The sequence below is a fragment of the Nonomuraea sp. NPDC051941 genome (genome assembly GCF_044593615.1).
Map to the genome: position 1 here is coordinate 169416 of NZ_JBIUCF010000006.1, position 57055 is coordinate 226470.

Sequence of the window (57055 nt, forward strand, 5' to 3'; positions counted from 1 at the left end):
TCGTATCTCCTATGTTGAGTCCTCGGCCATGTTGACGGCATGGAAACGCAGCGGCGCATACGACTTCCTGCACGAGGTGTCGTCGGTGCCGTTGCAGCAGGCGCTGCGCCACCTGCAGGCGGCGTTTGTGAATTTCTTTGCCAGGCGGGCCAGATACCCGGCGTTCAAATCGCGCAAGAAGTCGCGGGCGAGTGCCGAGTACACCCGATCGGCGTTTCGCTGGCGGGACGGCCGATTGACCTTGGCGAAGATGGATGATCCGCTGCGCATCGTATGGTCGCGTCCGCTGCCCGAAGGGGCGCAACCATCCACGATCACGGTGTCGCACGATGCGGCCGGGCGTTGGTTCGTGTCCATCGTGGTGGAGGAGGAGGTTCGACCTCTCGCCCCTGTGGAGGCCGCGGTGGGCGTGGACGCGGGCATCACCTCGCTGGTGGCCTTGTCCACCGGGGAGAAGATCGTCAACCCGAAACATGAGCGGGCGGATCGGCGCAAGCTGGCCCGTGCTCAGCAGAAGCTGGCTCGTAAGGAAAAGGGCTCGGCCAACCGGGTAAAGGCCCGTCTGCGCGTGGCGCGAGTGTATGCGCGGATTGTCGACCGGCGTCGTGACTTCCTGCACAAGTTGTCGACTCGGCTCGTCCGTGAGAACCAAACGGTCGTGATCGAGGACCTGGCCGTCCGAAACATGGTCAAGAACCACTCGCTGGCGCGCGCCATCTCGGACGCGTCCTGGCGGGAGTTGCGGTCCCTGCTGGAGTACAAGAGCGCCTGGTATGGGCGCAACCTCGTGGTCGTGGACCGCTGGTTGCCTTCTTCTAAGCTCTGCTCGGCATGCGGGAAGCTCCGGCAGCAGATACCCCTGCAGATTCGGAGCTGGGGCTGCCCGCACTGCGGAGTGGTCCATGATCGAGATGTGAACGCTGCCGTGAACCTCCTCGCCGCCGGGCTGGCGGAGAGCTGAAACGCCTGTGGAGCTGGTGTAAGGCCTCAAGGAAGTCCTTCCTGACGGGCGACCGGCGGTGAAGCAGGAAACCTCACCCGTGAGAGTGGGAGTCCCCTTGTTAGCAAGGGGAGGATGCCAAGCCGCGCTCCGTTCTCGCCTTCGCCTCATACTTGCATTCGGTATACAGTATGGAAAAACGTGGGTCAAGGAGCATGCCTGTGACCGTTCTTCGGCATGATCTAGTGGTGGAATCAACGACCTGGGTGACCGCGCGGGCCCTCGCGAAGGGGGCCGCGACGCCCCTCGAACCCGCGTCCGTGCTGCTCGCCGATGCTCTCGGCGGCCGCCTCGCCGCGCCGTTGACGGCGCTGGTGGCGGTGCCCGGGGTGGACGTTTCGGCGATGGACGGCTACGCGGTGGCCGGTGCCGGTCCGTGGCGGGTGGTCGGCCGGGTTCTGGCCGGCGGCGCCTGCTACGGGGAGGAGCTGCGGCCGGGGGAGGCGGTCGAGATCGCCACCGGCGCTCCGACGCCCGCGGGGGCGTCGGCGGTGCTGCCGTACGAGCAGGCCGCGGTGGACGGGGCGCGGGTGAACGGTGCCGCCGAGCTCGGGCGGCACATCCGGCGGCGGGGCGAGGACATCGCCGAGGGCGCGGTCGTGCTGGGCGCGGGCGCGGTGGTGACCCCGGTGGCGCTCGGGCTGGCCGCCGCGCTGGGCCACGACGAGCTGCCGGTACGGCTCCGCCCGCGGGTCGCGGTGCTGATCACCGGGGACGAGGTCGTGCACGAGGGCCTGCCCGCGCCGGGCCGGGTGCGCGACGCCATCGGCCCGTTCCTGCCGGGGCTGGTGGCGTGGGCCGGCGGCCGGGTGGCGAGCACCGACGTGCTGCCCGACGGCCGGGAAGCGCTCCACGCCGCACTCAAGACCGGGGCGGCGGACGTGGTCGCCGTGTGCGGCGCGTCGTCCAAGGGGCCCGCCGACCACCTCCGGGCCGTGCTCGGCGACCTCGGCGCCGACGTGATCGTCGACGGTGTCGCGGTGCGGCCCGGGCACCCGCAGCTCCTGGCCCGGCTGCCGGGAGGGGCGCTGGTCGTCGGCCTGCCGGGAAACCCGTTCGCGGCCCTCGGCGCGGCCCTCACGCTGCTCGCGCCCATCCTGCGCGAGCTGGCCGGGATCCCCGTCCGCACGGAGACGTCGGCGCTGGCCGGAGCGGTGCGGGCGCACCCGCGCGACACGCGGCTCGTGCCGGTCCGGAGGTCGGGCCGGGGCGCGGTGCCGGTGGGGCACGACCGGCCGGGTTCGCTGTGGGGGGCGGCGCTGGCGGACGCGCTGGCCGTCGTCCCTCCGGGGTGGGCCGGTGAGCAGGTCGAGCTGATCGAGTTGCCCCCTGGGGGCTAGACAGGCCGAACGGGAGGGAGTAACCATTGCGGTCATACGGTATGCAGTATGCGGAAGACAGCCGACGCCGGAAAGGGTGGCATGATGTCGGAAACGATCTCTGGTGGTCATCTCGTAGCCAAGGCACTCAAGGCCGAGGGTGTGGACGTGATCTACACGCTCTGCGGCGGCCACATCATCGATATCTATGACGGCTGCGTCGATGAGGGCATCGAGGTCATCGACGTACGCCACGAGCAGGTGGCGGCACACGCGGCCGACGGGTACGCGCGCATCACCGGCAAGCCCGGCTGCGCGGTGGTCACCGCCGGGCCGGGCACGACCGACGCGGTCACCGGCGTGGCCAACGCCTTCCGCGCGGAGAGCCCCATGTTGCTCATCGGCGGCCAGGGAGCGCTGAGCCAGCACAAGATGGGCTCGCTGCAGGACCTGCCGCACGTGGACATGATGAGCCCGATCACCAAGTTCGCGGCCACGGTGCCGAGCACGGAGCGGGTGGCGGACATCGTGTCGATGGCCTTCCGCGAGTGCTACCACGGCGCTCCGGGCCCGTCGTTCCTGGAGATCCCGCGCGACGTGCTCGACGCGAAGGTCCCCTTGGAGAAGGCGCGCATCCCCAAGACCGGGCACTACCGGGCCTCGACCCGCCAGCAGGGCGACCCCGAGGCGATCGAGCGGCTGGCCGACATGCTGGCGCACGCGGAAAAGCCGTGCATCCTGCTCGGGAGCCAGGTGTGGACGTGCCGGGCCACGGACGCCGCGATCGACTTCGTCCGGGCCCTGAACGTGCCCGCGTACATGAACGGCTCGGGCCGCGGCACGCTCCCGCCCGGCGACCCGCACCACTTCCAGCTCAGCCGCAGGTACGCCTTCACCAACGCCGACCTGATCATCATCGTCGGCACCCCGTTCGACTTCCGGATGGGCTACGGCAAGCGCCTGTCGCCGACCGCCGCTGTGGTCCAGATCGACCTCGACTACCGCACGGTCGGCAAGAACCGCGACATTGACCTGGGGATCGTCGGCGACGCCGGCCTCGTCCTAGCGGCGGCGGCCCAGGCCGCCAGCGGCCGCATCGAGAACGCGGTCACCAAGCGCAAGGAGTGGATGGACGAGCTGCGCGCGGTCGAGACCCAGGCGTACGAGAAGCGCCTGCCCCGCCAGCTCTCCGGCGCCCAGCCCATCGACCCCTACCGCCTGGTCCACGAGATCAACGAGTTCCTCACCGAGGACACGATCTACATCGGCGACGGCGGCGACATCGTCACCTTCTCGGGCCAGGTCGTGCAGCCCAAGTCGCCCGGCCACTGGATGGACCCGGGACCGCTCGGCACGCTCGGCGTCGGCATGGCCTTCGCGATGGCGGCCAAGCAGGCGCGGCGCGACAAGGAGGTGCTCTGCCTGTTCGGCGACGGCGCCTTCAGCCTGACCGGCTGGGACTTCGAGACCATGGTCCGCTTCGACCTGCCGTTCATCGGGGTCATCGGCAACAACTCGTCCATGAACCAGATCAGGTACGGCCAGGCCGCCAAGTACGGCGAGGACCGCGCCCGCGTCGGCAACACCCTCGGCGACATCCGCTACGGCGACTTCGCCAAGCTGCTCGGCGGCCACGGCGAGGAGGTGCGCGACCCGGCCGAGATCCGCCCCGCGCTGGAGCGGGCCAGGGAGTCGGGCAAGCCCTCGCTGATCAACGTGTGGGTCGATCCAGAGGTCTACGCCCCGGGAACCATGAACCAGACGATGTACAAGTAGGGGAGCGCCCAGATGAAGGCTCTCGAAGGTGTCCGCGTCCTCGACATGACCCACGTCCAGTCGGGCCCGTCCTGCACCCAGCTGCTCGCCTGGCTGGGCGCGGACGTCGTCAAGCTGGAGGCCCCGACCGGCGACATCACCCGGCAGCAGCTCCGCGATCTCCCGGACGTCGACAGCCTCTATTTCACGATGCTCAACTGCAACAAGCGCAGTATCACCCTCAACATGAAGAGCGAGCGCGGCAAGGAGATCTTCACCGACCTGGTGAGGAGCGCCGACATCCTGGTCGAGAACTTCGGCCCGGGCGCGGTCGACCGCATGGGCTTCACCTGGGACCGCCTCCAGGAGCTCAACCCGCGCCTGATCTACGCCTCGATCAAGGGCTTCGGCACCGGCAGGTACGCCAAGTTCAAGGCGTACGAGGTGATCGCCCAGGCCATGGGCGGCTCGATGACCTCCACCGGCTTCGAGGAGGGCCCGCCGCTGGCCACCGGGGCGCAGATCGGCGACTCGGGCACCGGCATCCACGCGGTCGCCGGCATCCTGGCCGCCCTCTACCAGCGCCAGCAGACCGGCCGCGGGCAGCGCGTACAGGTGGCCATGCAGCACGCCGTGCTGAACCTGTGCCGCGTCAAGCTCCGCGACCAGCAGCGCCTGGCGCACGGCCCGCTGCGCGAGTACCCGAACAAGACGTTCGGCGACGAGGTGCCCCGCTCGGGCAACGCCAGCGGCGGCGGCCAGCCCGGCTGGGCGGTGCGCTGCGCGCCCGGCGGACCCAACGACTACATCTACGTGATCGTGCAGCCGGTCGGCTGGAAGCCCATCTCGAACATCATCGGCCGCCCCGAACTGGCCGAGGACCCCGAGTGGGCGACGCCCGAGGCGCGGCTGCCGAAGCTGGACAAGATGTTCCAGCTCATCGAGGAGTGGACGATCCGCCACGACAAGTGGACGGTCCTCGACCAGCTCAACGCCGAGAACATCCCGTGCGGGCCGATCCTGTCCACCAAGGAGCTGGTCCAGGACGAGAGCCTGCGCGAGGAGGGCATCGTCGTCACGGTCGACCACCCGGAGCGCGGCGAGTTCGTGACCGTCGGCAGCCCGCTGCAGCTGTCGGACTCCCCGGTCGACGTCCGCACCCCGCCCCTGCTCGGCGAGCACAACCAGGAGATCTACGGCGAGCTCGGCGTCAGCGCGGACGAGCTGGCCCAACTGAAGACGAACGGAGTCATCTAGTGGAGCGGCGAGTAGGGTCCGACAGCGGCAGCTTGCGTAACCAGGGAGGACCCGTAGGGAGCGCGACCATGGGCGCAGTCAGGGAAGTCATCGAGAAGGCGCTCGCCGAGGGCCGCACGGCCCTGACCGCCCCCGCGGGGCGCAAGATCTGCGAGGAGTACGGCATCGCCACCCCGGGCGAGGGCCTGGCCACCTCCGCCGACGAGGCGGTCTCCATCGCCGAGCGCATCGGCCTCCCGGTCGTCCTGAAGATCGTCTCCCCGGACATCCTGCACAAGACGGACGCGGGCGGCGTGCTGGTCGGCCTGAAGAGCGCGGAGGAGGTCCGCGCGGGCTACGACACGATCCTCGCCAACGCCCGCGCGTACAACGCCGACGCCGCCATCGACGGCGTCCAGGTGCAGCAGCTCGTCGGCGGCGGCCACGAGGTCATCGTCGGCGCCGTCACCGATCCCACGTTCGGCAAGGTCATCGCGTTCGGGCTGGGCGGCGTCCTGGTCGAGGTGCTCAAGGATGTGACCTTCCGGCTCGCCCCCGTCTCGGGAGAAGATGCGCTTGGGATGCTGGACGACATCAGGGCGGCAGAAGTGCTCCGTGGTGCCCGGGGGGCCGAGCCCGCCGACCGCCAGGCGCTGGCGGAGCTGATCGAGCGTGTCGGCCGGCTGGTCTCCGACTTCCCCGAGATCGTCGAGGTGGACCTCAACCCCGTCTTCGCCGACGCCAACGGCGCGGTCGCCGCCGACGTACGCATCCTCATCGGTGACAAGCCCGCCGAGGTCGCCCGCCTGTCGCGGGAGGAGATCCTCCGGCAGATGACGCGGATCTTCAAGCCGCGCTCGGTGGCCGTGATCGGCGCCTCCGCCGAGACCGGCAAGATCGGCAACTCGGTCATGCGCAACCTCATCAACGGCGGCTACCAGGGGCAGATCTTCCCGATCAACCCCAAGGCCGACGAGATCATGGGGCTGACCGCGTACAAGAGCATCTCGGACGTGCCCGGCGACGTGGACGTGGCCGTGTTCGCGATCCCCGCCAAGTTCGTGGCGCCGGCGCTGGAGGAGACCGGGCGCAAGGGCGTGGCGGGCGCGATCATGATCCCGTCGGGGTTCGCCGAGACGGGGAACGTCGAGGGGCAGAAGGAGATCGTCGAGATCGCGCGCAGGCACGGCGTGCGCATGCTCGGACCCAACATCTACGGCTACTACTACACCCCGGAGAACCTCTGCGCGACGTTCTGCACCCCGTACGACGTCAAGGGCAGCGTGGCGCTGACCTCGCAGAGCGGCGGCATCGGCATGGCCATCCTGGGCTTCAGCCGCACCACCAAGATGGGCGTCTCGGCCATCGTCGGCGTCGGCAACAAGGCCGACGTGGACGAGGACGACCTGCTGACCTTCTTCGAGCAGGACGACAACACCAAGGCCGTCGCCATGCACCTGGAGGACCTCAAGGACGGCCGCGGCTTCGTCGAGGCCGCGCGCCGGGTCGTCAGGCAGAAGCCGGTCATCGTACTCAAGGCCGGCCGCACCGCGATGGGCGCGCGGGCGGCGGGCTCGCACACGGGCGCGCTGGCGGGCGACGACAAGGTCTACGACGACATCCTGCGGCAGGCCGGGGTCGTGCGCGCGCCGGGCCTCAACGACATGCTCGAATACGCCCGAGCGCTGCCGATCCTGCCCGCGCCCAAGGGCGAGAACGTCGTCATCATCACCGGGGCGGGCGGCTCCGGCGTGCTGCTGTCGGACGCCATCGTGGACGCCGGCCTGACGCTCATGGACATCCCGCCCGACCTGGACGCGGCCTTCCGCGCCTACATCCCGCCGTTCGGCGCGGCGGGCAACCCCATCGACATCACCGGCGGCGAACCCCCCTCGACCTACGAGAACACGGTCCGCCTCGGCCTGGCCGACGAGCGCATCCACGCGCTCGTCCTGGGCTACTGGCACACGATCGTGACGCCGCCGATGGTCTTCGCCGAGCTCATCGCCCGCGTCGTGGCGGAGGAGCGGGCGAAGGGCAACGTCAAGCCGGTCGTCGCGTCGCTCGCCGGCGACACCGAGGTAGAGGAGGCCAGCGAGTACCTGTTCGAGCACGGCGTGGTCGCGTACCCGTACACGACGGAGAAGCCCGTGGCGGTCCTCGGCGCGAAATACCGCTGGGCCAGGGCTGCCGGCTTGTTGCGCTAAGAGCCGAGCGCAACAAGCCGGGTGAGGGGGCTAATCGGGGCGCACGAGGAAGCAACAACCCCCCAGGAGGTCCGTAGGTGGACACATCGAAAACACCACCGGCGACGGCCACGCCGCCGGTCGAGGACGAACGAGTATGGAAAGCGGGCCGGCTCGCGCCGATGCCCATCAGGAAGCTGCCCGACGCGCCTCCGTCGGTGCACATTCTCGGGCCGACGGTCTTCCTCGTCGCGCTGGGCGTGGGCATGGGCGAGTCGTACATGTGGCCCAGGCTGGTGCTGCTGTTCGGGCCCGAGATCAGGTGGCTGTTCCTGATCGGCGTCACGCTGCAGGCCTTCGTGATGCTGGAGATGGCACGCTACGCCATGGCGACGGGGGAGAGCATCTTCTCCGGCGCGGCCCGGGTGTTCAAGCCGCTGATGTGGTTCTTCTTCATCGTGGCCATCGCCGTCTACATCTGGCCGGGACACCTGTCGGCCGGAGCGGCGGCGTTCGAGGAGATCACCGGCATCCCGTGGATGGTGACCGCCATCGTCGGGCTCGTCCTGGTCGGCGTGGTGTTCAGCCTGGCCAAGGTGATCTACAACGTGCTGGAGAACGTGCTGTCGCTGCTCATCGGCACACTCGTGATCGGCACGGCGGTGGTCGCGGCCATGGTCGGCTCCTGGGGCGACGTGGCCTCCACGCTCTCGGGCATGTTCTCCTTCGGCTACTTCCCGTCGGAGGCCATGTCGGCGGCCTGGTTCCCCGTCATCGTGGGGGCGTGCGCCTTCGCCGGACCCTCCGGCATGCAGCAGATGTGGTACACGCTGCACCTGCGTGACTCCGGGGCCGGCATGGGCGCGCACATCCCGCAGATCCGCGGGCTGCGGCACGCGGGGCAGCAGGAGGAGATGCCCGCGCGCGGGTTCATGTTCGACACCGAGGACCCGGCCGAGATGGCCAAGTGGAAGGGGTGGCGGCGCTGGGTCACGTTCGACGCGCTGCTGCTGTTCTGGGGCGTCACCATGCTGGTGACGATCTCGTTCACGGTGATCGCGCAGTCCGCCGTGCGGCTCAACCCGGGCGTGCGGACCGTCATCCAGGGTGACGACCGCGAGGTGGCGCTCACCGCGATGGCCAACGCCGTCTCCCACGCGGGCAGCTCGGTGCTCGGGGCGGTGTTCCTCGGGTTCATCGCGCTGATCGGCCTGAACGCCACCCTGGGGCTGTTCGACTCCTTCTCCCGGGGCCAGGCTGACATGACGTACCACTTCGTGCCCGGGGCGAAGAAGCTGGGCATGTCGCGCCTGTACGGGGTCTTCCTCTGGGGCGTGATCCTTTTCGGCATCCTGATCCTGCTGTTCGGACCGGCCGACGGGCCGAGCGGGATCCTGGACACGCTGGCGTTCCTGTCGACGTTCGCGATGGGGGCGTACTGCGTGACCCTGCTCCTGGTGAACAACCGCATGCTGCCCAAACCGATCAGGCCCAAGTGGTGGACGAACGTCATCATCGGCTTCGGTGCGGTGTTCTACCTGGGGATGCTGTTCTACAGTCTGTTCGCCTTCGGCGTGGTCGTGGGCTGATGGACGGACGGCACAGCCTCGAACTCGCCCTGCCAGGGGCGTCGATCGGAGCCGTCGCCGGAGCCATGGCCGGTGGGCTGACCCTGTTCGCGGGGCAGCCCACCGGGATGGCCGCGCTGTCGGCCCTGTCGCTCGCCGTGCCGCTCGCCCTCTTCGGCGGCCTGTACGGCGTGCTGCTCGGCCACGGCGTGTTCCGTCCGGGGACCTTCGGGCCGGTCGGCCTGTACTGGGTGGCGGCCTTCCCCGTGTCCCGGCTCGCGCAGGAGAGCCTGGTCGGGATCGGCCTGGCCGACGGAGTGCTGCCGTTCCTGGCGTACCAGGCGATGGTGAGCCTCGGCTTCGCGATCGGCTTCGTCTGGCTGCACGAGCGGATCATGCCGTACTGGCTGATCCGCCGCGCCGCCGCCAACCCGCTGGCCAAGGACCTGCTCGGCCTCTACGTCCGGCACGCCGGGATGTTGCGCGCACGGAAGGGGGCCCGCCGGTGAACCTGCCGCCCTGGATCTGGCTGGCCACGATCGCCGGCTTCGCGGTCGTGCTCGCCGTGGACTTCTGGCTCGTCGCCAGGAGGCCGCACGAGCCGTCCATGAAGGAGTGCGTGGCCTGGGTCTCGTTCTACGTCGCCCTGGCCGCTGCCTTCGGCGTCGGACTCCTGCTGCTGTCGGGCCCCGCGCACGGCGGGGAGTTCTTCGCCGGCTGGATCACCGAGTACTCGCTCAGCGTGGACAACCTCTTCGTCTTCCTACTGATCATGAGCCGCTTCCAGGTGCCGCGCGAGTACCGCCAGAAGGTGCTGCTCATCGGCATCATCCTGGCGCTGGGGATGCGCGGCGCGTTCATCGCGGCCGGCGCGGGCGCGGTGGCCAGGTTCGACTGGCTCTTCTACGTCTTCGGCGCCTTCCTCGTCTACACGGCGTGGAAACTCATGGGCGGCGAGGACGACGAGGCGGAGTTCTCCGAGAACGTCGCCCTGCGCGCGGTGCGCCGGGTGCTCCCGACCACGGACACCTATCACGGCGCCCGGCTCACCGTGCACCTCGGCCGCAGGATGGTCACCCCGATGCTGATCGTCATGGTCGCCATCGGGACCACCGACCTGCTCTTCGCGCTCGACTCCATCCCGGCCATCTTCGGCCTCACCAAGGAGCCGTACCTGGTCTTCACCGCCAACGCCTTCGCCCTCATGGGGCTGCGCCAGCTCTTCTTCCTCATCGGCGGGCTGCTCGACCGGCTCGTCTACCTGAGCAAGGGGCTGTCGGTGGTGCTGGCCTTCATCGGCGTGAAGCTGATCCTCGAGGCCCTGCACCACGACGGCGTGTCGTGGGCGCCGGAGATCCCGATCCTGGTCTCCCTCGGCGTCATCGTCGGCACCCTCGCCGTCACCACGGTGCTGAGCCTCATCAAGTCGGCCCGCGACGCGAGGGCGTCCGCCGCGGCCTCGGAGGGGGTGGAGCCCGAGCCCGTGGAACGCTGACCACGCCGCGGCATCGGGGCGATCGTCCCTGCCGCGGCTCCTCAGTGACGCGGACAGTTGGGTACGTCGTGCTCCGCGGCCGCCCACTCGCGCAGGTAGCGGTCCGCTTCGTCGGCGGAGTAGTGCTTCTTGAGAGCTGTGCTCAGACCCAGGCCGATCACCCGGCCGTCCGCTGCCTGGCCCGCGGGATCACCGAGGAGAAAGCGGATGAACGCCTTCATGGTCACGCACCTCCATTCGTCCGGCTCCATCCTCTACCCGAGGTGTTTCGGAGCATGCGGTCTCTTGTGAACGGCAGATCAACCCGGCTGCCGCGTCCGGCGCCGCCGCACCGGCTTGGGCGCCGGCTGGACGGGCTCCTGCTCGCGCTGAGCCATGTACGAGGCGCGGGTGTGCTCGGTGTGCTCGCGCATGATCTTGGCCGCCCGCCGCTCGTCGCCCGCCTCGATGGCGTCGATCAGCGAGGTGTGCTCCTCCCACGAGGCCATGCCGCGCTGGCGGGCCACCGGCGTGTGGTACCACCGCACCCGCCTGGCGACCTGGCTGGCCAGCTCGGAGAGGACCTTGTTGCCCGACAGGGCGGTCACCAGGGCGTGCAGCTCGGAGTTGGTCGCCACGGCGGAGTCGACGTCGTCGGCCTCCACCGCCGCGATGCCCCGCGCGCACAGCGCGCGCAGCCGCTTGACGCCGTCCTCGCCCGCCTGCTTGGCGGCGAGCCTGGCGGACTCGGTCTCCAGCAGCGTGCGCACGGCCAGCAGCTGGTCGGCCTCCTCCACGGTCGGGACGTGCACGAACGCGCCCTGGCCGGGGAACAGGTCGACCCAGCCCTCGCCGCTGAGCTGCTGCAGCGCCTCGCGGACCGGCTGCCTGGACACGCCGAGCAGCTCGGCCAGCTCGCTCTCCACGAGGTGCTGGCCCGGCTTGAGCTGCCCGGAGACGATGAGCTCCTGGATAGCCTCGATAACGCTCTCGCGGAGCGTGGCTGGGCGGGGAATCTTGGTGGCCGCCGCCTGACCGGCCTGATCCGACAGCAACATGGTCACGTCTCCAGGGCTGCGTTACGGTTTTTCGTCGACTGCCTACAGCATACCGGCCAGGGGTCTTTCCTGGCCGTGAGCCTTATCACAGGCGCCCCGGTGATGGAGGGCGGCGCCCGTGACCGGCGGGGCGGGTGGGTGTCACAAGGGGATGGTGGCCGGGAGGCCGGGGATGCGGAGGCGGGGGATGGCCAGGGCCGGAAGGGCGGCGAGAGCGGCGGCGACGGCGAGCGCGGTCACGGGGGTGCTCAGGGCGAGCAGGGCCAGGGCGGCGGCTCCCGCTCCGGCCAGGGCCTTGGCGCTGTAGACGACGGCGTGGATCTCGCCCGCCCGCTCGACCCCGAAGAACTCCCGCACCAGGCTGGCGAGCAGCGGGTAGAACGCCCCGCCGCCGAGCCCGGCCGCCACGGCCCCGAACCACAACAGCGGCCCTCCGGCCGGCACGGGCCCGGCGCCGGGTGGCGTGGTGGCGAGGGCGGTGGTGTAGGCGGCGGCGAGGAGCACCTGGCCGGTGGCGAGTGCGGTCAGGACGGCGGCGAGCACGCGGCGCCGGCCGTACAGCTCCGAGCAGCGCATCGCCACCGACCGGCTGGCCCCGTTCAGCGCCACCAGGACGGCCAGCGCGCCCCACGACGCGGTCCCCGCGATCACGATCACGTCGAAGACCGACACCGCGCCCGCGCACGTCAGGATCAGGGCCAGCGCCGGCAGCGTACGCGTGCGCAGCGCCTGCGCCGGCCCGAACTGCCGGGCCGCCTCCGGCGTCGTGCGCAGCCGCGCCGCGTCGAGCGCGTGCGAGCGCGGGTCAACGTCCGCGGGCCACCACAGCGCGGGAGGCAGCCGCAGGTGCCGGGCCGCGGTCCCGATGACCGCCAGCGCGACGACCGCCGCGACCAGGAATGCGGTGGACGTGGCGGCCGGCGCGATCCCGGCCCAGACGAGCAGGGGCACCGCGCCGTAGCCGAAGGCGCCGGTGATCAGCCCGACCCGGGCGGCGGGCCGTTCGGGGTACCAGGAGGAGACGACCTCGCCGCAGACCCCGTAGACCAGGCCCGCGCCCAGCCCGCCGAGGAGCGCGTACCCCGCGAAGGCGCCCGGGGTGCTCAGCGGGAGGGCCGCCGCGGCGAGGCCGGCGAAGCTCAGGGCGGCTCCCGCGGCCAGGCTGGTACGGACGCCGAGGCGGCCCCGCCGTACCAGGTGGAGCGCGGGCAGGGCGCCCGCGGCCTGGCAGGCGATCCAGACGGCCAGGAGGGTGAGCCCGGTGGCCTCCTTGGCGAGGAGGGCGGCGTAGCCGTACTGGAGCGGGCTGATCGCTGCCATGGCCCCCCAGGCCAGCCAGAACATGCGCGTGCGGTCGGCGGGGACGGGTCCGGGGAGGTACGAACGTCCGCGCCAGTCTCTAACTGCATTCTCCATACTGTATGGAATATCCAGTAGACGAGAGACTGTCGAGACCCTAGACGAGGGTTTTTCCATACGGTATACCGTCTACAAAGGAGGCTCGAATGGACCTGTACGAGTATCAGGCGAAGGAGCTCTTCGGGCGTCACGGGATCCCGGTCCCGGCCGGCAGGATCGCGGCCACCCCGGCGGAGGCCCGCGCGATAGCGGCCGAGCTGAACGCGCCCGTCGTCATCAAGGCCCAGGTGAAGACCGGCGGACGCGGCAAGGCGGGCGGGATCAGGACCGCGGCCGGGCCGGTCACCGCCGAGGCGGAGGCCGAGCACGTGATCGGGATGGACATCAAGGGGCACGTCGCGCGCAGCGTGCTGGTCGAGGCGGCGACCGTGCCGTTCGAGGAGTACTACGCGGCTTTCCTTGTCGACCGGGCTGAGGGCGGTTTCCTGGCGATGGTGTCCGGCCGGGGAGGCATGGAGATCGAGGAGCTGGCCGCCACCGACCCCGACGCCCTGGTGCGGCTGCCGGTGGACCCGGTGACGGGCGTGGACGCGGACGCCGCGCGCCTGCTGGCGGCCAAGGCGGGGCTGCCCGAGCAGGCGGCCGAAGTGCTGGAGAAGCTGTGGCGGGTCCTGGTCGCGGAGGACGCCCTGCTGGTCGAGGTGAACCCGCTGATCTGCACCACCGACCAGCGCATCGTGGCCCTCGACGGCAAGGTCACCCTGGACGGCAACTCCGCGTTCCGGCACGCCTGGGAGTACGGGGAGGCCACCGGCAGTTTGGAGGACCGCGCCCGGGCCAAGGGGCTGAACTACGTCAAGCTCGACGGCCGGGTGGGCGTGATCGGCAACGGCGCCGGGCTGGTCATGAGCACGCTCGACGTGGTCGCCGGGGCCGGGGCCGCCCCCGCGAACTTCCTGGACATCGGCGGAGGCGCGTCCGCCAAGATCATGGCCGACGGCCTGGAGATCATCCTGGCCGACCCCGACGTGCGCTCGGTGCTGGTCAACGTCTTCGGCGGCATCACCGCCTGCGACGCGGTGGCCAGCGGCATCGTCACCGCGCTCGAGCTCCTCGGCGAGCGCGGCCTGGCCAGGCCCATCGTCGTACGCCTGGACGGCAACAACGCCGAGGTGGGCCGGCGCATCCTGAGCGACGCCCGGCACCCGGCGGTCCGGCAGGTCTCCACCATGGACGGCGCCGCCGAGATGGCGGCCAGACTCGCGACAGGTGCGTGATGGCGATCTTTCTGACCAAGGACAGCCGGGTGCTCGTGCAGGGCATGACCGGCGCGGAGGGCACCAGGCACACGGCCCGCATGCTGGCCGCGGGCACCGACGTCGTGGCCGGGGTGACGCCCGGCAAGGGCGGCCGGTCCGTGGACTTCGGCGAGCGCTCGGTGCCCGTGTTCGGGTCCGTGGCCGAGGCGATGGGGGAGACCGGGGCCGACGTCTCCGTGGTGTTCGTGCCGCCGCGCTTCACCGGCCCGGCCGTGGAGGAGGCGGTCGAGGCCGGGATGCCCCTGTGCGTGGTGATCACCGAGGGCGTCCCCGTGCACGACGCGGTGCGCTTCCGCGCCCTCGCGCACGGCCGCACCAGGATCATCGGGCCCAACTGCCCGGGGCTCATCAGCCCGGGGCAGTCCTCGGCCGGGATCATCCCCGCCGACATCACCTCCGCCGGGCGCATCGGGCTGGTGTCGAAGTCGGGCACGCTGACGTACCAGCTCATGTACGAGCTGCGCGACCTCGGCTTCTCCACCGCCGTCGGCATCGGCGGCGACCCGGTCGTCGGGACCACCCACATCGACTGCCTCCAGGCGTTCCAGGACGATCCCGGCACGGACGCCATCGTCATGATCGGCGAGATCGGCGGCGACGCCGAGGAGCGGGCCGCCGCCTACATCGCCGCGAACGTCAGCAAGCCCGTGGTCGCCTACGTGGCCGGGTTCACCGCGCCGGAGGGCAAGACGATGGGGCACGCGGGCGCGATCGTGTCCGGCTCGTCCGGGACCGCCCAGGCCAAGAAGGAGGCGCTGGAGGCGGCCGGGGTCCGGGTCGGGCGCACCCCGTCGGAGACCGCCCGCCTCATGCGCTCAGCCCTGAGCCGGCGGGGTGCGGCGTGAGATTCGCCGTCAACCTGTCCATCCTCTTCACGGAGTTGCCGCTGCTGGAGCGGCCCGCGGCGGCGGCCAAGGCCGGGTTCGACGCGGTCGAGCTGTGGTGGCCGTTCGGCGTCCCCGACCCCGCGGGCGTCGAGGTGGCGGCGCTGCGGCAGGCGATCGAGGACGCCGGGGTGCGCCTGACCGGCCTCAACTTCGACGCGGGCGACATGGCCGCCGGCGAGCGCGGCCTGCTGGCCAGGCCGGACGGCTCCGCCCGGTTCCAGGCCAACATCGACGTGGCGGTCCGGCTGGCGGGCGAGCTCGGCTGCGGCGTGCTCAACGCCCTGTACGGCAACGATCCCGGCACCGACCGGGCCCTGGCCGTGGCGAACCTGCGCAGGGCGGCCGACGCGGCGGCCTCGATCGGCGCGACCGTGGTGGTCGAAGCCCTCAACTCCCACGAGAACCCGAAATATCCGATCACGTCGTCGCAGGCGGCGTTCGAGCTGATCGACAAGGTGGACCGGGAGAACGTGGCCTTCCTGGCCGACCTCTACCACCTGCACCGGATGGGCGAGGACGTGCTGGAGCTCATCGACCGGCACAGCGCCAGGTTCGGCCACGTGCAGATCGCCGACGACCCCGGCAGGGGACACCCCGGCAGCGGCCGCATGCCGTACGACGAGATCTTCGCCCGGCTGGCGGCGGCGGGCTACCGAGGCCACGTCGGCCTGGAGTACCGGCACCAGGGGCCGGGCGCGTTCGACTGGAGGCAGGCGTGAACATCGGGTTCGTCGGCTTGGGGATCATGGGCAGCCCGATGGCGGCCAACCTCCTCAAAGCCGGACATGTCGTGACCGGTTATGACATGAGCGCCGAGCGGGTCGAACAGCTCGTCGGCCTGGGTGGCAAGGGCGCCTCCGGCGTGGTCGACGCGGTCGGCGGCGCCGAGGTGGTGATCACGATGCTGCCCGACTCGCCGCAGGTGGAGGAGGTCGCGCCGCTGATCGTCGAGTACGGCCGCCCGAACCTGCTCTACATCGACATGAGCACCATCAAGCCCGAGACCTCCCGCTGGGTCGCCGGGCAGGCGGCGGCCGCCGGCGTACGGGCGGTGGACGCCCCCGTCAGCGGCGGCGAGCGCGGCGCGATCGACGGCACCCTGTCGATCATGGTGGGCGGGGCGGCCGAGGACGTCGAGGCGGCCCGGCCCGTCCTGGGCACCCTGGGCACGACCGTCGTGCACGTCGGCCCGGCCGGCGCGGGACAGACCGTCAAGGCGGCCAACCAGCTCGTCGTCGGCGGCATCTACGGGCTCGTGGCGGAGGCGATCGTGCTGCTCGAAGCCTCCGGCGTGGACCCCCTGGCGGGGCTGGACGTGCTCGCGGGCGGCCTGGCGGGCTCCAGGATCCTGGAGCTCAAGCGGCACACCATGGTCCGGCGGGAGTTCAACCCCGGCTTCCGGATCGACCTGCACCACAAGGACATGGGCATCGCCGTGGCCGCCGCCCGCGAGGCCGGGGTCAGCCTGCCGCTCACCGGGCAGGTCGCCCAGCTCGTGGCCGCGGCCAGGGCGCAGGGCCACGGCTCGCTCGACCACTCCGCCCTCCTCAAGGTCGTGGAAAGGCTCAACGGATGAAGAGGATTCCGTGCATGGAGGCCGTGGTGGCGGTGCTGGAGTCGGAGGGGGTGGACACCGTCTTCGGCATCCCGGGCGCGGCCATCCTGCCGCTCTACGCCGCGCTCCAGCACAGCTCGATCAGGCACGTCACCGTACGCCACGAGGAGGGCGGCACCCACGCGGCCGACGGCTGGTCCAGGGTGACCGGGAACGTCGGCGTCTGCATCGGCACCTCCGGCCCCGCCGGCACGAACATGATCACCGGCCTCTACACCGCCCTGGCCGACTCGATCCCCATGATCTGCGTCACCGGCCAGGCGGTCTCCTCCAAGCTGCACCAGGAGGCGTTCCAGGCGGTGGACATCGTGGAGATCGCCCGGCCGGTGACCAAGTGGGCGGTGCAGCTCAAGGAGCCGGCGCAGGCGCCGTGGGTGTTCAGGGAGGCGTTCAGGATCGCGCGGTCGGGGCGGCCCGGCCCGGTGCTCATCGACCTGCCGGTGGACGTGCAGCGCGGGACCTGCCTGTACGACCGGGAGCTGGACGCGCCGCTGCCCGTCGAGGAGCCCGCGCCGCTGCCCGGAGCCGTGCGCAAGGCCGTGGACCTGCTGGCCGAGGCCAGGCGGCCGATCATCCTGGCCGGCGGCGGCGTGATCATCGCGGACGCGTCCGACCAGCTGCGCGCGCTGGCCGAGCACCTCCAGGTGCCCGTGCAGGTGACGCTCATGGGCAAGGGCGCCTTCCCCGAGGACCACCCGCTGTTCGCGGGCATGGCGGGCATCCAGACCCAGACGCGGTGGGGCAACGCCGCCTTCCTGGAGAGCGACCTCGTGCTGGCCATCGGGGCCCGCTTCGGCGACCGGCACACCGGCGACCTCGACGTCTATCGCCGGGGCCGCACGTTCGTGCACGTGGACATCGAGCCCACGCAGATCGGCCGGGTCTTCGAGCCCGACCTGGGGATCGTCGGGCACGCCCGGCCGGTGCTCGGGGAGCTGCTGCACGAGGCGCGCCGCCGTGGCGGGCCGCGTCAGCCGGGCAAGTGGGTACGGAAGGTCGCAGACCTGCGCAGGACGATGGCCCGCCGCGACGACTTCGACGACGTGCCGATCAAGCCGCCCAGGGTGTTCAGGGAGATCAACGAGTATTTCGGCAGGGACACCACGTTCGTCACCGCCATCGGGCTCTACCAGATCTGGTCGGGCCAGTTCCAGACGACCTACCTGCCGCGCCGCTACCTGGTGTGCGGCCAGGCCGGGCCGCTGGGCTGGGAGGTGCCCGCGGCGATGGGCGTCAAGTGCGCGCATCCGGAGCGGCAGGTCGTGGCGGTGGTGGGCGACTACTCCTTCCAGTTCCTCATGGAGGAGGTGGCGGTGGCCGCCCAGTACCGGATCCCGTTCGTCATCGTCATGATCAACAACGAGTACCTGGGCCTCATCCGGCAGGCCGAGATCCCGTACGACATGAACTACGCCGTGGACCTGCACTACGGAGAAGGCGGCATCGACCATGTCAAGGCCATGGAGGCGTTCGGCTGCCCGGCGCGCCGGGTGGAGCTGCCGGGCGACATCCGGGACGCGCTGGCCTGGGCGACGGCGGAGTCGGCGCGGGAGCGGCTGCCGGTGCTGGTGGAGGTGATGGTCGAGCGCGAGGCCAACGCCGCCATGGGTCCCTCGCTGGAGGCGGTCAAGGAGTTCGAGCCGCTGCCCGAGCTCATCACCGCCGACTGGTCCGACTGAGGAGGAGCGCATGCGGATCAAGCCGGGTACGGCCTGGCGGGACGCCTACGAACGGTGCTGTTCGGCGGCCCCCGAGGCATTCCACGACGACCGGGTGCTCAACCACTGGGGCGGCATCTGGCACCGCGACGGGCGCCCCGTGCCCGGCTTCTCGCCGCTGGACGGCACCGCCATCGCGGGCCTGCCCCGGATCGACCGGGCGGGCGCGGGACGGGCGGTGGCGGGCGCGGTGGAGGAGCACCGGCGCTGGCGGCACCTGCCACTCGCCGAGCGCAAGGCGATGGTGTCGGCCGCCGTCGAGTCGATGGCCGCCCACCGCGACCTGCTGGCCCTGCTGCTGGTCTGGGAGATCGGCAAGCCGTGGAAGACGGCCTGCGCGGACGTGGACCGCTGCCTGGACGGCGTGCGCTGGTACGTGGCCGAGATCGACCGCATGGTCGCCGGCCGGATGCCGCTGCCCGGGCCCGTCAGCAACATCGCGAGCTGGAACTACCCGATGAGCGTGCTCATGCACGCCATGCTCGTGCAGGCGCTGGCCGGCAACGCGGTGATCGCCAAGACCCCCACGGACGGCGGCCTGTGCTGCCTGACGCTCGCCTGCGCGCTGGCGGTGCGCGAGGGGCTGCCGTTCACGCTGGTGAGCGGGGGAGGGGCGGAGCTGTCGCCGGTGCTGGCCGGCGGGCGGGCGCTGGGCAGCGTGTCGTTCGTGGGCGGCCGGGACGCGGGGGCCAAGGTGGCGACCTCGCTGGCCGACCTCGGGCGCCGGCACGTGCTGGAGCAGGAGGGGCTGAACTGCTGGGGCGTGTGGGAGTACGGCGACTGGGAGCTGCTCACGAGGCAGATCCGGGCGTCGTTCGACTACGGCAAGCAGCGGTGCACGGCCTATCCGCGGTTCGTGGTGCGGCGGTCGCTGTTCCACGAGTTCCTGGGGGCGTACCTGGCGGCGGTGGGGTCCCTGCGGTTCGGTCATCCGCTCGCGGTGGCCGATCCCGGCGATCCGCTGCCGGAGCTGGACTTCGGGCCGCTGATCAACGCCTCCAAGGCCAAGGAACTGGCCGATCAGGTGGACGAGGCGGTGGCCAGGGGCGGGGTGCCGGTGCACCGGGCGTCGCTCGACGCCGGACATTTCCTGCCGGGGCAGGATATTTCGGCGTATCTGGCGCCGACGGCGCTCCTCAACCCGCCCCGCTCCTCACCCCTCTTCCACGCCGAGCCGTTCGGGCCCGTGGACACCATCGTGCTGGTGGACACGGAGGCCGAGCTGCTGGCCGCCATGAACGCCAGCAACGGCGCCCTGGTGGCCACGCTGTCGTGCGACGAGGAGGAGACGTTCCACCGGCTGGCGCCGGAGGTGCGGGCGTTCAAGGTGGGGCACAACCGGCCGCGCTCGCGCGGCGACCGGGAGGAGCTGTTCGGCGGGCTCGGGGCGTCCTGGCGCGGCGCGTTCGTCGGCGGCGAGCTGCTGGTGCGGGCCTCCACCACGTCCTCCACCGCGTCCTCCATCGGGGGCCCGGACGGCGAGCGCCTGCCGGGCAACTTCCCGCACTACACCCTGTTGCCTTAGGGGGCGATGAGGCCGAAGCGGGTCGCCGCCAGGAGCACGAGGAAGGTCAGCATGGCGACCCGCATCACCTTTCCGCCGATCCCCAGCGACGGCCACGACAGGTACGCCAGCCAGCCGATGAAGGCGATCGCCGGCAGCACGGCCACGCCGCCCAGCGGGTTGGCCACGGCGAACCCGGCCAGCAGCAGGACCACCAGGACCGTCGGCGCCGTCCATCGGGGCACCTGCGTGAACAGGTAGGTCATCGGCACGGCGCTGCGCCGCTCGACGGCCTTGCGCAGGCCGGTCGCGCCCGGCGTGAAGAACTGCTCGCCCTCGGGAAGCGGGCGCTTGCTGTCTGGGGCCACACCCAGAGCCTACGGGAGACGGGCGCCGAGCGGGCGGGCCGCCTGACCGGGTCGGCGCATCAGACGGGCGTAACGCGTTTAATCTGGTCGGGTGCTCGCCGTGATCCGATACACCGTTCCAGAGTCCCAGTCCCAAGATTTCGTCAAGCAGGGCCACACCATCCTTGACACGTTCGCCGCCCAGCCGGGCTACCAGCGTGGCAGGCTGGCCCGTTCGGTCGATGAGCCCAACCTGTGGGCCCTGGTCACGGAGTGGGAGGGTGCCGGTTTCTACCGCAGAGCGCTCTCCGCCGCCCGGATGGTGATGTATCCACTGATGATTCTCATGGTCAACGAACCCAGTGCGTTCGAGGACGTTTACACGCAGGAAGGCGCTTAACGATTACTGGCGCGCGAGAGGGTCCGTGCGTCCCCTAAGCTGGGATCTCACCAATTTCACTCGCCGACCTCCAGCCGGAAAGAGAATCAACCAAAATGGCACGACGCACCGACGTCATGGACACCATCGTCAGCCTCGCCAAACGCCGCGGGCTCGTCTACCCGTCGAGCGAGATCTACGGCGGACTGCGCGCGTCGTGGGACTACGGTCCACTGGGTGTCGAGCTCAAGAACAACGTCAAGCGGCAGTGGTGGCTGTCGATGGTCCAGTCGCGCGACGACGTGGTGGGCCTCGACTCCAGCGTGGTGCTGGCCCCCGAGGTGTGGCGGGCCAGCGGTCACGTCGAGACCTTCACCGACCCGCTGACCGAGTGCCTCTCCTGCCACAAGCGCTTCCGCGCCGATCACCTGATCGAGGCGTACGAGGAGAAGAACGGCAAGGAGCCCGAGGGCGGCCTGGCCGACATCACCTGCCCCAACTGCGGCAACAAGGGCACCTTCACCGAGCCCAGGCAGTTCAGCGGACTGCTCAAGACCTACCTCGGCCCGGTCGAGGACGAGTCGGGCCTGGCCTACCTGCGCCCCGAGACCGCGCAGGGCATCTTCATCAACTACCTCAACGTGCAGCAGTCGGCGCGCAAGAAGATCCCGTTCGGCATCGGCCAGATCGGCAAGTCGTTCCGCAACGAGATCACGCCGGGCAACTTCATCTTCCGCACCCGCGAGTTCGAGCAGATGGAGATGGAGTTCTTCGTCAAGCCGGGCACGGACGAGGAGTGGCACCAGTTCTGGATCGACGAGCGCTACCGCTGGTACTCCGACCTGGGCATCAACAAGGACAACCTGCGCCTTTACGAGCACCCGAAGGAGAAGCTGTCCCACTACTCCAAGCGCACCGTCGACATCGAGTACCGCTTCAACTTCACCGGCTCCGAGTGGGGTGAGCTCGAAGGCGTCGCCAACCGCACCGACTTCGACCTGACCGCCCACTCCAAGGCGTCGGGCACCGACCTGAGCTTCTTCGAGCAGGACACGGGGGAGCGCTACGTCCCCTACGTCATCGAGCCCGCGGCCGGTGTCGACCGCGCCACGCTGACGTTCCTGCTCGACGCCTACAGCGAGGACGAGGCCCCCAACGCCAAGGGCGTCATGGAGAAGCGCACGGTCATGCGGCTCGACCACCGGCTCGCGCCGGTCAAGGCCGCGGTGCTGCCGCTCTCGCGCAACGCCGACCTGTCGCCGAAGGCCCGGGACCTGGCCGCGCAGCTGCGCCGCCGGTGGAACGTCGAGTTCGACGACGCGGGCGCCATCGGCCGCCGCTACCGGCGCCAGGACGAGATCGGCACGCCGTTCTGCATCACGGTCGACTTCGACACGCTCGAGGACCACGCGGTGACCATCCGCGAGCGCGACTCGATGGCCCAGGAGCGCATCTCCATCGACGGCGTCGAGTCCTACCTGCGCCAGCACCTGAACGATTAATTTCGTCCAGCGCTCGTCTCACGGGCCGCCCGCCGTTCTTACGGCGGGCGGCCCGTTGCGCGTTTCACCACCACGGTCTTTTACGGCTGCGCACGGTGGGCCCCACCCGCCGCACCGGGCCGAGGGCCCTCCAGGGTGACGCTTCTCCGCCTCCCCGCCGCGCCACCGTGACGCGCGCAAGCTTGACCGGCGGATGGGGCCTCCCTACGAATCCGGACGTGCCCTGGATTACATAGTTCGAAATTTGACCACATGTGGCCGTCTTGATTGACAAGCCCCCTGGCAGACACGGACATTGCGGGCATCCCTAGCAGCCATTCGGGGGCGGATTTCTCGGAGGCGCGATGAAGCGCGCGTTAATCATGTTCGCCGGCACCCTCCTGTTACTCGGCTCGTTCACCATCCCGCCCGCGTCGGCGGTGCCCAAGCCCGCTCCGGGCCCCGACGGCGTGTTCGTCTACACCGGCGAGCTCACCGCGGACCAGGTGGCCAAGCTCGTCGCGGCCGGCGTGGACCGCGAGGAGATGCGGATCGTCAAGCGGGCGAACGGCAAGGTCACCATCGAGGTGATCCTCGCCGCCGCGCTGGCCGGCACGCTCGCCAAGCAGGGCGTCACCCTGAAGGCCCAGACCGCCGACAAGGCGCGGCTGGCGCAGAAGGGCGACGGGGTGTTCAAGAGATACGCGGGTACCGGAGGCATCCGCGAGGAGATCATCGCCGCGGCCGACGCCAAGCCCGGCATCGCCAAGGTCGTCAACCTCGGCAACAGCCTCAACGGCACGCCGATCACCGCGATCAAGGTGACCAAGGACGCCCGCAAGCTCGCCGACGGCAAGCGCCCGGCCATGCTGTACATGGCCGCCCAGCACGCCCGCGAGTGGATCACACCCGAGATGGTGCGGCGGCTGCTGCACCACTTCCTCGACGGCTACGGCGGCAACGCCGAGCTCACCAAGCTCGTGAACACCACCGAGCTGTGGTTCATGCCGGTGGCCAACCCCGACGGCTACGACTACACCTTCACCCCCGACAACCGGCTGTGGCGCAAGAACCTGCGGGACAACGACGGCGACGGCCAACTCACCAGCGCCGACGGCGTCGACCCCAACCGCAACTTCGCCTACAAGTGGGGCTACGACAACGAGGGCTCGTCCAACGTCTTCTCCAGCCAGACCTACCGCGGCAAGTCGCCGCAGTCGGAGCCGGAGACCGTGGCGCTGGACAACCTGACCAAGCGGGTGCACTTCACGTACCTGCTGAACTACCACTCGGCGGCCATGCTGCTGCTGTACGGAATCGGCTGGCAGCAGGCCACGCCGTCGCCCGACGACCTGATCTTCGAGGCCATGCTCGGCGACGACGCCCACCCGGCCGTGCCCGGCTACGACCCCGACATCGGCGCCGAGCTCTACACCACCAACGGCGAGACCGACGGGCACATGACCAACCTGCGGAAGGTCATGTCGATCACGCCGGAGATGTCCACCTGCGAGGACGCGGTCGAGCGGAACCCGAACGACGAGTGGACGCTCGACGACTGCGCCGGCGGGCTGGGCTTCACCTTCCCCGACAGCGAGGCGCTGATCCAGGACGAGTTCCTCAAGAACGTCCCGCTGGCGCTGGCCGCGGCCAAGACCGTGCACACGCCGGACACCCCGGTCTCCGTGGTCGGGCGCACGGTGCCCGACTTCGCGCCGGACTCCTTCAGCGTCTCGTACGGCGACCCGCAGCCGGTGGCGGTCACCGCCCGCAGGTCGCTGCTGGGCAAGGTGCTGCGCTTCCGCGTCAACGGCGGCCCGGCGCAGACCAGGCCGCTGTCGGAATGGCAGGGCGGCAAGCGGTACGGCGACGAGAACGACCTGTTCTTCGCCGAGTACCGCGGCACCGTGAGCGGCGCGAAACCGGGCGACAAGGTCGAGGTCTGGTTCCAGGGCTTCAAGCAGGGCACCGGGCTCGTCTCCAGCTCGCACTTCACCTACACCCTGGCCAAGGACTCCGCGGCCAAGGTCCTGATCGTCGCCAACGAGGACTACACCGGCTTCAACCCGGACTACCCGCCCGCGGTGACGGCGCCCAAGCACACCACGACGTACAAGAAGGCCCTCCAGGCCGCCGGGTACGCCTCCGAGACCTGGGATGTGGACGCGCAGGGCGTGCCGGACCACCTGGGCGTGCTGTCGCACTTCAAGGGCGTCGTGTGGGAGCTGGGCGACAACCGGCTGTCGATGGACCAGCAGGACCTGGTCACCGTGACCCCGCTCGGCGACCTGCCCGACGCGGACGTCAAGCGGTCGCAGCAGGACCTGACCGTCTCCATCCGCGACTACCTCAACGAAGGGGGCAAGCTCCTCTACACCGGCGAGACGGCCGCGTACTACGGCATTCTCGACACGATCGTCGGAGGCATCTACTACGGCATCGACGGCGACCCGGACGGCGACTGCGTGGTCACCACGATCCAGGGCCTGTTCGACGAGTGCCTGCTGCTGGCCGACGACTTCACCCAGTACTACATGGGCGTCGGCGGGCGCATCGCGCGCAACTCCCCGACCGGCTTCGCCGGCAAGGGCCCGCTGGCCGGGACGGGCGGCACGTTCGGCGGTCCGGCCACGGTGGACAACCCGCTGGACGAGGCGGGGGTGCTGCAGCCCATGGGCACGGACCTGCCGAGGTTCACGGGGACTCCGGCGGCCGGCTACACGCTCGGCGCGGGTGGTCCGTTCGATCCGATCGAGGGCCAGTGGTACGTCAGGGGGCCGCACGCGGACGACTCGTACATGCGGCTGACCAGGACGGTCAACCTGGGAACCGTGACGGCGGCGCAGCAGCCGAGGCTGGGCTTCCAGCTGTCCTTCGACACCGAGCCCGGCTATGACAACGTCATCGTCGAGGCCCACACGGTCGGCCAGGACAACTGGACCACGCTGCCCGACCTCAACGGCGGCACCGACAGCGCCGTGCCGTCGGAGTGCGAGGCCGGCTTCTACCTGGGCGAGCACCCGTGGCTGGGGCACTACCTGACCGGCGGCAACCCCTGCACGGCCAGCGGCACCAGCGGCTCCTGGAACCGGTTCACCGGTGACTCCGGCGGCTGGAAGCAGGTCGCCTTCGACCTGTCCGCCTACGCGGGCCAGCAGGTCGAGGTGTCGATCAGCTACGTGACCGACCCGAGCACGGGCGGCGTGGGCGTGTTCGTGGACGACACGCGGGTCACCACCACCGGCGGCACCCTCGACTCCGAGGGCTTCGAGACCGGCCTCGGCCCCTGGGCCATGCCCGGTCCGCCGGCGGGCAGCCCCACCGGCGGCGGCGACTTCGCCCGCGCGCAGGCGGACACCACGGCCGCCGTCTCCACCAAGGACACGGTGCTGCTGGGGTTCGGGCTGGAGCAGCTCGCCAACGACAACGAGCGGAACGCGACGATCAAGAAGGTGATGAAGTACCTGATCGGCTGATCCCCGCCTGACGGACGGCCGCTTCCGCCAGGGGCGGCCGTTCTTCGGGTCAATGGAGTGTCAGCACGCCCGATGGCGGATCCGCGTTCCTACCATGAGGTCGGGAGCGGGGTCCACAGCCGGTCGGCGGGCATCACGAAGAGCCTGTCGTCGTGCCTGAAGGACTGCTGACCGAGATTGAGCAGGACTCCGCCCACGAAGGTGCTGCCGAGCCGGTCTCTGAGCAGACGGAGGCCACGGAAGTCGGCTTCCTCGATCGAGGATTTGGCCTTGACCTCGACACCGATGACCTCGCCTTCGCCCGACTCGATGACCAGGTCCACCTCTCGCTGATCACGAGTGCGGAAGTGGATGAAGTCGACTACGGATTCGGCCCAACCCGCTTGCTTGATCAACTCGTTGACCACGAACGTCTCGACCACCTTGCCGAACTCGGTCAGCGTCGCGGGGTCACGCTCACCTTAGGCGGTAATTGTCCCGACGTTTATGTCAGAACTGTCCCCTCCCCTGGCTTCTCGGGTGGTCCGCCGGCCGGCCAGGGTGCGGAGACGATGTTAGGATCCCTCGCTCCGGGCGGGCTCCAGACGGCCCACCCGGTAACCGGGCAACGGGCGGGCTTGGCGAGCGGAGCGAGCGGGGGTTTGGCGGGGTCGAAGGGGCGGAGCCCCTGGGCGGCAGGGCCCGAGGCGCTCGCACGGCGCGTAGCGCCTCCTGATGCGAGGACGATGCTTTTCGCCCCGGGGGCTCGTGGGCGACCGAAAGATCATGTAAAGACGGGGGTTACGCGGGTTTTCGCGGTCGCTTGATGACATGCGTCCTATGCGTACATCACGTTTCGCTCTTGTGCTGCTGGCCGCGGGCGCCGTGCTCATGACGGGAAGCGCCGCGTTCGCCGATCCCGATCCGTCCGCGCTGGAGCTGCGGGTGGTCGTGGACGACTGCTACCACTCGGTGGTTCAGCCATGACGGACCCCGCGCTGCTCGAACGGGCGTTGTTCGAGGTCAAGCGGGTGATCGTGGGTCAGGACCGCATGGTCGAGCGGCTGCTCGTGGCGGTGCTCGCCAAGGGCCACTGCCTGCTGGAAGGCGTGCCCGGCATCGCCAAGACGCTGGCCGCCGAGACCATGGCCACCGTGGTCGGCGGCACGTTCGCCCGCATCCAGTTCACGCCCGACCTGGTGCCCGCCGACATCGTCGGGACCAGGATCTACCGGCCGTCGACCGAGACCTTCGACATCGAGCTCGGCCCGGTCATGGTCAACCTGCTGCTCGCCGACGAGATCAACCGGGCCCCCGCGAAGGTGCAGTCGGCGCTGCTGGAGATCATGGCCGAGCGGCAGGTCAGCATCGGCGGGGTCTCGCACGAGGTGCCGAGGCCGTTCCTGGTGCTGGCCACCCAGAACCCGATCGAGTCCGAGGGCGTCTACCACCTGCCCGAGGCGCAGCGGGACCGCTTCCTCATGAAGATCGACGTGGACTATCCCAGCGAGTCGGAGGAGCTGGCGATCGTCTACCGCATGAGCGTGGACCCGCCCGTCCCGCACGCCGTGCTGGACCCCGCTCAGGTCGTCGCACTCCAGCGGCGGGCCGAGGAGGTCTTCGTACACCACGCCGTGGCCGAGTACGCCGTCCGCCTCGTCTACGCCACCCGCGATCCCGACCGGTTCGGGGTGGAGGACGTGCGCCGGCTGCTGGCGTTCGGGGCGAGCCCCAGGGCCACGCTCGGCCTGCTGGCGGCCGGGCGGGCACTGGCCCTGATGCGGGGGCGCGACTACGTGCTGCCGGAGGACGTGCGTGACCTGGCGCACGACGTCATGGCGCACCGGCTCGTGCTCTCCTTCGACGCGCTGGCCGACGGGGTGGTGCCCAGGCAGATCGTGGACCGGGTGCTGGCGGCCGTTCCGCTGCCCGTCATCGCCCCCCAGCAGCAGTCACAGCTGAACGAAGCCGTGGCATGAGGCCGTACCTGATGGCCGAGCCCGCGCTCCGCCGGCTCGAGCTGACGATCACCAGGAGACTGGATGGACTGCTGCAGGGGGAGCATCTGGGACTGGTCCCGGGGCCGGGGAGCGAGCCGGCGGAGACCCGGCCGTACCAGGCGGGCGACGACGTGCGGCGGATGGACTGGAACGTCACCGCCCGCACCAACGAGCCCCATGTCCGGGACCTGGTCGCCGACCGCGAGCTGGAGATCTGGGCGCTGCTCGACGCCACCGCCAGCATGGACTTCGGCACCGCGGCCATGGAGAAGCGGGAGCTGGCCGTGTCGGCGCTGGCGGCGGTCGGCTTCCTCACCCAGCGGACCGGCAACCGGATCGGCACCCACCTGCTGCACGGCGGCGGCGTCAGGACGCTGCCCGCCCGGACCGGCCGGCCGCACCTGATGGCGCTGCTGCAGGCGGCGTTCGCGCTGCCCCGAACCCCGCCCGGGGTGGCCGAGCCGCTGCTGGGCGTGGCCGCCGACCAGCTCGGCCGGGTGGTACGGCGCCGCGGCCTGGTCGTGGTCGTGTCGGACTTCCTCGACGCGCCCGAGACCTGGGAGCTGCCGCTGCGCAAGCTCACCGCCAGGCACCAGGTGCTGGCCGTGGAGGTGCTCGACCCGCGCGAGCTGACGCTGCCCGACGTCGGGATCCTGACGCTGGTCGACCCGGAGACGGGGCGGCGGCGCGAGGTCGCCACGGGGAGCGCGCGGCTGCGCCGCAGGTACGCGGAGGCGGCGGCGGAGCAGCGGGACGCCGTCGCGCAGGCGCTGCGCCGGGCCGGGGCGACCCATCTGCGGTTGCGCACGGACCGGGACTGGGTGCGCGACCTGGTCCGGCACGTCATGAGGCAGCGCCGCCTGGCCGTTCTGGCGCGCCCCGCCGGGGGAGGAGGTGATGCGGCGTGACGCTGATCGCGCCCCTGTGGTTGCTGCTGCTCGTCCCCGTGGCCGCGCTGGCCCTGGCGTACGTGGTCATGGCCTTGCGGAGCAGGACCGCGTACGCCGTCAGGTTCACCAACCTCGACCTGCTCGACAAGGTCGCCCCGAGGCGGCCGGGCTGGCGCAGGCACGTTCCGGCGGCGGCGCTGCTGCTGATGTTCGCGCTGCTCGTGATCGGTTTCGCCCGGCCGACGGCCGAGGTGCGGGTGCCGAGGGAGCGGGCGACGATCATGGTGGCGTTCGACGTGTCGGCGTCCATGAGCGCCACCGATGTGCGGCCCAACCGGTTCGAGGCGGCCAAGCAGGCGGCCAGGCAGTTCGTGGCGGGCCTGCCCGAGCGGTTCAACCTGGGCCTGGTGTCGTTCTCCTCGTCGGCGTCCGTCGCCGTGCCGCCGACCACGGACCGGCAGGCGGTGTTGAGCGCGCTCGACCGGCTCAGCACCGCCTCGGGCACCGCCATCGGCGAGGCGGTCTACTCCTCGCTGGATGCCATCGCCGCGCTCGACTCGCAGGAGGAGAGGCCGCCCGCGCACATCGTGCTGCTGTCCGACGGCTCCAACACCACGGGCCGCACGGTCGGTGACGCGGCCGCGGCGGCCTCCGGGAGGGGCGTGCCGGTCACGACCATCGCGTACGGCACGGCGGACGGCACGATCGACATCTCGGGACGCGAGATCCCGGTGCCCGTGGACGCCCCGGCGCTGCGCGGGCTGGCCGAGGCGGCCGGCGGCGGCTTCTACGAGGCGGCCAGCGGCGACGAGCTGCAGGCGGTCTACGAGGACATCGGCACGTCGGTCGGCTACCGGACCGAGCGGCAGGAGGTATGGATGTGGTTCGTGGCGGCGGGGATGGCCTTCGCGCTGATCGCGGCGGTGACGTCGATGTTGTGGTTCTCGAGGCTGCCATGAGAGGTCTGGGCAGCCCGCGCGGGCCGGAGTTCGTCACCCCGACCGTCGTGGCCACCGTGCCGCAGGATCCACCGCAGAAGGGGGCGCCGCCCAAGGGACGTCTGCTGGTGGCCGCCGCGCTCGTCGCGGCGCTCACCGGGGCGGCGGCGGGCATCGCTGGGGGTGCGGCGGGGGCGCGGCTCTCCGAAGGGTCCGAGACGGCCCCCGCCGCCGCCCTCCCCAGGGTGGCGCCCGCGCCGTCGGCCGGCCTCAGCGGGCTGAGTGCGACGGCGGCCCGGGTCCTGCCCAGCGTGGTCTCGGTGGAGACGGGCGGCGGGGGCGGCTCGGGGTTCGTGGTGGACGGCCGCGGCCACATCCTCACCAACGCGCACGTGATCAGGGGCAGCGACCGGGCGACCGTCGTGCTGAACGACGGCCGCCGGATCAGCGCCCGCGTGATCGGCGAGGACGACGACGAGGACCTGGCCGTGCTGGAGGTGGACTATCCCCGGGAACTCACGCCCGCCACCCTCGGCAGGTCCGGAGATCTGGCCGTCGGCGACCAGGTGCTCGCGATCGGCTCCCCGCTGGGCCTGTCGGGCACGGTCACCGCCGGCATCGTGAGCGCTCTGGACCGGGAGGTACGGTTGGGCTCGGCCCGGGCGGCGGCGCTGCGTACGGCCGTGCAGACGGACGCGTCCATCAACCCCGGCAACTCGGGCGGCCCGCTGGTCAACGCCCGGGGCGAGGTCGTTGGGGTGAACACGGCGATCGCGTCCGGGCGGGGTGGCGGCAATATCGGCATCGGGTTCGCCATCCCCATCGACCGGGCGGCGCCGATCGCGGAACGAATCATCCGAAACTAGGGTGCGGGGCATGCGACTGCTTGTGGTGGAAGACGAGGAGGACCTGGTCGACGCGTTGCGCGTCGGCCTCGTCCGTGCGGGATACGCGGTGGACGTCGCCTACGACGCGCCTTCCGCGCATGAGAAGTTGCAGGTGAACTCGTACGACCTGGTCCTGCTCGACCTCAACCTGCCCGGCGGGGACGGGTTCCAGCTGTGCCGCAGCGTGCGCGCGGCCGGGCAGGGCGCGCGGATCATCATGGTGACCGCCCGCGACCGCCTGGACGACCGGGTGCGCGGGCTCGACGAGGGGGCCGACGACTACCTGGTCAAGCCGTTCGCGTTCCCCGAGCTGCTGGCGCGGGTGCGGGCCCTGCTGCGCAGGGACTCCGGCGCCGGCACGTCGGTGCTGGAGGTGGGCGGGCTGCGGATCGACACCGCCAGGCTGGAGGTGTCGCTGCACGGCAGGTCGCTGGCGCTCACCCCCAAGGAGTACGGGGTGCTGCACTACCTCATGCGCCGCCCCGGATACGTGGTCTCCTCCGAGGAACTGCTGGAACACGTCTGGGACGAGCACGCCGACCCGTTCACCAGCACCGTGCGCGTCACGGTCGGCAACCTGCGCCGCAAGCTGCAGGAAGAGGGCCTGATCGAGACCGTGATCAGCCGGGGCTACCGGCTCAAGGAACCGGCGTGATCCACACCATCCGCTTCCGGCTCACGGTCCTCTACTCGGGACTGCTCTTCGTGCTGGCCGCGCTCGTGCTCGGCGGCACCTACTTCGCCGTCTCCAAGACCACCGACCAGCGCCCGATCACGACGGAGTTCGCCAAGACCTACAGCGGCACCACCTTCCTCGGCAAGCGCGAGGTGGTCTTCGTCGAGGAGGTCGAGAACGCGGTCAACGTCCGGACGATGGCCACGCTGCGCGACTATTCGCTGATCACGCTGGCCGGCCTCTACGTCGCCAGCCTGGGCATCGGCTGGGTGCTGGCGGGCCGCGTGCTGCGGCCGGTCAGGTCGATCACGCGTACGACGGAGGAGATCCAGGCCACCGACCTCAAGCGGCGCATCAAGCTGAACGGGCCGCGCGACGAGCTCAAGGACCTGGCCGACACCATCGACACCATGCTGGACCGGCTGGAGGAGGCGTTCAGTGCGCAGCGCCAGCTCATCGACGACGCCTCCCACGAGCTGCGCAGCCCGCTGACGATCATCCGGGCGAACGTGGACGCCGTGCTCGCCGCCCCCGAGGCCAGCGACGAGGAGCGGGCCAGGGCCGTGGCCATCGTGGACCGCGCCACCACCCGCATGACCAGGCTCGTCGAGGACCTGCTGGCCAGCGCCAGGCGGCAGGGCGGCGCGTTCGCCGACGCCGATCTCGACCTGGCCAGGATGGTGGGCGAGGCGTGCGAGGAGTACGCGGCCCCGGCCGCCGCCCGCGACCTGACGCTCACCCGGGAGCTGGGATCGGGCCTGGAGGCGACCGGCGACGCCGATGCGCTGCGCCGCGCCGTGGCGAACCTGCTCTCCAACGCCGTGCGCCTCTCGCCGCCCGGCGGGGCGATCCGGGTCGCGGCGGGCAGGTCCGAGGGCTGGCTGTGGGTGGCGGTCCGCGACGACGGCCCCGGGATCGAGGCGGCCGACCAGGCGCGGGTGTTCGACCGGTTCTGGCGCGGCGAGTCCAGCCGCCGCGACCGCCACACGGGCCTCGGCCTGGCCATCGTCCGCCAGATCGTGGAGTCGCACGGCGGGCGGGTGGCGGTGTTCTCGCGGCTGGGGGAGGGGGCCACGTTCGTGCTCTGGCTGCCGCCGCGGGACGGTGTCCCCGGCGCGCCGCCCGATCACAACCCTCTCTAGCCGGCGCGCCTGCGGCAGACCGCCCGGGTGACCAGGAACGCCAGCACCGGCACCACGAACACGGCCACCCGCAGCCCGAGCACGATCATCGCGTAGGTGTCGTGCGGGACCGTGAGCAGCGCGTGCGGGGCTTGGGGCGGCTGCGGGAAGCCCGGCGCGGAGTGCATCGGCGGTGCCGCCTCCGAGAACCACGTGCCCGCCCACAACACGATGAAGAACGCGATGACCGCGATGCCCAGCGCCGTGCGCACCGGGGCCTGCGAGGGCCGGTCGAGCAGGTGGTGGTGGTCGCCGTCGCCGGTGAAGCGCCGCTCGAGGAACGGATAGAGCAGCAGGATCCCGAAGAAGACCGTCAGGATCAGCGGCGGGATCCAGAGCCCGGGCTGCAGGACGTACCCGCCGACCGTGATCTCCCACGGCGGGACGAGCCGCTGCGCGCCGTCCAGCACCCCGAAGTACCAGAACGGCTGCGCCGACGGGACGTGACCGCCCGCGCTGTACGCGCCGTGCTCCCACACCGGGTTGACCCGGACGAACGTGGCCAGCGCCGCGATGGCCCCCATCGTGAACAGCGCCGTCGCGCCGTTCTTGACCGCGAAGTAGGGGAAGAACGGGCCGCCGGTGACCTGACCTTCTGAGACCGCCGTGGCCTTGCGTTCGTGTTCATGGTCGCGACCGCTTCGCTCCTCGTTGGCTCGTTCCTCGCTCTCTCGTCGCGAGCTCCTTCGCTCGGTGTGCTTCTGCCGCCAGGTCAGGATCAGCGCGTGCAGCGGCACCACCGCCATCAGGATCCCCGGCACCAGCAACACGTGCGTGACGAAGACGCGCGGCAGGACCTGCCCGGGGAACTCGCCGTCGAAGGCGAACGCCGACAGGTACGTCCCCACCACCGGGATCGACAGCAGCAGCCCCTGAGCCTGCCGCAGCCCGGCCATCGCGAGCTGGTCACCGGGCAGCGAGACGCCCAGGAACGACTCGAACAGCACCAGCCCGAACAGCACCACCCCGAGCATCCACGTCAGCTCACGCGGCCGCCGGAACGCGCCGGTGAAGAAGACGCGGCACAGGTGGGCCACGATCGCCAGCACGAACACCGTCGCCGACCAGTGGTGGAGCTGCCGCATCAGCAGCCCGCCCCGCACGTCCAGGCTGATCTCCGTCGCGGACGCGAAGGCCACGTCGGGGTTGGGCTTGTAGAACAGCGTGAGGAACGTGCCCGTCAGCACCAGCAGCGCGAACGAGTAGAGCGCCAGCTCGCCCAGCAGGAACGACCAGTGGCTCGGGAACAGCTTGCGCAGCTGGGGGCGGAGCCAGCGGGCGAAGGGCAGGCGATCATCGAGGTAGATCGCCGAATCGACGGCCGTTTTTGCGGTTCCCGCGATGATACGGGCGCGTCGCTTGGGCTTGGTAGGAGTGGCCATGGGGGCCTCCTGGTGGGGGTGTGATCCGATTCTGCACCCATGCGCCACCTTTCTCAAGAATTGGTGTAAACCAATTGGTCTAATCCAATTTATGGCCTTCCAGAACTATAATTGGATTAGACCTCTGATGTGGCTTTGACCAGGGAAAACGAGGACTTATCCGAGGAGTGCAGTTTCATCATCAATTTCGCCGGTAGAGTCCGGGCAGAGGCGTTGATTGGAGCGTGTGGTGGCCAAGTACGTTTACGACTTCACCGAGGGCAACAGGAATCTCAAGGATCTTCTTGGCGGCAAGGGAGCGAACCTTGCCGAAATGACCAACCTCGGGCTCCCCGTTCCCCCCGGATTCACGATCACCACCGACGCCTGCCGTCACTACCTGGCGGCGGGCGTCGTACCGGACGGCCTCGAGCGGGAGGTCGCCGCGCACCTCGACGCGCTCGAGAAGCAGATGGGGCGGCGGCTCGGGCAGGCCGACGACCCGCTGCTGGTGAGCGTGCGCTCCGGGGCGAAGTTCTCCATGCCGGGCATGATGGAGACCGTTCTCAACATCGGGCTCAACGACGAGTCGGTGCACGGCCTGGCCAAGCAGGCGGGCGGCAACGACCGCTTCGCGTGGGACTCCTACCGGCGGCTCATCCAGATGTTCGGCAAGACGGTGCTCGGGATCGACGGCGACCTGTTCGAGCACGCGCTCGACGCGCTGAAGGGCAAGCGCCAGGACACCGACCTCGACGCGGGCGAGCTGCAGGGGCTCGTGGAGACGTTCAAGGGCATCGTCCACGAGCAGACCGGCAAGGACTTCCCCACCGACCCGCGCGAGCAGATGCGCCTGGCCGTCATGGCGGTCTTCGACTCCTGGAACGCTCCCCGGGCCATCCTCTACCGCCGCCAGGAACGCATCCCCGCCGACCTCGGCACCGCCGTGAACATCGTGGCCATGGTCTTCGGCAACGTCGGCAACGACTCCGGCACCGGCGTCGCCTTCACCCGCGACCCGGGGACCGGCAGGCAGGGCATCTACGGCGACTACCTGCAGAACGCCCAGGGCGAGGACGTGGTGGCCGGCATCCGCAACACGATCCCGCTGGAGGAGCTCGAGCGCATCGACAAGCGCTCGTACGACGAGCTGCTCGGGATCATGGAGACCCTCGAGAACCACTACCGGGACCTTTGCGACATCGAGTTCACGATCGAGCGGGGCAAGCTGTGGATGCTGCAGACCCGGGTCGGCAAGCGCACGGCGGCGGCCGCGTTCTGCATCGCCACCCAGCTAGTGGACCAGGGCCTGATCACGATCGACGAGGCCGTCACCCGCGTCACCGGCGACCAGCTGGCGCAGCTCATGTTCCCCCGCTTCGACGGTGGCGCGGACAAGAAGAAGATCGCCAAGGGCATGAACGCCTCGCCCGGCGCGGCCGTGGGCAAGGTCGTCTTCACCTCCGCGCGGGCCGTGGAGCTGTCGGAGCGGGGTGAGGACGTCATCCTCGTCCGCCGCGAGACCAACCCCGACGACCTGGCCGGCATGATCGCCGCCAAGGGCATCCTGACCAGCAGGGGCGGCAAGACCTCGCACGCCGCCGTGGTGGCCAGGGGCATGGGGAAGACGTGCGTGTGCGGGGCCGAGGAGCTGGAGGTCTCGACGCGCGAAGGCCGCTTCACCGCGCCCGGCGGGGTGGTGGTGTCGGAGGGCGACGTCATCTCGATCGACGGGACGTCCGGGGAGATCTACCTGGGCGAGGTGCCGGTCGTGGACTCGGCCGTGGTCGAGTACTTCGAGGGTGCCGAGCCGGAGGACGAGCTGGTCAAGGCCGTGGACCGGATCATGCGCCACGCGGACTCGGTCCGGCGGCTGGGCGTGCGGGCGAACGCGGACACCCCGGACGACGCGGCGCGGGCCCGCCGGTTCGGGGGGCAGGGGATCGGGCTGTGCCGGACGGAGCACATGTTCCTGGGCGAGCGCAGGCAGCTCGTGGAGGACCTGGTTCTGGCGTCGACGGACGAGGCCCGCCAGACGGCCCTGGACGCGCTGGAGCCGCTCCAGAAGGCCGATTTCACCGAGATATTTCGGGCTATGGACGGAAATCCCGTCACAATTCGGTTGATCGACCCGCCGCTCCACGAGTTCCTTCCCGACATCGTGGATCTGTCGGTCAAGGTCGCCACGGACGAGGCCACGGACAAGGACCGCAAGCTCCTGGCGGCGGTGAAGCGCCTCCACGAGCAGAACCCGATGCTCGGCCTCCGCGGCGTCCGCCTCGGCCTGGTGATCCCGGGCCTGTTCGCCATGCAGGTGAGGGCCATCGCCCAGGCGGCCAAGGAGGTGCCGGGCGCGCGGCCGGAGATCATGATCCCGCTGGTGGCGGCCGTACAGGAGCTGGAGTCGGTACGCGAGGAGGCGGCGAAGATCCTCGCGGAGAGCGGTGTGGAGGCCCTGATCGGCACCATGATCGAAGTCCCCCGGGCGGCCCTGACCGCGGCCCAGATCGCGGAGGCGGCGGAGTTCTTCTCCTTCGGCACCAACGACCTGACCCAGATGGCCTGGGGCTTCTCGCGGGACGACGTGGAGTCGGCGTTCTTCTCCCGCTACCTTGACCTGGGCATCTTCGGCGTATCCCCGTTCGAGACCCTGGACCGGGAGGGCGTCGGACGCCTGATCAAGATCGCGGTCGAGGAGGGCCGCTCGACCCGCCCGGACCTGCACCTGGGCATCTGCGGCGAACACGGCGGCGACCCCGACTCCGTCCACTTCTGCCACGACGTGGGCCTGGACTACGTCTCCTGCTCCCCGTTCCGCATCCCGATAGCCCGCCTGGAAGCAGGCCGCGCCGCCCTGACCGACTCAGACTCCGACACCCGCTGACCTTCACCCGCCAGCACCCACCCGCGTTACCTGGTGACCGGGTGGGCCTGCTGGATCCCGCCCCGAGCGGTCCTCGCTGACGCTCGGGCGTACCGATGGGGTCTCGAGGCTTCGCCCCGAGCCCCGGGCGAGGTGGCCTGCCGGCCCCCTCGCGCTCCCCCGGCCGTGCACCGGAGACCAGAACGCGAGCGCCGTTCTATGGCTGCGGAGGGATGATACTAAGCGGCGTGAGCCTCGAACCAGACTGATCCGAGATCATGGCCGGAGGTGAGCCGGACATCGGCGTCCAGGGCCGCGGCCAGGCGGCGTAGCAGCGCGATGGTCGGTGCCGTCCCACCTTCCTCGATGCACTCGATCTCGTCCTCGGTCATCATCGCCCGATCGGCCACCTCCACCACGCTCAAGCCGAGTGCGACGCGACGGTCGTAAAGCGCCTTGCCGAAGGCCAGCGCCTCGCGGATGGCAATGCGTTCAGGATCATCTGCCTGCTCGGAAGGACGGACCCAGCGAGTGTGGTAGCCGGACATCACGTCTGCCTTTTCAAAGGTCTGGGTCGCTGGACGCCAATGATCGCGCTCGCAGAGCTTCTGCGCTCGGACTGCTCGGTCGATCTGCCTTTGATCATGCTGCCTGGTCTTGCGGAAAACGGTGAGCAGCACGATTGTCCTGTTCGTAGTACACCAGTACGTTACCCGTGCAGCAATGCCTCGAAGCCGGACCCGCAGTTCCCATGCCTGTCCCTCCAAGTGATCTGACCACGGTCCACCGAGTTCGGGGCCCATCTCCGCCAGCATGCCTCGCGGCTTCGCCCCGGGTCCCAAGGGAGGTGGCCTGTCGGCCCCCTCGCGTTCCCCGGCCGTGGGCCACGTTTCACAAGGATGTGTCGTGGGCCGCGCAGCGATCGCCCAAGGAGCAGTTGGCCCTTTCGCGAGCCCGCGGTGCCACGGATGTCACCTGCAAGTCCTGATCGTCACGCCGGCGGCCGGGTGAGTTTGGCGGCCACGGCGTCGAGGACCCAGTCCAGGCCGGTCGCGAAGGACACCTCGGCGTCCACCTCCGTGCCGTCGTGCACGGCCTTGGACAGCGCCGGGAAGCGGCCCGTGGCCAGCATCCTCCTCACATGCGGGCCGGAGGCGCGCTGCCAGTCGCGCTTGGACAGGCCCGTGGCGCGCTCGGCCCGCAGGTTCGCGATCTCGCGCCTGAGCGCGCCGGTGAAGTAGGCGCTGACGGTCTCCACGGCGCGCATGACGGTGTCGAGGTCGGCGAGGCCGTCGAGGGCGGCCAGCGTGGCCTCGGTCACGGCGAGGGCGTTCGGGCCGAGGGTCGGGCGGCCGCCGAGCAGGTCGGCCAGCCATTCGTGGCGGAGGGTGGCCTGCCTGGTGAGGTGGGCGCGGATGCGCAGCACCTCCCGCCAGTCGCCGGGCTGCTCGTCGGGAAGGATCTCGGCGTAGACCTCGTCCACCATGAGGTCGAACAGCTCCTCTTTGGTGGAGATGTGTCCGTACAGCCGCATCGGGCCGACGTCCAGCCGGGCGGCTACCTTGCGCAACGACACCGCCTCCAGCCCGCCCTCGTCGGCCAGCGCGACGGCGGCGGCAACGATCCGCTCCCGGTCGAGCGGCGCGGGGCGAGTCGGCGGCTCCGGCCGGTCCCACACAGTCATGGGTTACATCGTACTGTTGCGATACACCGTAAAAGGTAAATACAGTATATCGCCATGAGACACCGTATCGCCGTGATTGGGGGCGGCCCTGCCGGCCTTACCTTCGCCCGCGTCCTGCACCGCCACGATCACCCCGTCACCGTCCTCGAACGCGATCCCGCCCCCGACGCCCGTCCCCCGGGCGGCATGCTGGACCTGCACGAAGGGCTGGGTCAGCTCGCGATGAGCAAGGCGGGGCTGCTGGCGGAGTTCCAAGCGCTGTCCCGTCCGGAGGGGCAGGCCATGCGCATCCTGGACACGGACGGGACCGTCCTCCGCGACTGGCAACCCCGTCCGGGGGACCTGGCCAATCCCGAGATCGACCGCGGGCAACTCCGTGACCTGCTGCTCGGCTCCCTGGACGTTCAGTGGGGGCGAGGCGTGACCGAGGTGGTGCCGGAGACCCGGGATGGCGTGCTGGTCCATTTCGCGGACGGGCGGCAGGAGACGTTCGACCTCGTGGTCGGCGCGGACGGCGCGTGGTCCCGGGTCCGCCCGGCAGTATCGCCCGCGACGCCGCACTACACCGGCATCACCTCGGTCGAGACCTCCCTGGACGACGTCGACACCCGCCACCCCGACCTCGCCCGGCTGGTCGGCGACGGTTCCATGGCTGTGTACGGCGTGAACCGCTCCCTCGTCGCCCAGCGCAACAGCGGCGGCCACGTCAAGGTGTACGCCCGGTTCCGCGCGCCGCTGGACTGGCACACGAACGTGGACCGGCATATGGGCCTGGACGCAGGCCTGGACCTGGCCGACGTCGAGGCTGTGCGATCAAGCCTGCTGGCTATGTTCGACGGCTGGGCCGCTCCCGTCCTCGACCTCCTCCGCCACGGCACCGCTTTCGTCCACCGCCCCCTCTACGTCCTGCCCGTGTCCCACACCTGGGCCCACGTCCCCGGGGTGACGCTCCTGGGCGACGCCGCCCACCTGATGCCCCCATTGGGGGCAGGCGCGAACCTCGCGATGCTGGAAGGCGCCGAACTCGCCGAGTCCGTCGTCGCCGCCCCCGGCCCCGGCGATCTGGACAAGGCCGTCCGCGCCTTCGAGGAACAGATGTGGGCACGGGCCGGCAGGTGGGCGGAGATCACGACGGCCGGTCTGGAACGCCTCGTGAGCCCGGACCCCGCCGAAGCCATCGCCCGCTGGGACCAAGTCCAGCCGTCCTGACCGCCAAGCGCGAGAGCACCAGCACCAGGTGGCCACCACCTCCTCCGACGGCCGCCGGCAGTTCGCCGTGTCCGTGACGGTGGCCATGGACGGTGACGAGCGCCTCACCGTGCCGAAGCGCGGCCCGCCTTCCTGCCACCCGGCAACAGCGGTTCCAGCATCGCCCACTGTGCGGCGGTCAAATCACCTTGACCCATACAAAGCTCATCTCGGTAGTGGACCACCCAGCTGATCCACTACCGAAACAAGCCCTTTCGCCGCTGGGTACCGGATTCACCTGGGGATCGCCACTGCCCGGACACGGATTGAGGGCAGCACGGTCGCCAGCACCGCGAGCATCGAACAGAGGGCGATCACCCCGATGACCGGTTGCCAGGGCACGTCGATCGTCACGGGGCCGGCCAGTTGCAGCAGCGCGGCGTACAGTCCGAGCAGACCGAGCGCGGTGGCGAGGGCGGCGAGGAGCACGCCGACCGCCACGACCAGCAGCGCCTCGGCCACGACGTATCGCAGGACCTGCCCCTTGGTGGCGCCGAGCAGGCGTAGCGCTCCGTGCTCGCCCGCCCGGTCGGGGGCCGCCATGAGCAGGGTGTTGACCTGCGCGATCACGGTGTAGCTCAGCATGATGCCGAGCACGGCCAGCAGGCCGAGACGGCTGGCTGAGGCGGCGCGGCCGGTGACGGTCCCGGCCCAGGCGGCCTTGGTTACGGAACGGGCGTTGTGCCCCTCTACGGCCTGCTCCAGCGCCTTGGCGGCGGAGGTGCCGGGACGCAGCTTCACGTAGGCGAGCGAGGGCAGGGTGGACAGCGCGTGCGCCGGGGTGACGTACGCGTCCGCGGTGGAGTCGGCGCCGAGCAGTGCGACGACCGTCAGGGACACCTGGCTGCCGTCGGCCCGCCACAGCCGCACCCGCTGGCCCAGGTTCACCTCCCAGGTGGGGGAGACGGCGATCGTGTCGTCGCGCAGCTCCGCGAGCGATCCGGCGGTCACGGGCACCGACAGGGCGGTCGTGAGCGTGGCCGGGTTCACGGCCTCGGCGGGCCGCTGGATGAGCTGGGTCCCGGCGCCTTCGAGAGTGTAGAGGCTGGTCGGGGTCACGGTAGTGACGTCGGCGCCGGGGACGGCGCGCAGGCGTTCGGTGAGTTGCCGATCCAGCCCGGCCGTGCCGGACGGCAGCACCAGGTAGTCGGCGCGTACGGGGTCAATCCGCATCGCGGCCTTGGTGGCGTCGGTCATCGCCGCGGCGCCGAGCAGGGTGGCGGCCAGCGCGACAGTCATCAGGACCGGCGCGGCCGTGGCGGCGGTACGCCTCGTGGAGGCGACAGCGCCGGCGGGGACCACGAGAGCGCCCGCGCCGCGCAGCCGTCCGAGCGGGGCGGCGAGCAGGTTCGCGACCGGGCGGACGAAGACCGGGGCGAGCAGCCCGGCGGCGGCGATGAGCAGCATGACGATGGGCATGAAGGTCTTGTTGTTGGTCGCGCCCGACGGGTCGCTGACGGCGTTGACGGCCATGCTGATGACGGCGGTGGCGAGCAGGCCGCCGCCGGCGATCCAGCGCCCGGGCGTCATGGCCCGCGGTTCCACCGCCGCCTGCCGCAGCGCCTCCGCGGGCCGCACCCGGCCCGCCCGCCAGGCGGCCACGACCACGCCGAGCACGGCGACCAGCACTCCCGTGCCGAAGGCCACGTACGAAGGCACCGGGGAGGTGGAGGGCACCAGCCAGGCGGGCGCCATGCCGAGGGAGCTCAGCAGGTCCAGGATCGGCCGGGTGGCGAGGGGGCCGGTCAGCGCGCCGAGCGCGGAGGCGGCGATCGCGACCAGGAGTGCCTCGCCGTACACCATGCGCCTGACCTGGCCGGTGGTCGCGCCCACGGTGCGGAGCAGGGCGAACTCTCGCTGCCGCTGCCCGACCGCGAAGGCGAAGGTGGAGGAGACCACGAACACGGCGATGAACCCGGCGAAACCCGCGGCGATGCCGGCGATCGTGTTGGCGTTGTTGCGGGCCTGCTCGTCGCTCTTGCGGGACGGGTCGAGCAGCGCCCGCTCCTGGCCGGTCAGCACCTTGACCTCGGTCGAGATCGCGGGGGTCCCGTTCTGACGCGATGCCGCCCCGGATGTGATGGCCTGGCCCGGGGTGGGCCGGCCCGAGGTGGCCCGGTCCCCAGTGGTCTGGCCCAGCTTGGTCCGGCCCGCGGTCGACTGGCCCAGAGCGGCGCGGACCTCGGCGGCGGGGCGCCACACGGCCAGCGCGTCGATCCGCGGTGACAGCCGGGCGGCCCGCTCGTCGGTGAAGAACACGGTCGGCTGCGGCCCCGCCGAGGCGATCCCCACCACCCGGTACGACCGGGTCCCCGCCGCGGTCACCACCTGAACCCGCCGCCCGACCTGGGCGCCGGCGGTGACGACGATCTCGTCGTCCGCGGCGGGCGCCCGTCCCGACGACAGCCGCTGCGGCGCCGTACGGGCGGCGGACCAGGGACGGCCGACGGCGGGCGGGCCACCGGCGAGCTGCGCGGCGAAGATGCGATCCACCACGGCCCCGGGCATGCGCCCGGCCAGCTCGGGAGCCAGCCCGCGCGGCTCGGCCAGCGGCGCGCCACTCTCCCCGAACGGGCTCCGAACGGTGAGCCGTTCGTCGGGCACCACCACGACGGGCGCGGCGGCGTACCGCTGTGGCCCTCGGTCGGGCGAGGAGATGCTGGAGGCCAGCACCTGGCCGAGCGCGGCCATGAGGGCCGCGCCGAACGCCAGGGCGACGAACGTGCCGGCAAAGGACGACCACCGGACGCGCAGCGTGGACCAGGCGATCCTCAGCACGACGCCTCCAGCTGCAGCATCCGGGTCGCGACCTGCTCGGCGCTCGGGTCATGGAGCTCCCCGTAGACCCGGCCGTCGGCCAGGAACACCACACGGTCGGCGTGGGCGGCGGCCACCGGGTCGTGGGTGACCATGATGATGGTCTGTGCCTGCCGGTCGACGAGTTCGCGCAGCAGCCGGAGCACCTCGCGGCTGGTGTTGGCGTCCAGGGCGCCGGTGGGCTCGTCGGCGAACAGCACCGCCGGCCGGGTGACCAGAGCGCGGGCGATGGCGACGCGCTGCTGCTGGCCGCCGGACATCTCGGCGGGCCGGTGGTCGACGCGCCCGGCCAGGCCCACCGCGGTCAGGCTCTGGCGCACCTGCTGGGAGTCGGGGCGGCGGCCGGCCAGGCGCAGCGGGAGGGCGACGTTCTGGGCGGCGGTGAGCGACGGCAGCAGGTTGAAGGACTGGAAGACGAACCCGATCCGGTCGCGCCGCAGCAGCGTCAGCTTCTTGTCGCTGAGCGTCGCCAGGTCCCGGCCGTCCACCGTCACCCGCCCCGAACTCGGCCGGTCGAGCCCCGCGGCGCACTGCAGCAACGTCGACTTGCCCGACCCCGACGGTCCCATCACGGCGGTGAACGTGCCGGCGGAGAAGCCGATCGACACGTCGTCGAGCGCCGTGACGCCGTGTGCGTAGTGTTTGGTGACCGAGCTGAGGTCGACCGCTTGCGTGGAATTCATGACGGTGACGCTATGAAGGCCGAGACCTGGGCGGTACCGGATGAATGACTAGGATTCGTCCCATGCTTCGGGGGCGGGAGTCTGAACAGCAGGCCATTGACGTGCTGCTCGACCAGGCTCGCGCCGGACGCTCCGGCGTGCTGGTGCTCGGGGGCGAGCCGGGGATCGGCAAGACCGCCCTCCTGACCTACGCCGGGGAACGCGCCCAGGACATGCGGGTGCTGCGCGGCCTGGGCGTCGAGACCGAGGCCGACATCCCGTACGCCTCGCTCCACCTGCTCCTGCGCGGCGCGCTCGGCCACCTTGAGTCGCTGCCCGAGCCCCAGGCGGCGGCGCTGGAGGGCGCCCTGGGCCTGGCGCCCGCGCGGGCCGACGACCGGTTCCACGTCGGCGTGGCCGTGCTGTCGCTGCTGGCGGAGCTGGCCGAGGAGGAGCCGCTGCTGTGCCTGGTCGACGACGCGCACTGGCTGGATCAGGCTTCGGCGGGTGTGTTGCGCTTCGCCGCGCACCGGCTGCACGCGGAGGGCGTCGTGATGCTGTTCGGCGCGCGCGACGGCTTCGACCCCGGGAGCCTGCCCGGACGGCGGCTCGGCGGCCTGGACGACCGTAGCGCCGCGCAGGTGCTCGCGGACGCCGCGCCCGGCCTCACCGGCTCAACCCGCCTGAAGATCCTCAAGGAGAGCGCGGGCAACCCGCTCGCCCTGCTCGAACTGCCGCGCACCGCCGACCTGCCGTTCTACGACCACAGTCCGCTGCCGCTGCCGGAACGCCTCCGGCTGGCCTACGCCGCCCGCGTCGGCCGCCTGCCCCAAGCCGCCCGGACCGCGCTCCTGATCACCGCGCTGGCGGACGACGGGGACCTGAACGTGATCACGAAAGCCTGCGCCGCGCTCGGCATCGAACCCGCCGCTTTGGGCGCGGCCGAGCGCGCGGAGCTGGTCACGATCGCCGGCCGGCAGGTGCGCTTCGCCCATCCGCTCATGCGCGCGGCGGTCTTCCAGCTCAGCACGTACGACCTGCGCCTGGCGGTGCACCGGACCCTGGCCGGTCTGCTGGCCGATCGGCCCGACCGGCGGGCCTGGCACCTGGCAGCCGCCGCGACGGGTCCCGACGAGGCGGCCGCGCGAGCGCTGGAGGACATGGCCCGCCGAGCCGGGGACCGCGGCGCGAGCGTCAGCGCCTGCACCGCGTTCGAGCGGGCGGCCGAGCTGAGCCAGGACAACGAGCTCAAGGGGCGCCGGCTGCTCTCGGCCGCCGTGCACGCCACTGAGGCGGGCCAGTCGCAGCGGGCCCAGCGGCTGGTCGAGGCCGCCACCGCGCTCGTGCCGGCCACGTCGGCCCGCACCACGCTCCCCAAGCTGCGGGCCAGGATCGCCCTCGACCAGGGCGCCCCTCACCTGGCCCACGACCTGCTGCTCAAGGGCGCCGCGGACGTGGCTGGCGACGACCGCGCCGCCGCGGGCCTGATGCTGGTCGAGGCGGCCCGCAATGCCAACCGGTTCGGCGACGCCGGCAGGCTCGTCGAGGCCGCCGACCGGCTGCGGGAGCTGGACCTGCGCCCGGAGGACGACCTCGACCTCGCCAGACAGGCCGCCCTGGGAACGGCGCTGCTGCTGACAGAAGGCCCCGCCGCCGCCCTGCCGATCATGCGGGAGCTCGTGTCCAAGGGCAGCCGGATCACCCCGGAAATGCATTCACGCCGGATCAACGCCTCCTACTTCGCCCTCCAGACCGGTGACTTCCAGGCCGCGTGGGAGATCGCCCGCGCCGCCGCCGACGAATGCCGCACCAGCGGCGAGCTCGGCAAGCTGGCCGTCCTCCACATCACGCTCGCCACCAGCGAGATCTTCCTCGGCAGGTTCACGGACGCGACGGCCACCGCGACCGAGGGCCTGCATCTGACCGCCGAGACCGGCCGGCCGAGCAGGGCCGGCTGCATGCGGGGCATGCTCGCCTGGATCGCCGCCGCCCGGGGCGACGCGGACCGGTGCGCCGAGCTGGCCGCCGCCGCGCACCAGCAGTACGACGCCAACGGCATCGTCAACGGCCTGGCCTGGGCCCAGTGGGCGCAGGCCCTGCTCGATCTGGGCCGGGGCCGCCACGCCGTGGCTCTGGACCGGCTGGAGACGGCCCTGGCCGGGCCGGCACGCCACCAGTTCCAGACCGTCCACTTCGCCCCCGACCAGATCGAGGCTGCGGCCCGGCTCAGCCTGCCCGCCGACCGGCCGCTGCGCCGCTACGAGGCATGGGCGGAGGCATCCGGCCAGACCTGGGCGCAGGCCGTACTGCACCGCTGCCGGGCCCTGCTCGAACCCGACGGGGAACGAGCGCACGACCATTTCCGCTCCGCCGTACGACTGCACGCCGGCGGCGGCCACCCCTGGGAGTCGGCGCGCACCGCGCTGGTCTACGGCGAGCGCCTGCGCAGGGACCGGCACAAGAGCGCGGCTCGCGCGCAACTGCGCGCCGCGCTCGAGACCTTCCAGCGCCTGGGCGCGCGGCCTTGGGCGGAACGCGCAGGCCACGAACTGCGTGCCGCCGGCGACACCGGTCTCGTCGCCGCCGGGGCCGATGCGTTGTCGGCGCTCTCCCCGCAGGAGCTGCAGATCGTTCGCCTGGCCGCGGCCGGGCGCACCAACAAGGAGATCGGTGCGCAGCTCTTCCTCAGCCCCAAGACCGTCAGCTATCACCTGTACCGGGCCTTTCCCAAGCTCAACGTGACCAGCCGGGCCCAGCTCGCCGGGCTCGACCTGGCGTGAGCGGCTCTAGAGGGCTCTAGAGGGTGATGTCCTCGCCCTGTTCGAGGGCGGAGTCCCCCTTGGTGCGCGGCCAGACGACCTTCGGCATGGGGCGCCCGCCGGTCGTGGTTGACGACCGTGTGGCCGGCCGCGAGCAGCTCGGCCAGTGCCGTGTGGATGCCCCGGGCACAGGATGCGCCGCTCACCAGGACGACCGGGCTGCCCGAGCCCGTCCGGTCGAAAGCGATCGCGGTGCCGTCGGCGGAACGTGTCGTGTGCATGGTCTCAGCCCTTCTCATTGCCCCGTTCTCGTCCCAAGCGCGACCCGGGCCTCGAACGGGAGCGCGGGATGACAGCACGTGAACATCAGCCGTAGCCGATCGTCCCCGAGCTCCGGATCGGCCGCGGGCGGGACGGGGCGGGCGGCCGGCTCCCGCAGTTTGGCGGTGCCCACGGCGGCGCGGCGGAGCCGGTCGATCGCCTTGTTGCGGGCGGTCGTGGTGAGCCAGGCGCCCGGTCCCGGTGGGATCCCGTCCGCCGGCCACCGCTGGAGCCCTTGCGCGAAGGCGTCCTGCGCGCACTCCTCTCGTATTCGTCAGCGAGTCAGCGCGGTGCCCAGGCGGCGGATCACCTCGGCCTCGCCGGGGTCGGCGTCGTCGCCGGACGGCGCGTGCTCGGTGATGGCCGCCCCGACGACGTCGTCCACCTGGGAGACGAGGTCGATCAGCCGCTGTGGCCGCACGCCGTCCGGCTCCGGGTAGCAGGTCGAGCCGAAGGCGGTGGGCTCCAGGACGTCGAGGTCGACGTGTACGTACACGGGGCCCCGCAGATCGTCGAGCACGCGCTCCAGGTCCGTCACGCCGTACCTGCGCAGGCCGGTCTTCTCGAGGTACTCGTGCTCGGACACGTCGCCCGCCCGCTCCCCGGCGATGATCACCTGGTGCGGTCGCAGCGGACGCTCCGCCGTGAGGCCGGTCGGGCCGTCCCCGAGCAGCGCGCGCACCACCATCCCGTGGAAGGCGCCCGACGGCAGGGTCTGCGGGCTGTAGACGTCCGGGTGCGCGTCGATCCACAGCACCGTCAGAGCGTCCCCGTAGCGGGCGTGGGCGGCGTCGATCGGCGCGATGTCGACCGCGCAGTCGCCGCCGACGGTGATCACCCGGTCGTCGATGCCGGCCAGTGCCTCGCGCGTCAGCCGCTGGTTCTCCACGAGCACGTCGTACGCGCGAACCCCGGCGGCCCTGTCCCCGTCGGTCTCGAGCACCGGCACGGTCACCACCGCGTCGGCCGGGACGAGCGCGGCGGCGCGGCGGGCCCCGGCCATCAACCGCGGCGCGCTGCCGGACGCCGAGCCTTGCCATTGCGGTACGCAGAGCACAGTGGTCATGCGGCGACGATACGGGGCGCCCGGATCACAGGGCCAGCTCGTTTCATGGGGTCTCCAGGAGGTCCAGGTCCGGGGGGACGAGGGTGGTCGACTCCATCAGGCCCCTGAGGAGGTTGTGCAGGAGGTTGTTGTCGTACGGACGGCCTTCCGACCGGTCGTGGCGCAGCGGGTACGGGAAGCCGGCGGCGTGGAGGCGGTGCCGCACGGCCTCGATCCGGTCCTCGACGATGCCCGCCCGCCATTTCTCCCCGGGCCGCAGGTGGGCCAGCCGGGCCGCGGCCTGGTTGTACGTCAACGGGCGCGGAGCCTCCTCGTACAGCAGGTAGCGCTCGCCCAGCACCACCAGGAGCAGGCGTTCCGTCTCGCTGAGGCCCCAGATCTTCGGCGGGGCGGTCGCGGCCGCGTGGAGGTCGGCCTGGGTGTCGCCGTAGGCGCCCGTGACGTAGAGCTCCACCAGGTGCTGGCGGTAGCCGGAGCCCCTGATGAACAGCGGGGTGTAGCCCGGCGCCAGCGGCACGGGGTCGGTGGAGCTGTGCATCAGCCGGCCGCGCGGCAGGCGGACGAGCTGCTGGCCCAGGTTGCGCAGCCACCACCGGCTGTCCTCGTACGTCACCTCGGCGTGCAGGCGGCTCACCGACTGGTCGTCCGCGCCCACCCGCAGATCGACGTTCGGGCGCTGGTCGCGGCCGAAGCGGACATGACGGCCCGGGCGTGGCGCGACCCTGATGCCGCCCATGATGGTGCGGGCGTGCAGCGTGCCCGGGACGGCCGGGTCCACGCCGTGGGCGAGGCTGTGGGGAGCGCTCATCTGTCCGCCTCCTCGGTGCGTGTCGGACGCAGCCGTATGGTGCCCCAACCTCTCCGGGACCCTCCCCGGGAGCGTGACGTCAGGTGCCGCGCAGCTCGGCGGTGGCCGAGCGGGCGAGCGCGGTGGCCATCCCGCACAGCCGGTCCATGGGGCGCGAGCCGCCGACCACGAGGAGTACCTCCTCGACCGCCGTCCGGCCGTCCTGATCGGTGTACGGGCGGAACACCACCTCGAGCTCGCAGGTCCGCTCCTCCCGGTCCGGCCGGACGAAGGCACGGTAGCCGTTGATCCGGGTGGCCGTCCCGTCCTCGGCGGTGGGCGGCTGGTCGCGGTCGAAGTCCAGGTCCACCCAGGTGTCACTGGTGGTGCTGTCCCACTCGCAGTCCCACCCGCCGAACCCGACGTCCGGGCCGGCGGCGTCGATGCCCGGGACGGCCTCCAGGGCCTTGCCGGACAGCAGCGAGCAGGCGTCCCGCTGCGCCAGCGACGTGGCGGGGAGCGGCGGGGTACGGCGTTCGAGCGGGCCCCGGCCGAGCGTCCGCGCCGCGACGGTGGCGGCGGCGTCGGCGATCTCGCAGAGCCCGGCCTTGCCCTCGTCGCCCTCCCACTTGGCCCGGACTTTCACGATGACGTCGTCCACGCCGGGCAGGACGAGCGTCCGCGAGCACTCGTCGCTCTCGGCGGGGTCGTCGGCCACCGTGATCCCGCCCACGGTCCGCGCGGCCCCGAGCTGCTCGGGAGGCGGGTCGTGGTTGAGGTCCACCACGACGTCCACGACTCCGCCGCCCGGCGGGGACACTCTGACGTCGCACCGGTCGAAGTTCCCGTAGTCGCGGTCGAGCTCGGTCTTCCCGAACCGGTCGAGCGCGGTGGCGTCGGTCATGGCGCAGGGGTCGGCCGTGCGGGGGTCGCCGATCAGGAGGTCCCCCGCCTGCGCGGGGGTGGCGGGGGCCACCGAGGCTCTGGGCGGCGGTGTGCCGCGTTCTCCGAGGACGGACACGGCGGCGATCAGCACCGCCGCGGCGGCCACCGCCGCCACGAGGAGCGGAAACCGTCGCCGTGCAGGGACCGGCGGCGGCGTTCCGGTGATCTCGGCCAGCCGTTTCCGTACGTCCTCGATCTCCGGCCGCTCCCGGAGGTCCAGCCGCAGCATCTCCCGCAGCAGCCCGTCCAGCGGTCCCACGTCCGCCGTCAGCGAGACGTCCGAATGCGCGGCCCGCCACGCCACGATGTCGGCGTCCGACTCCGTGTCGCCGGCTCCCCGGCGCGGCGGACGCCCGGCGACCAGCGCGTAGAGGGTGGCCCCGAGGGAGAACACGTCGGACCTGGGGTCGGGCTGCCCCCTGATGACCTCGGGGGCGGCGTAGGCGACGGTGTAGCTGATGGCGCCGTTCGAGGTGATCGTGTCGCGGCCCCCGACCCGGTACGCGGCGCCGAAGTCGGCGAGCTTCACGACGCCGTCATCGGCGGCGACGATGTTGGCCGGTTTCACGTCGAGATGCACGATGCGCTCGGCGTGCATGGCGGCCAGCGCGTCCGCGATCTGCGCGCCGACCTGCGCCGCCCGCTCCGGCGACATGGTCCGGCCGTCCAGGCTCCCGCCGGGCACGTGCTCCATCACGAGCCAGAACGTGCCCGTCTCCGGGTCGTCCACCGTGTCGTGCAGGGTGACCACATGCCGGTGGTTGAACGCGGCCAGGGCCCGCGCCTCGGCGCGTAACCGGCTGGATCCGGGGTTGTCGGCCAGCAGGCGTTTGACCACGACCTCCCGGTTGAGGCCCAGGTCCAGGGCCAGCCAGACCTCGGTCGCGGCGCCGCCGCCCAGGCAGGTGACCAGCTGGTAACGCCCGCCGATCGCCGTGCTCCCGGGCACCCCGATCCCCCCTCGCCGGTGTTTGGCGCGATGGTTCCGAATTTACTGGGTGATCGGGGAGATACGCAGCGTTTTGGCGGCGCTTCTGACGGCGTTCCCTCACCCGGCGCGCGGGCCGGATGTCAGCGCCGCCCACCTCGACGGTGACTTCCATGGAAACCCTTGCCGCATCCGGATCGTAGTCGTACCGTCACGGATAGCGTTTCCCGAGATATGGAGGTGGAGCTGTGGGGAGGCACGAATGCGGGCATCCTTTCGCGAACGGGGAGGTGTGATGTTCACGCACATCGCGTGGCGGCTCGACGCGATGATCGCGGCGATCAGCGACCACCGCCCGCCCCTCACCCGGCCGATCGAGCAGGCGCTGCGGGCGGTCCCGCGCCACTGGTTCGTGCCGCCGGTGGGGGAGTCGCCCGAGCGCGACGGGCGGAGCGCGCCGATCGACCGGGAGGCCGACCCGCCGGCCTGGTGGGACGCCGTCTACGCCGGGCGCCCGATCGTCGCCGCCGACGGGTGCTCCTGTCCCGCGCCCAGCGCGGTCGCCGATCTGCTGGAGCTGCTCGGTCCGGCGCCGGGCCAGAGGGTGCTGGAGGTGGGCACGCGTACGGGGTGGACCGCCGCCCTGCTGTGCCGGCTGGTCGGGCAGTCGGGGAGTGTGACCTCCATCGAGGCGGATCCCACCGTGGCCGAGCAGGGTGCCAAGAACCTGGCCGCCGCGGGAGCGCTCCCGCACCTGGTCGTGGGCGACGGCACGGCGGGGTGGGCCGAGCGGGCGCCGTACGACGGGGTGCACGCGACGTACGCCGTGCGGACCGTGCCGTACGCCTGGATCGCGCAGACCAGGCCGGGCGGGGTGGTGGTCGCGCCGTACGGCGACGGGCACGCCCTGCGGCTCGTGGTCGGGCCGGACGGCACGGCCGGCGGCCGGTTCTCCCCGCTCACGACCATGACGTGGACGCGGCACGACACCCCGCCGGGCGCCGTCCTGGCCGAGGACGTCCTGGCCGAGCCGGGTGACGCCCGCCGGATGTGGGCGGACTGGGGCGAGCCGGAGCGGGAGCGGTTCGGCGTGACGATCACGCCCGACGGGCAGCGGGTCTGGCTGGACAGCCCCGAGCGAGTGATCGGCTGACCCGCTGAAATTCGGTTGACCCCGCGCGGAGCCCGTCAGAAGGATGCGGGGGGTGCAGATCGAGTTCACGAGATTCTCCCCGGACGACGTCGAAGCGCTCGTCGGCTTCCTCACCGGGCACGAATGGCCCTTTCACGCGGGCGTCCAGGACCCCGAGACCGTGCGCGAGCGCGCCGCGGACGGCCTCTACGACGACGAGGAGTCCAGGACGTTCTGGGTGCTCGCCGACGGGGAGCGCGCGGGCCTGGTCCGGCTGCAGGACCTCGCCGACGACACCCCCCTGTTCGACCTGCGGATCGGGCAGGAATGGCGGGGCCGGGGCCTCGGCGCCGCGGCGGTGGCCTGGCTGACCGGCTACCTGTTCACCGAGCTCCCGCACGTCAACCGGATCGAGGGCACGACCCGCCAGGACAACCGCGCGATGCGGGCGGTCTTCCGCAAGAGCGGGTACGCCAAGGAGTCGCACTACCGGGAGTCGTGGCCGGGCCTGGACGGCACGGTCCACGACGCCGTCGGCTACGCGATCCTGCGCCGCGACTGGCTCTCCGGCACGGTGACGCCTCCCGACTGGGACGACGAACCCCGCTGACCTCGGTGCGCCTGGCCGGGGACCGGCCAGGCGCGGGGCTCAGGAGGTCTTGCGGGGGCGGTGGCGGGTGACGGCGCGCGTGTGGGCCTCGGTCAGGAGGGGGCGGGCCTGCTCGCCCGGGTTCACGATGGCGATCCAGCCCTGGGTCGCGTACTTGGGGTGGGGGAGGACGCGGTCCTCGGCCGTGTAGTCGACCTCGGCGTCGTCGCCGGCGAGCCGCTGGAGGGTGGCGCGCCCGACGGCGATGTTGAGCCGGAACACGCCTGGCCTGTTCAGGTCGGAGAAGGTGTCCCAATCCGGGTAGTCCTTGATGACGATCGTGGCGAACGGCTGCCGGGGATGGGTCTCCAGGGTGCCTTCCGGGTCGTAGAAGAAGAACGTGTCGCCCCAGGCCATCTCGGGGGCCTCGCTGTTCTCCTCGATGGTCTGGGTCACGACTCCGGGGAAACCGGACACGAACTCGATGATTTCGCTCTCAGTCATACCTTCAAGTGTTTCATTGCACTGCCCTGTGAGACTTTGCGTGCTGAACAGGCCATCGACCGCGTGAAAGCCTCAAACCACTGACCTACGCGACAGTCGGGAGACCATGTCCGAGACACACCTCCCCGGGGGTTTCGTCAACGCCGTCGTCCGCGTCGGCGACACCGTCCGCCGTACGCCCGGACAGCGGGCCGCGTACGTGCACGAGCTGCTGCGCCTCTTCGAGCGGAGCGGATGGGCGGCCGCGCCCCGGTTCCTGGGCCTCGACGAGCGCGGTCGGGAGATCCTGACCTTCGTGGCCGGCCACGTGGCCTGGGAGGACGTCCAGCCGGACGGCGTCGCCTCGGACGAGAGCCTGGCGCGGGCCGCGGAGCTGGTGCGGGAGTTCCACGACCTGACCGCCGGCACCTCACTGGCAGGGGAGGAGGAGGTGGTCTGCCACAACGACCTGTCGCCCAGGAACACCGTCTACCGGGGCGAGGAGCCGCGGCCGGTGGCGTTCATCGACTGGGACCTGGCGGGGCCGGGACGGCGCGTCCACGACGTGGCGCACGTCTGCTGGCAGTACGCGGGCCTGGGCCCGCTGATCGCCGACCCGGCCGACGCGGCCCGGCGGGTGCGGCTGATCTGCGACGCCTACGGGCTGCGGGAGCGCGGCGAGGTGGTCGAGACGATCCTCTGGTGGCAGGACCGATGCCGGCGCGGCATCGAGCGGGATGCCGCGCAGGGGCTGGCGTACGCGATCAGGCTGCGCGAGCAGGGGGCGGTGGCGCAGGTGCGCGCCTGCCACGACTGGGTCGCCGGGCACCGCGCCGGATTCGAGCGGGCGCTGCGTTAGATCGAGGGGGTAGCGGCCTCGGCGGGCTGCCCGGGGGAGGGTTCCTCGATCGGGACGTAGTCGTGGCGCATGCCGTGATCCCCCAGCCACCGCCGGAGCCCGGAGACGGCCTCCGGATTGGCCGACACCTGGGCCGCGTACTCCGACAGCGCCACCTCCTCCCCGTCGTCGAACAGCAGCCGCGCCGGCCCCGACCACGACAGCGTCCACTTGGCCTCGCCGAGCTGGATCAGCACCGCCTCCAGCGCCTGCCCCAGCACCCCGGCGAGCAGGGTCTCCGACGCGTTCCAGCCCTGCTCGCGCAGGACGGCCTCCAGCTCCGCCTGCCGGCCCCGGGCGATCGCCTCGAAGGCGGCGTCCAGGTACGGCCGCGCGGCCCCCATCACCCGCTGGCCGGCGACCGCCAGGTCGTGGAGGGCGTCGGCGTTGCGGCCCGCGTACATGGCGTGCGACACCAGCTCCTCCCACGACACCGGCCGCAGCCCGGTGAGCGCCTCCGGCGTCCACATGGACTGCTCCACGGCCTGCACCGCCACGTTCGCGTCGCGCAGCAGCGTCAGGGCCGAGCGCGGGTCGGGGACGTGCGGCGGCTCAGGCAGGTGCTCGATGGCGGCCAGGCGCTCGGTCAGGCTCGGATGGGAGTCGTACGGCGAGACCTCCTGCGGCTCCTCGCCCAGCTTGGCGATCTCGGCCTGCCGGTCGGAGTCGCTCATGAGCGCGTGGAAGCCCCCGAACACCGAGAGGGGCCTGGTGCCGCCCGCGCCGGTGAGCGACAGGTAGTTGGCGACGTAGAGGTCCCAGCCCGTCGCGGTGGTCTGGATCTTCTGCAGCGCCCCGGCCATGGCCTGCCGCCCGCCGATCGCGACCGCGAACTGGTCGGCCTCCAGCTCCTGCTTGCGCGAGACGGCCTGCGACACCCGCAGGTAGAACTTGGCGTACCAGGTGAACAGGCGCTGGACGAACGGGTGGTTACGCAGCCCCTGGACGGTGGCGAGGAGCGAGACCCGCCCCCGGTAGACCGGCGCGCCCAGCCGCGTGTGAGCGCCGCTGTAGTGGCCCAGCTCGTGTCCCAGCACCGCGCGCAGCTCGTCCACCGTCAGCGTCTGCAGCAGCGGCAGCCCGATGAACATCCGCCGCCGCGTCGCCTTCATCCCCAGCCAGCGTGTGTCCTCGGAAACGGCCGCGTTCACCTCCGCCACCAGCCGGATCTCGTCCGGCGGCGCCGTGCGCACGCGCTGGGCGAGCTCCTCGACCGTCTGCCAGAGCGCGGGCTCGTGCTCGCGCCCGATCGGCACGCCCGGTTGCTCGCCGCCCTGGCGGCGGCTCACCACGAACAGGGCCTGTACGAGCGCGCCGGCGACCAGGGTGAGGACGATCGCGAGCTTGAGGGTGTTCGCGTGGAAGTCCACGAGGAGCAGGACATCGAAGAAGATGGCGGCCACCAGGAAGAGGCCGACCAGAACGTAGAAGCCGGCGAGCAGGATGAAGGCCAGCACTGCTCGGAACGCTGTCGTCATGGGGTGAGGGCTCCCGGGGAAGGGGTTCTCGCGAGGCTCGACCTTAGCGGAGACCGGAAACTGGATAAAATCACCTAAGCAATGCCGTACTACGATGACCATGATCAGGAGCGTTGGGTTCCGGAACCTCCCGGCAATCCCGAACGCTCCGCATTCGAGCGCGACCGCGCCCGCGTGCTGCACAGTGCCGCCCTGCGCAGGCTGGCCGCGAAAACGCAGGTCGTGGGCCCTGCCGAGTCCCTCGGCGGCGGCCAGCACATCCCGCGCACGAGGCTCACGCACTCCCTCGAATGCGGTCAGGTCGGCAGGGAGATGGGCGCCACGCTCGGCGTCGATCCCGACCTGGTGGAGACCGCGTGCCTGGCGCACGACCTGGGGCACCCACCTTTCGGCCACAATGGGGAGATGGCGCTCAACGCGCTGTCGGCCTCGTGCGGCGGCTTCGAGGGCAACGCGCAGAGCCTGCGCCTGCTCACCAGGCTGGAGGCCAAGGTCCTCACCGAGGACGGCCGCAGCGCCGGGCTCAACCTGACGCGGGCGGCGCTCGACGCTTCCATCAAATATCCCTGGACATGCGAAAAATCGGCAAAATTCGGCGTATATGACGATGATCTACCCGTGTTCCGCTGGATCCGGGACGGCGCGCCGGACGGTCGGGTGAGCTTCGAGGCGCAGATCATGGACTGGGCCGACGACGTCGCCTACTCCGTACACGACCTCGAGGACGCGCTCCACTCCGGCCACGTCACCCCCGAGGCGCTGCGCTCGCCCATCGAGCGCACGCTGGTGTGCGAGACCACCCGCACCTGGTACGCCCCCAACGCCGACCTCGGCGAGCTGGAGGAGATCTTCGCCAAGCTGATCACCGACCCGCTCTGGCCGCGCCGCTTCGAGGCCACGCTCGCCGACCTGGCCGGGCTCAAAGCCCTCACGAGCGGCCTCATCGGCCGCTTCTGCCGCTCGGCCCAGACCGCCACCAAGGAGGTGTACGGCTCCCGCCACCGCGCCGACCTCGTCGTGCCCCACGCCACCCGCCTGGAGTGCGCCCTGCTCAAGGGCGTCACCGCCCACTACGTCATGGCCACCAGGGACCACAACGCCAACCAGGCCAGGCAGCGCGAGCTCATCACCGAACTGGCCTCGATGATCACGCTGGGCGCGCCGGGCACGCTGGAGCCCGCCTTCAGGCCCGCGTACCTGGGCGCCGCCGACGACGCGGCCCGCGTCCGCGTGGTGATCGACCAGATCGCCTCGCTCACCGACACCTCCGCCGTGGCGTGGCACCGCAGGCTCTCCCGCTGACCAAGTTTCTCCATGATCCGGTACACCCGGCTTTCCCCATGACCCTCGCAGGCGGATACTGCGCCCATGGCCACATATGTGATCGTCGGTGCCGGACTCGCGGGGGCCAAGGCCGCGGAGACGTTGCGCGAGGAAGGCTTCGACGGTGAGATCGTGCTCATCGGCGCGGAGAACGAACGGCCCTACGAACGACCGCCCCTGTCCAAGGACTACCTCCAGGGCAAGAGCGAACGAGAGAGCATCTTCGTCCACGGCCCGGAGTGGTACGCGGACAACGCCGTCGATCTGCGGCTCGGCACGCGCGTCACGCGCATCGAGCTCGACAACCACCTGGTCAGGCTCGGCGACGGGTCGCGCCGGCGGTACGACAAGCTGCTCATCGCCACCGGCGCCACGCCGCGACGCCTGCCAGGGCCCGCATACTACCTGCGGACCGTCCACGACAGCGAGGCGCTCAAAGAGCGCCTGGCGAGCGCGGGCAGCGTGCTCATCGTCGGCGCTTCCTGGATCGGGCTGGAGACCGCGGCGGCCGCCCGCGCGGCCGGCTGCGAGGTCACCGTCGTCGAGCCCGAGCCCACCGCGCTCAACCGGCCGCTCGGCAACGAGCTCGGCGACCTGTTCGCCCGCCTGCACGTCAGCAAGGGCGTGGACCTGCGCTTCGGCACCGCCGCCGCCGAGATCACCGAGACGGGCGTGCGGCTCAGCTCGGGCGAGCGGCTCGCCGCCGACTTCGTCGTCGTCGGCATCGGCGCCGCGCCCGAGGTCGGGCTCGCCCGTGACGCCGGGCTCGACGTCGGCCAGGGCATCCACACCGATGCCGCGCTGCGCACCTCGCACCCCGACGTGTTCGCCGCCGGTGACGTGGCCGAGCCCTTCCACCCCCTGTACGGGCGCCGCCTGCGCGTCGAACACTGGGCCAACGCCCTGCACGGCGGCCCCGCCGCCGCCCGGTCCATGCTCGGCCAGGACGTGGTCTACGACCGGATCCCGTACTTCTACACCGACCAGTACGAGCTGGGCATGGAGTTCTCCGGCGACATCGAGGGCTACGACGAGATCGTCTACCGCGGCGAGCCGGAGAGCCTGGAGTTCATCGCGTACTGGCTGCGCGAGGGACGCGTGATCGCCGGCATGAACGTCAACGTCTGGGACGTCGTGGACGAGATCCAGGAGCTCATCAGGTCACGCGTCATTGTTGATCAAAAGGAGCTATCGACGGGGTGACGGTGATCACGCCGTGGTCGGTGCGCTTCGGCTTCGGGCCCTGGGTCTTGCCGGCCTGCGGGACCTTCTTCGACCCGCACTGCACTGTGCAGCCCGGCGTCTCGCCCAGCTTGCCGCGCAGCGCCAGCGTCTCCTCCCTGGGCGAGTACGTGCGGTTGCCGGTCGCCCAGGCGTCGAGATAGTCCCACGGCTTGACCATGCCCCTGCGTACCCACCAGAAGGCCGGGCCCGTCTTCCACGAGATCGCGAAGTAGAGGTTGGGCCCGGTTTCGCGGG

Annotated in this window: 48 protein-coding genes and 1 pseudogene (2 of these 49 only partly in view); 32 read left to right on the forward strand and 17 right to left on the reverse strand. The window is 71.2% G+C overall.

Annotated features, from left to right (window positions below):
- The 8 genes and pseudogenes from ACIHFD_RS13630 to ACIHFD_RS13665 all read left to right on the forward strand — a co-directional run.
- A pseudogene (locus ACIHFD_RS13630) lies at positions 1 to 1031 on the forward strand (RNA-guided endonuclease InsQ/TnpB family protein) (its annotated part extends 149 nt beyond the left edge of the window); the annotation flags it as partial.
- Positions 1032 to 1155: 124 nt separating this feature from the next.
- Complete coding sequence (locus tag ACIHFD_RS13635; RefSeq protein ID WP_397367101.1) at positions 1156 to 2340, forward strand: molybdopterin molybdotransferase MoeA; 1185 nt, start codon at positions 1156 to 1158, stop codon at positions 2338 to 2340.
- Between the two features lie 48 nt (positions 2341 to 2388).
- Positions 2389 to 4095 carry a thiamine pyrophosphate-binding protein gene (locus tag ACIHFD_RS13640; protein WP_397367102.1) on the forward strand — a complete coding sequence of 569 codons (1707 nt, stop codon included), beginning with the start codon at positions 2389 to 2391 and terminating at the stop codon, positions 4093 to 4095.
- Positions 4096 to 4107: 12 nt separating this feature from the next.
- Positions 4108 to 5331 carry a formyl-CoA transferase gene (gene frc, locus ACIHFD_RS13645; protein ID WP_397367103.1) on the forward strand — a complete coding sequence of 408 codons (1224 nt, stop codon included), beginning with the start codon at positions 4108 to 4110 and terminating at the stop codon, positions 5329 to 5331.
- A 68-nt stretch (positions 5332 to 5399) separates the two neighbouring features.
- Entirely contained in the window at positions 5400 to 7517 is a 2118-nt protein-coding gene (locus ACIHFD_RS13650) for an acetate--CoA ligase family protein (RefSeq protein ID WP_397367104.1), read from the forward strand.
- 77 nt (positions 7518 to 7594) lie between these two features.
- Complete coding sequence (locus ACIHFD_RS13655; RefSeq protein WP_397367105.1) at positions 7595 to 9085, forward strand: Nramp family divalent metal transporter; 1491 nt, start codon at positions 7595 to 7597, stop codon at positions 9083 to 9085.
- Positions 9085 to 9573, forward strand: a complete 489-nt coding sequence (locus tag ACIHFD_RS13660) for a hypothetical protein (RefSeq protein WP_397367106.1) — start codon at positions 9085 to 9087, stop codon at positions 9571 to 9573. Before ACIHFD_RS13655 ends, ACIHFD_RS13660 begins: the two co-directional genes overlap by 1 nt.
- Positions 9570 to 10559: a TerC family protein gene (locus ACIHFD_RS13665; protein ID WP_350725081.1), complete on the forward strand. Its 990-nt coding sequence runs from the start codon at positions 9570 to 9572 to the stop codon at positions 10557 to 10559. The genes ACIHFD_RS13660 and ACIHFD_RS13665 overlap by 4 nt, the downstream gene beginning before the upstream one ends.
- A 41-nt stretch (positions 10560 to 10600) precedes the next feature.
- On the opposite strand, the gene ACIHFD_RS13670 is transcribed toward ACIHFD_RS13665, so the two are convergent.
- The 3 genes from ACIHFD_RS13670 to ACIHFD_RS13680 form a co-directional block, all read right to left on the reverse strand.
- Complete coding sequence (locus tag ACIHFD_RS13670; protein WP_350725083.1) at positions 10601 to 10780, reverse strand: hypothetical protein; 180 nt, start codon at positions 10778 to 10780, stop codon at positions 10601 to 10603.
- Positions 10781 to 10858: 78 nt separating this feature from the next.
- The gene (locus ACIHFD_RS13675) at positions 10859 to 11596 is read right to left on the reverse strand and encodes a GntR family transcriptional regulator (RefSeq protein WP_350725084.1); all 738 of its coding nucleotides are present in this window, start codon (positions 11594 to 11596) and stop codon (positions 10859 to 10861) included.
- 141 nt (positions 11597 to 11737) lie between these two features.
- Positions 11738 to 13012, reverse strand: coding sequence for a hypothetical protein (locus ACIHFD_RS13680; protein WP_397367107.1), 1275 nt, complete (start codon positions 13010 to 13012; stop codon positions 11738 to 11740).
- 89 nt (positions 13013 to 13101) lie between these two features.
- On the opposite strand from ACIHFD_RS13680, the gene sucC reads away from it, so the two are divergent.
- The 6 genes from sucC to ACIHFD_RS13710 are packed head-to-tail and all read left to right on the forward strand — an operon-like array spanning position 13102 to position 20019.
- Positions 13102 to 14232, forward strand: coding sequence for an ADP-forming succinate--CoA ligase subunit beta (gene sucC, locus ACIHFD_RS13685; RefSeq protein WP_397367108.1), 1131 nt, complete (start codon positions 13102 to 13104; stop codon positions 14230 to 14232).
- A complete protein-coding gene (gene sucD / locus ACIHFD_RS13690; RefSeq protein ID WP_350725090.1) occupies positions 14232 to 15119 on the forward strand; it encodes a succinate--CoA ligase subunit alpha in 888 nt (295 codons plus the stop codon). Before sucC ends, sucD begins: the two co-directional genes overlap by 1 nt.
- Positions 15116 to 15880, forward strand: coding sequence for a hydroxypyruvate isomerase family protein (locus ACIHFD_RS13695; protein ID WP_397367109.1), 765 nt, complete (start codon positions 15116 to 15118; stop codon positions 15878 to 15880). The genes sucD and ACIHFD_RS13695 overlap by 4 nt, the downstream gene beginning before the upstream one ends.
- A complete protein-coding gene (locus ACIHFD_RS13700; RefSeq protein ID WP_397367110.1) occupies positions 15877 to 16737 on the forward strand; it encodes an NAD(P)-dependent oxidoreductase in 861 nt (286 codons plus the stop codon). Before ACIHFD_RS13695 ends, ACIHFD_RS13700 begins: the two co-directional genes overlap by 4 nt.
- Positions 16734 to 18455 carry a glyoxylate carboligase gene (gcl, locus tag ACIHFD_RS13705; RefSeq protein ID WP_397367111.1) on the forward strand — a complete coding sequence of 574 codons (1722 nt, stop codon included), beginning with the start codon at positions 16734 to 16736 and terminating at the stop codon, positions 18453 to 18455. Before ACIHFD_RS13700 ends, gcl begins: the two co-directional genes overlap by 4 nt.
- A gap of 10 nt (positions 18456 to 18465) precedes the next feature.
- Positions 18466 to 20019, forward strand: coding sequence for an aldehyde dehydrogenase family protein (locus tag ACIHFD_RS13710; protein WP_397367112.1), 1554 nt, complete (start codon positions 18466 to 18468; stop codon positions 20017 to 20019).
- Here the strand turns inward: ACIHFD_RS13710 and ACIHFD_RS13715 are convergent.
- Positions 20016 to 20366, reverse strand: coding sequence for a DUF6703 family protein (locus tag ACIHFD_RS13715; RefSeq protein WP_397367113.1), 351 nt, complete (start codon positions 20364 to 20366; stop codon positions 20016 to 20018). The two genes, ACIHFD_RS13710 and ACIHFD_RS13715, sit on opposite strands and share 4 nt — an antisense overlap.
- A gap of 91 nt (positions 20367 to 20457) precedes the next feature.
- Between ACIHFD_RS13715 and ACIHFD_RS13720 the strand changes: the two genes are divergently transcribed.
- The 3 genes from ACIHFD_RS13720 to ACIHFD_RS13730 all read left to right on the forward strand — a co-directional run bounded on the left by ACIHFD_RS13720 (position 20458) and on the right by ACIHFD_RS13730 (position 25681).
- Complete coding sequence (locus tag ACIHFD_RS13720; RefSeq protein WP_192791193.1) at positions 20458 to 20745, forward strand: antibiotic biosynthesis monooxygenase; 288 nt, start codon at positions 20458 to 20460, stop codon at positions 20743 to 20745.
- A 95-nt stretch (positions 20746 to 20840) separates the two neighbouring features.
- A complete protein-coding gene (locus tag ACIHFD_RS13725) occupies positions 20841 to 22226 on the forward strand; it encodes a glycine--tRNA ligase (protein ID WP_350725101.1) in 1386 nt (461 codons plus the stop codon).
- A 344-nt stretch (positions 22227 to 22570) separates the two neighbouring features.
- Positions 22571 to 25681 carry a M14 family zinc carboxypeptidase gene (locus tag ACIHFD_RS13730; protein WP_397367114.1) on the forward strand — a complete coding sequence of 1037 codons (3111 nt, stop codon included), beginning with the start codon at positions 22571 to 22573 and terminating at the stop codon, positions 25679 to 25681.
- Between the two features lie 89 nt (positions 25682 to 25770).
- Here the strand turns inward: ACIHFD_RS13730 and ACIHFD_RS13735 are convergent, their stop codons facing one another.
- Entirely contained in the window at positions 25771 to 26103 is a 333-nt protein-coding gene (locus tag ACIHFD_RS13735) for a DUF4143 domain-containing protein (protein WP_397367115.1), read from the reverse strand.
- Between the two features lie 397 nt (positions 26104 to 26500).
- Here ACIHFD_RS13735 and ACIHFD_RS13740 point away from each other — a divergent pair, with 397 nt between their 5' ends.
- From ACIHFD_RS13740 to ACIHFD_RS13770, 7 genes are read left to right on the forward strand one after another with little or no spacing between them, the layout of a single operon-like run.
- Positions 26501 to 26647: a hypothetical protein gene (locus tag ACIHFD_RS13740; protein ID WP_350725105.1), complete on the forward strand. Its 147-nt coding sequence runs from the start codon at positions 26501 to 26503 to the stop codon at positions 26645 to 26647.
- Positions 26644 to 27639: a MoxR family ATPase gene (locus tag ACIHFD_RS13745; protein WP_350725106.1), complete on the forward strand. Its 996-nt coding sequence runs from the start codon at positions 26644 to 26646 to the stop codon at positions 27637 to 27639. The genes ACIHFD_RS13740 and ACIHFD_RS13745 overlap by 4 nt, the downstream gene beginning before the upstream one ends.
- Positions 27636 to 28568 carry a DUF58 domain-containing protein gene (locus ACIHFD_RS13750; RefSeq protein ID WP_363967315.1) on the forward strand — a complete coding sequence of 311 codons (933 nt, stop codon included), beginning with the start codon at positions 27636 to 27638 and terminating at the stop codon, positions 28566 to 28568. The genes ACIHFD_RS13745 and ACIHFD_RS13750 overlap by 4 nt, the downstream gene beginning before the upstream one ends.
- Positions 28565 to 29509, forward strand: coding sequence for a VWA domain-containing protein (locus tag ACIHFD_RS13755; RefSeq protein WP_364239860.1), 945 nt, complete (start codon positions 28565 to 28567; stop codon positions 29507 to 29509). The genes ACIHFD_RS13750 and ACIHFD_RS13755 overlap by 4 nt, the downstream gene beginning before the upstream one ends.
- Positions 29506 to 30354, forward strand: coding sequence for a S1C family serine protease (locus tag ACIHFD_RS13760; RefSeq protein WP_397367116.1), 849 nt, complete (start codon positions 29506 to 29508; stop codon positions 30352 to 30354). The genes ACIHFD_RS13755 and ACIHFD_RS13760 overlap by 4 nt, the downstream gene beginning before the upstream one ends.
- Positions 30355 to 30364: 10 nt before the next feature.
- Positions 30365 to 31030 carry a response regulator transcription factor gene (locus ACIHFD_RS13765; protein WP_350725113.1) on the forward strand — a complete coding sequence of 222 codons (666 nt, stop codon included), beginning with the start codon at positions 30365 to 30367 and terminating at the stop codon, positions 31028 to 31030.
- Complete coding sequence (locus ACIHFD_RS13770) at positions 31027 to 32193, forward strand: ATP-binding protein (RefSeq protein ID WP_397367117.1); 1167 nt, start codon at positions 31027 to 31029, stop codon at positions 32191 to 32193. The genes ACIHFD_RS13765 and ACIHFD_RS13770 overlap by 4 nt, the downstream gene beginning before the upstream one ends.
- Here the strand turns inward: ACIHFD_RS13770 and ACIHFD_RS13775 are convergent.
- Positions 32190 to 33614: a cytochrome bc complex cytochrome b subunit gene (locus ACIHFD_RS13775; RefSeq protein WP_397367119.1), complete on the reverse strand. Its 1425-nt coding sequence runs from the start codon at positions 33612 to 33614 to the stop codon at positions 32190 to 32192. The genes ACIHFD_RS13770 and ACIHFD_RS13775 overlap by 4 nt on opposite strands.
- 229 nt (positions 33615 to 33843) lie before the next feature.
- Between ACIHFD_RS13775 and ppdK the strand changes: the two genes are divergently transcribed.
- The gene (gene ppdK, locus ACIHFD_RS13780; protein ID WP_397367120.1) at positions 33844 to 36477 is read left to right on the forward strand and encodes a pyruvate, phosphate dikinase; all 2634 of its coding nucleotides are present in this window, start codon (positions 33844 to 33846) and stop codon (positions 36475 to 36477) included.
- 218 nt (positions 36478 to 36695) lie between these two features.
- Here ppdK and ACIHFD_RS13785 read toward each other — a convergent pair whose 3' ends face one another.
- Positions 36696 to 37271, reverse strand: a complete 576-nt coding sequence (locus ACIHFD_RS13785) for a type II toxin-antitoxin system RelE/ParE family toxin (RefSeq protein ID WP_397367121.1) — start codon at positions 37269 to 37271, stop codon at positions 36696 to 36698.
- 176 nt (positions 37272 to 37447) lie between these two features.
- The gene (locus ACIHFD_RS13790) at positions 37448 to 38140 is read right to left on the reverse strand and encodes a TetR/AcrR family transcriptional regulator (protein ID WP_397367122.1); all 693 of its coding nucleotides are present in this window, start codon (positions 38138 to 38140) and stop codon (positions 37448 to 37450) included.
- Between the two features lie 54 nt (positions 38141 to 38194).
- On the opposite strand from ACIHFD_RS13790, the gene ACIHFD_RS13795 reads away from it, so the two are divergent.
- Positions 38195 to 39349 (forward strand): FAD-dependent oxidoreductase, encoded by a 1155-nt coding sequence (locus ACIHFD_RS13795; RefSeq protein WP_397367123.1) that lies wholly within the window; start codon positions 38195 to 38197, stop codon positions 39347 to 39349.
- A 273-nt stretch (positions 39350 to 39622) separates the two neighbouring features.
- On the opposite strand, the gene ACIHFD_RS13800 is transcribed toward ACIHFD_RS13795, so the two are convergent.
- Together ACIHFD_RS13800 and ACIHFD_RS13805 are read right to left on the reverse strand one after the other, a co-directional pair.
- Positions 39623 to 42166: an FtsX-like permease family protein gene (locus ACIHFD_RS13800; protein ID WP_397367124.1), complete on the reverse strand. Its 2544-nt coding sequence runs from the start codon at positions 42164 to 42166 to the stop codon at positions 39623 to 39625.
- Positions 42160 to 42888 carry an ABC transporter ATP-binding protein gene (locus ACIHFD_RS13805; protein WP_397367125.1) on the reverse strand — a complete coding sequence of 243 codons (729 nt, stop codon included), beginning with the start codon at positions 42886 to 42888 and terminating at the stop codon, positions 42160 to 42162. Before ACIHFD_RS13805 ends, ACIHFD_RS13800 begins: the two co-directional genes overlap by 7 nt.
- A 62-nt stretch (positions 42889 to 42950) precedes the next feature.
- On the opposite strand from ACIHFD_RS13805, the gene ACIHFD_RS13810 reads away from it, so the two are divergent.
- Complete coding sequence (locus ACIHFD_RS13810; protein WP_397367126.1) at positions 42951 to 45647, forward strand: AAA family ATPase; 2697 nt, start codon at positions 42951 to 42953, stop codon at positions 45645 to 45647.
- Positions 45648 to 45921: 274 nt separating this feature from the next.
- On the opposite strand, the gene ACIHFD_RS13815 is transcribed toward ACIHFD_RS13810, so the two are convergent.
- The 4 genes from ACIHFD_RS13815 to ACIHFD_RS13830 form a co-directional block, all read right to left on the reverse strand.
- Entirely contained in the window at positions 45922 to 46218 is a 297-nt protein-coding gene (locus ACIHFD_RS13815; RefSeq protein WP_397367213.1) for a sigma factor, read from the reverse strand.
- A gap of 3 nt (positions 46219 to 46221) precedes the next feature.
- Positions 46222 to 47013, reverse strand: a complete 792-nt coding sequence (locus ACIHFD_RS13820; RefSeq protein ID WP_397367127.1) for an arginase family protein — start codon at positions 47011 to 47013, stop codon at positions 46222 to 46224.
- Between the two features lie 43 nt (positions 47014 to 47056).
- Positions 47057 to 47821: an FHA domain-containing protein gene (locus tag ACIHFD_RS13825; protein ID WP_397367128.1), complete on the reverse strand. Its 765-nt coding sequence runs from the start codon at positions 47819 to 47821 to the stop codon at positions 47057 to 47059.
- A 79-nt stretch (positions 47822 to 47900) separates the two neighbouring features.
- Positions 47901 to 49694, reverse strand: coding sequence for a protein kinase (locus ACIHFD_RS13830; protein ID WP_397367129.1), 1794 nt, complete (start codon positions 49692 to 49694; stop codon positions 47901 to 47903).
- A 274-nt stretch (positions 49695 to 49968) separates the two neighbouring features.
- On the opposite strand from ACIHFD_RS13830, the gene ACIHFD_RS13835 reads away from it, so the two are divergent.
- A complete protein-coding gene (locus ACIHFD_RS13835) occupies positions 49969 to 50826 on the forward strand; it encodes a protein-L-isoaspartate O-methyltransferase (RefSeq protein ID WP_397367131.1) in 858 nt (285 codons plus the stop codon).
- Between the two features lie 52 nt (positions 50827 to 50878).
- Entirely contained in the window at positions 50879 to 51415 is a 537-nt protein-coding gene (locus ACIHFD_RS13840; RefSeq protein ID WP_397367132.1) for a GNAT family N-acetyltransferase, read from the forward strand.
- A 39-nt stretch (positions 51416 to 51454) separates the two neighbouring features.
- Here ACIHFD_RS13840 and ACIHFD_RS13845 read toward each other — a convergent pair whose 3' ends face one another.
- Entirely contained in the window at positions 51455 to 51898 is a 444-nt protein-coding gene (locus tag ACIHFD_RS13845; RefSeq protein WP_397367133.1) for a DUF6194 family protein, read from the reverse strand.
- Between the two features lie 106 nt (positions 51899 to 52004).
- Here ACIHFD_RS13845 and ACIHFD_RS13850 point away from each other — a divergent pair, with 106 nt between their 5' ends.
- On the forward strand, positions 52005 to 52736 hold the full coding sequence (locus ACIHFD_RS13850) for a phosphotransferase (protein ID WP_397367134.1): 732 nt from the start codon (positions 52005 to 52007) through the stop codon (positions 52734 to 52736).
- On the opposite strand, the gene ACIHFD_RS13855 is transcribed toward ACIHFD_RS13850, so the two are convergent.
- Positions 52733 to 54253: a M48 family metallopeptidase gene (locus tag ACIHFD_RS13855; protein ID WP_397367135.1), complete on the reverse strand. Its 1521-nt coding sequence runs from the start codon at positions 54251 to 54253 to the stop codon at positions 52733 to 52735. The genes ACIHFD_RS13850 and ACIHFD_RS13855 overlap by 4 nt on opposite strands.
- An 81-nt stretch (positions 54254 to 54334) precedes the next feature.
- Here ACIHFD_RS13855 and ACIHFD_RS13860 point away from each other — a divergent pair, with 81 nt between their 5' ends.
- Both ACIHFD_RS13860 and ACIHFD_RS13865 read left to right on the forward strand, forming a co-directional pair.
- Positions 54335 to 55555, forward strand: a complete 1221-nt coding sequence (locus ACIHFD_RS13860) for a deoxyguanosinetriphosphate triphosphohydrolase (RefSeq protein WP_363967284.1) — start codon at positions 54335 to 54337, stop codon at positions 55553 to 55555.
- Positions 55556 to 55621: 66 nt separating this feature from the next.
- Positions 55622 to 56779 carry an NAD(P)/FAD-dependent oxidoreductase gene (locus tag ACIHFD_RS13865; protein ID WP_397367136.1) on the forward strand — a complete coding sequence of 386 codons (1158 nt, stop codon included), beginning with the start codon at positions 55622 to 55624 and terminating at the stop codon, positions 56777 to 56779.
- On the opposite strand, the gene ACIHFD_RS13870 is transcribed toward ACIHFD_RS13865, so the two are convergent.
- Positions 56745 to 57055, reverse strand: partial view of a M23 family metallopeptidase gene (locus ACIHFD_RS13870; protein ID WP_397367137.1) — the final stretch only. Its footprint extends 598 nt past the window's final position; the window shows 311 of its 909 coding nt (coding positions 599-909); its start codon lies off the right edge, out of view — the gene reads right to left on this strand; it ends in the stop codon at positions 56745 to 56747. The genes ACIHFD_RS13865 and ACIHFD_RS13870 overlap by 35 nt on opposite strands.

Excerpts from the sequence above, each read along its gene's own strand:
- ACIHFD_RS13635 (WP_397367101.1), top strand. The coding sequence starts at position 1,156 with ATGCCTGTGACCGTTCTTCGGCATGATCTAGTGGTGGAATCAACGACC.
- ACIHFD_RS13640 (WP_397367102.1), top strand. The coding sequence starts at position 2,389 with ATGCGGAAGACAGCCGACGCCGGAAAGGGTGGCATGATGTCGGAAACG.
- frc (WP_397367103.1), top strand. The coding sequence starts at position 4,108 with ATGAAGGCTCTCGAAGGTGTCCGCGTCCTCGACATGACCCACGTCCAG.
- ACIHFD_RS13650 (WP_397367104.1), top strand. The coding sequence starts at position 5,400 with ATGGGCGCAGTCAGGGAAGTCATCGAGAAGGCGCTCGCCGAGGGCCGC.
- ACIHFD_RS13660 (WP_397367106.1), top strand. The coding sequence starts at position 9,085 with ATGGACGGACGGCACAGCCTCGAACTCGCCCTGCCAGGGGCGTCGATC.
- ACIHFD_RS13670 (WP_350725083.1), bottom strand. The coding sequence starts at position 10,780 with ATGAAGGCGTTCATCCGCTTTCTCCTCGGTGATCCCGCGGGCCAGGCA.
- ACIHFD_RS13675 (WP_350725084.1), bottom strand. The coding sequence starts at position 11,596 with ATGTTGCTGTCGGATCAGGCCGGTCAGGCGGCGGCCACCAAGATTCCC.
- ACIHFD_RS13680 (WP_397367107.1), bottom strand. The coding sequence starts at position 13,012 with ATGGAGAATGCAGTTAGAGACTGGCGCGGACGTTCGTACCTCCCCGGA.
- sucC (WP_397367108.1), top strand. The coding sequence starts at position 13,102 with ATGGACCTGTACGAGTATCAGGCGAAGGAGCTCTTCGGGCGTCACGGG.
- sucD (WP_350725090.1), top strand. The coding sequence starts at position 14,232 with ATGGCGATCTTTCTGACCAAGGACAGCCGGGTGCTCGTGCAGGGCATG.
- gcl (WP_397367111.1), top strand. The coding sequence starts at position 16,734 with ATGAAGAGGATTCCGTGCATGGAGGCCGTGGTGGCGGTGCTGGAGTCG.
- ACIHFD_RS13710 (WP_397367112.1), top strand. The coding sequence starts at position 18,466 with ATGCGGATCAAGCCGGGTACGGCCTGGCGGGACGCCTACGAACGGTGC.
- ACIHFD_RS13725 (WP_350725101.1), top strand. The coding sequence starts at position 20,841 with ATGGCACGACGCACCGACGTCATGGACACCATCGTCAGCCTCGCCAAA.
- ACIHFD_RS13730 (WP_397367114.1), top strand. The coding sequence starts at position 22,571 with ATGAAGCGCGCGTTAATCATGTTCGCCGGCACCCTCCTGTTACTCGGC.
- ACIHFD_RS13740 (WP_350725105.1), top strand. The coding sequence starts at position 26,501 with ATGCGTACATCACGTTTCGCTCTTGTGCTGCTGGCCGCGGGCGCCGTG.
- ACIHFD_RS13745 (WP_350725106.1), top strand. The coding sequence starts at position 26,644 with ATGACGGACCCCGCGCTGCTCGAACGGGCGTTGTTCGAGGTCAAGCGG.
- ACIHFD_RS13750 (WP_363967315.1), top strand. The coding sequence starts at position 27,636 with ATGAGGCCGTACCTGATGGCCGAGCCCGCGCTCCGCCGGCTCGAGCTG.
- ACIHFD_RS13760 (WP_397367116.1), top strand. The coding sequence starts at position 29,506 with ATGAGAGGTCTGGGCAGCCCGCGCGGGCCGGAGTTCGTCACCCCGACC.
- ACIHFD_RS13765 (WP_350725113.1), top strand. The coding sequence starts at position 30,365 with ATGCGACTGCTTGTGGTGGAAGACGAGGAGGACCTGGTCGACGCGTTG.
- ACIHFD_RS13775 (WP_397367119.1), bottom strand. The coding sequence starts at position 33,614 with ATGGCCACTCCTACCAAGCCCAAGCGACGCGCCCGTATCATCGCGGGA.
- ACIHFD_RS13785 (WP_397367121.1), bottom strand. The coding sequence starts at position 37,271 with ATGCTGGCGGAGATGGGCCCCGAACTCGGTGGACCGTGGTCAGATCAC.
- ACIHFD_RS13790 (WP_397367122.1), bottom strand. The coding sequence starts at position 38,140 with ATGACTGTGTGGGACCGGCCGGAGCCGCCGACTCGCCCCGCGCCGCTC.
- ACIHFD_RS13795 (WP_397367123.1), top strand. The coding sequence starts at position 38,195 with ATGAGACACCGTATCGCCGTGATTGGGGGCGGCCCTGCCGGCCTTACC.
- ACIHFD_RS13805 (WP_397367125.1), bottom strand. The coding sequence starts at position 42,888 with ATGAATTCCACGCAAGCGGTCGACCTCAGCTCGGTCACCAAACACTAC.
- ACIHFD_RS13810 (WP_397367126.1), top strand. The coding sequence starts at position 42,951 with ATGCTTCGGGGGCGGGAGTCTGAACAGCAGGCCATTGACGTGCTGCTC.
- ACIHFD_RS13820 (WP_397367127.1), bottom strand. The coding sequence starts at position 47,013 with ATGACCACTGTGCTCTGCGTACCGCAATGGCAAGGCTCGGCGTCCGGC.
- ACIHFD_RS13825 (WP_397367128.1), bottom strand. The coding sequence starts at position 47,821 with ATGAGCGCTCCCCACAGCCTCGCCCACGGCGTGGACCCGGCCGTCCCG.
- ACIHFD_RS13835 (WP_397367131.1), top strand. The coding sequence starts at position 49,969 with ATGTTCACGCACATCGCGTGGCGGCTCGACGCGATGATCGCGGCGATC.
- ACIHFD_RS13845 (WP_397367133.1), bottom strand. The coding sequence starts at position 51,898 with ATGACTGAGAGCGAAATCATCGAGTTCGTGTCCGGTTTCCCCGGAGTC.
- ACIHFD_RS13850 (WP_397367134.1), top strand. The coding sequence starts at position 52,005 with ATGTCCGAGACACACCTCCCCGGGGGTTTCGTCAACGCCGTCGTCCGC.
- ACIHFD_RS13855 (WP_397367135.1), bottom strand. The coding sequence starts at position 54,253 with ATGACGACAGCGTTCCGAGCAGTGCTGGCCTTCATCCTGCTCGCCGGC.
- ACIHFD_RS13860 (WP_363967284.1), top strand. The coding sequence starts at position 54,335 with ATGCCGTACTACGATGACCATGATCAGGAGCGTTGGGTTCCGGAACCT.
- ACIHFD_RS13865 (WP_397367136.1), top strand. The coding sequence starts at position 55,622 with ATGGCCACATATGTGATCGTCGGTGCCGGACTCGCGGGGGCCAAGGCC.